Genomic DNA, 55,243 nt, shown 5'->3' with positions numbered 1-55,243 from the left:
CGGTGACCTTCACGACCACGAGCGGCACCTCCGGCGGCTGCGCCGCGACCGGGACCGTGCAGAGTCAGTGGGGCAACGGCTACGTCGTCCAGCCGGTGACCGTGACCAACGGGACCACCGCCCGGACCTCGTGGACGGTGACGTTCACGCTGCCCTCCGGCCACACCCTGTCGGGTTCGTGGAACGCCGACGTCAGCGTCTCGGGGCAGACGGTGACCGCGTCGAGCATGGGCTACAACGGCGCCCTCGGCTCCGGCGCGAGCACGTCGTTCGGGTTCCAGGTCACCCGGCCCAACGGGAACACCGCGACGGTGACGTCGTACACCTGCGCGTAGGTCCTTGAGAAAAAGGCACCAATCCGATCGTGGCGATGGGGCGAATAGGCGGGCGAGGACTCCGGCCGGACCCTCCCGTTCCGTCCCATCGTCCCGAGAGGACCCCATCGTCATGGAGCTCCGGATCACCCCGCGATCGCTGGTCGCCGTGGGTGTGGCGGGCGCCCTCGCCGCCGCGTCCTTCGTCATCCTCCGGCCGGAGGCGCCGAGCGCCTCCTCCCACCGGGAGGCCCCGCTGATCGCGGGCGACCCCCGCAACGACAACACCGACGTGTACGCCTTCACCAGCCCCGACAAGCAGGACACCGTCACCCTGCTGGCCAACTGGATCCCGTTCGAGGAGCCCAACGGCGGCCCGAACTTCTACTTCTTCGACACCAACTCGCGCTACAACATCAAGATCGACAACAACGGCGACGCCAAGCCCGACGTCGTCTACCAGTGGACGTTCAAGGACGTCGACAATCGCGGCAATTCCACGTTCCTCTACAACAACGGCCCGGTCACGTCGCTGGACGACCCCAACCTGCTGTTCAAGCAGACGTACACGCTCAAGAGGATCACCCACCGGGGCGCCACGGTCATCGGCCGGGGCACGGTCGCGCCCAGCAACACCGGCCGGGCCTCGATGCCCGACTACAACGCGCTGCGCTCCCAGGCCGTCGACTCCGTCAAGGGCGGCGGCAAGCAGTTCGCGGGCCAGTCGGACGAGGCGTTCTTCCTCGACCTGCGCGTCTTCGACCTGCTCTACGGCGGCGACCTGTCGGAGGTCGGCCAGGACACCACGCGCGGCTACAACGTCCACACGCTGGCGCTGCAGGTGCCCAAGAAGGAGATCGCGCTGCGCGGGAACGTCGGCCGCAACCCGGTCGTCGGCGTCTGGGCCACCACCGACAAGTGGTCGCCGAGGGGCTACGTGCAGGTGTCGCGCCTGGGCCAGCCGCTGGTCAACGAGGTCGTCGTGCCCGCCGGGCTGAAGGACGCCTTCAACTCGATCAGCCCCGACAAGGACGCCTCGATCCCCGAGGTGGTCAAGCGGGTCACCGACCCCGAGCTGCCCAAGCTGCTGGAGGGCATCTACGGCCTGAAGGCCCCCAAGACCCCGCGCACCGACCTGGTCGAGATCTTCCTGACCGGCATCGCGAAGGGCAACGGCCCGATCAACGCCGACCTCAACTCCCAGACGCTCAACAAGGACGCCGGGAAGCTCCGCCCCGCCGAGATGCTGCGGCTGAACATGGCCGTGCCGGTGACGGCCAACCCCAACCGCCTGGGCGTGCTCGGCGGTGACCTGCAGGGCTTCCCGAACGGCCGCCGCCTCGGCGACGACGTGGTCGACATCGCGATCCAGGCCATGGCGGGCGCGGCGCAGACGGGTCAGCTCGTCCCGGCCCTGGCGGCCGGCGACAAGGTCGACGCCAACGACCAGCCCGCCCTGGCGAAGTTCCCGTACATCCCCGGCCCGAGCAACGTGGCCGTGAACCGGGCGCTCTCCGGCTCCTGATCCCGTGTGAACGCCGCCGCGCCCTCCCCGCGGCGGCACCCCCTTCTTCCTTCTCTGGAGTTCCTTGCCATGCGCTATCTCAAGCGCGGCGGCGTGGCGCTGGCCGGGATCGTCGCCATCACCGCCGCCGCCACCCTCTTCCCGCGCACCGCCCCGGAAGTGGCCGCAGCGCCCACATCCGACCTGCAGGAACGCCTGCGCCGGCTGCCCGGCGACTACGAGGGGTGGGCCGCCCTCGGGTCGTCGTACGTCGACAGGGCCCGCCTCACCGGCGATCCGTCGTGGTACGGCAAGGCCGAACAGGCGGTGGCGAAGTCGCTGACCGTGCGCCCCGGCAACGCCGCCGGACTGACCGGCCGGGCCTCCCTGGAGGCGGGCCGCCACGAGTTCACCCAGGCGGTCACGACCGCGCGCCAGGCCATCGCGGTCAACCCGTACGGCGCGCCGGCCTACGGGGTGCTCGCCGACAGCCTCCACCAGCTGGGCCGCTACCCCGAGGCGACCGAGGCGGTCGACGCGATGATGTCGCTGGCGCCCGGGGTGTCGTCCTTCACCCGGGCCTCCTACGACGCGGAGCTGCGCGGCGACCTGAAGACCGCCCGCGACATGCTCGAATACGCCCGCCGCGACGCCTACCAACCGGCCGACGTCGCCTTCTGCGAGCACTACCTGGGCGAACTCGCCCTCCGCCAGGGCCGCTACGACGAGGCCCGGTCGCACTACGCCAAGGCCCTGACCGCCGACCCGGGTTTCGACCCCGCGCGGGCCGGTCTGGCGCGCGTCACCGCCCTGTCCGGCGACCTGGAGAAGGCCGCTTCCCTGTACGCCGCCTCGACCGCCCGCCTGCCCCTGACCCAGACCCTGGTGGAGCAGGGGGAGGTCCTGAAGGCGCTGGGGCGCGACCCGGGGTGGGCGACGTTGAAGGCGCAGCGCGAACTCATGCGACTCAACGGCGTCCGCGACGACATCACCTGGGCCGAGTTCGAAGCCGACCACGGCTCACCGACGGAGGCCGTCGCCTTCGCGCGGGCCGAGTACGCCAGGAACCCCAACGTCGCCGCGGCCGACGCCCTGGCCTGGGCCCTGCACCGGTCGGGCCGCTCCGCCGAGGCGCTGCGCCACGCGAAGGAGGCCACCGCGACCGGCTGGCGCAACGCCCTGGTCATGCACCACCGCGCCGAGATCGAGCAGGCCCTGGGCCTGAAGACGGACTCCGCGCGGCTGGTCCGCGAGTACAACCCCCGTTTCTCCGCCGCCCTCCCCGCCCTCCAGAGGTCCTCATGAGATTCGCACGCGCCTTCCTCGTCGGCCTGGCGACCTTCCTGGCCCTGGGCACGGCGGCCCAGGCGCACCCTCTCGGCAACTTCACCGTGAACCACTACAACGGCCTGCGCCTGTACGCGGACCGCCTGGAGAACACCGCGGTCGTGGACGTGGCCGAACTCCCCACCCTGCAGGGCGACCGCCCGGAATGCGCAGCCGTGGCCGCCGCCCAGACGCTGGAGGTGAACGGCCGGCGCGTGCCCTGGCGCGTCGCCGGCGGCGACCTGACCCACCCCGAAGGCCAGGGCGGCCTGAAAACCACCCGCCTGGCGTGCGAGTTCGTCGCCGACGTAGTCCCTGCCGGGCGCATCACCCTCACTGACGCCCACGCCCCGGACCGCATCGGCTGGCGCGAGATCACCGTCACCTCCTCGGAGGTCCGGCTCACCCCTCCCGAGGTCCCCGCCACGAGCGTCAGCGACGAACTCCGCTCCTACCCCGACGACCTGCTGGCCTCGCCCTTGGACCAGCGCGCGGTCACCCTGACCGTGAACCCGGACGGCGTCCTCCCGACCGCCTCCCCGGCCATCACCGCCCCCGGCCCGCTCGGCGACTGGCTCACCGCTCTCGACCGCACCTTCACCGACCTGGTCGGCGCCGAATCCCTGACCGTGGGCATCGGCCTGCTCGGCGTGGCCCTGGCCCTCGTCCTCGGCGCGGGCCACGCACTGATCCCCGGCCACGGCAAGACCATCATGGCCGCCTACCTGGCCGGAAGGCGCGGCCGCCCCCGAGACGCCCTGGCCGTCGGCTTCACCGTGACAGCGACCCACACGGCAGGCGTCCTGGTCGTCGGCCTGGCTTTGACGGCGGTGTCGTCCCTGTCAGGCGACCGAGTGCTGACGTGGCTGGGCGCAGCCAGCGGCGCATTGGTCACCGCAATAGGCCTCCACCTCCTCCAGACCGCTCTGAAAGGCACCTCCCCCAACCACGGCCACGGCCACGGCCACGGGCACGGGCACGGGCACGGCCACGGGCATGGCCACGGACATGGCCACGGACATGGCCACGGGCACGGCCACGACGAAACGGGTCACGAAATTTCGGGACATGCGGTGGCGGTTCTGACCCGCGCGGAGACCACCACGACACCCGACAAGCAGTCACGAACAGGCCTGATCGGCATGGGCATCGCCGGCGGCCTTGTCCCCAGCCCCTCGGCCCTGATCGTCCTGCTGGGTGCGATCGCCCTGGGCCGCACCTGGTTCGGCGTGGCCCTGGTCCTCGCCTACGGCGCCGGCATGGCCGCCACCCTCACGGCCACCGGCCTCCTGCTGGTCAAACTCGCCGACCGAGCCGAAGCCCTCCTCAAACTGGGCCGCCTCTCCGCCACCGCCACCCACCTCTCCCGCCTGGCCCCGATCGGCACCGCCGTGATCGTCATCGTCCTGGGCCTGGGCCTGGCCCTCCGATCTCTGGGCTGATCCACGGGCGGCCGATAGGGGGCAGTCGTAAACTTCGTGACATGACGGCAGCAGCGCCCGAAGAATACGAAGACCTCCACCGGCTGGTCGACCAGCTCAACGGCGACCAGCTCCGGGAGATTCGCGAGCACACCCTTCGCCTGGTCCACCCGGAAGAGTCGGCCGAAGGCGGCGCGTGGCCCCCGTCGTTCTTCGGCTCCATGCGATCTGGGCGCTCCGACCTGGCCACCCGCACGGATGAGTACCTCGCCGAGGGCTTCGGGCGCGACGAGTGATCATAGTTGACACCGGCCCGCTGGTCGCCGCCGCCGACTCTGATGAGACCCACCACGAGCAGTGCGTTCGTGAGTTCACCCGCCTGAACGCGACGCGCCGAAAGCTGATCACCACCAGCTTCGTGGCGGCCGGGGCACCGCCACCGAGGCTGAGTTCATCCCTGCTCTCGAATCTGGAACGATCCAGATGATCGAACTGACTCGCCCCGATTTGGCCAGAATCGCCGTTCTGATCGAGCGGTACGCCGACTTGCCGCTGGGTTCGACCGACGCCTCGATCATCACGGTCGCCGAACGACTGAAGATCGACGAGATCTTCACGTTGGACGTGCATCACTTCTCCGTGGTCAGGCCCGCGCACGTCCCCGCCTTCCGTCTGCTGCCGAACTAGGAGGGGACATGCGTGGAGAGTTCACGGTCACAGAAACCGCCGCGGATCTCGGGGATCTGGCGCTGGTGCTGGCCCGGCAACTGGCCGACAGCGGCCATCGCACCTCGCTGGACGAGGTGATCACGCTCTTCGGGCACACCCGCGAATCCCTGAACACACCGACCTGATCAGCGTTCCGGGGCCACCGGATGGTTGGCGTGGATCAGGTCGTGCGGGTCGTAGGCCCTCTTCACCGCGCGGAGTCGCTCCGTCACCTCCGCCGGGTCGAACCGCCCCCGTGACCGTTCGGCGAAGTTCCGATAGCCCGTCGCCGCCTCCCACGGCCCCATCGCCTCCCGCAGCTCGTCCAGAACCTCATGGACCGCCGCCACGCTCGTCGCGTCAGGCGTGATCCCCACGCCGAACATGGCGAACTCCGCGTCCAGCCCGTCGACGGCGCCGCCCGGCACCGCCCCCGGTCGCAGCGCCCCGCCCAGGTGGCGCAGTTCCACCGACAGCAGGGGCAGGTCCCGCCCCGCGCCGGTCATCCCGAGGAAGGCGGCCAGCGCGCCGGAGGGCAGCCCCGACAGCAGCAGGCCGTCACCGGCGGCGGGCACCGGATAGGGCGGGTCCATGTGCAGGAGGTGCAGGTCGCTGACGGCGGTGGGGGCGAAGGTGTCGAGGAAGGGGCCGAGGTCGCGGAGGGGGGCCAGCAGGGCGTCGGCCTGGGGGGCGGGCAGGTCGCAGACGGCCTCGATCGCCACCAGTGACCGGCCGCGCAGCGGTTCGGGCAGGTCGGGGAGGGGCGGCAGGCGCAGCATCCGCCCGAGCGAGGTCACCGCGTCGGGCACGTCGTCGACCCAGCGCCGCCACGCCGTCAGGACGGTGGCCGCCTGCTCCAGGGGCCACGCCAGCATCCCGGCCTGCACCTCGGTCTTGGGGAAGAGCCGGAACTCCAGCGCCGTCACGATCCCCGCGACGCCCCCGCCGCCGCGCAGCGCCCAGAACAGCTCGGGGTGGTTGTCCGCGTCGACGCGGACCAGGGTCCCGTCGGCCAGGACGACGTCGGCGGCGACGACCTGGTTGGAGGCCAGGCCGTGGGAGCGGGCGAACCAGGACACCCCGCCGCCGAGGGTGTAGCCGACCACGCCGACGTCGGCCGCGCTGCCGGCCAGGGCCATCAGGCCGTATTTGGAGGCCTCGTCGGTCACCTGGGCCCAGCGCACCCCGGCGCCCACCCGGGCGATCCTGGTCAGCGGGTCGATGGAGACCTCGCCGAGCCGGTCGGTGCGCAGCAGGATCGTGCGGTGCAGCGAGCCCAGGGGCGCGGCGTTGTGGCCGGTGCCCTGGGGGGCGACGCGGAGGCCGAGCTGCTGCGCGGCCAGCACGGTCGCGCAGACGTCCTGGGCCGTCGCGGCGTGGACGACGGCGGCGGGCCGCTGGTCGACGGCGAGTTGCCAGGCCATCCGGGCGGTGTGCCAGTCGGGGTCGTGCGGGAGGACGAGACGGCCGTGCAGGTCGCCGGTGAAATCCATGATGAGCCAACTCCTCGTAGAAGGTCGGCTCAGACCATAGAAATCCCGCTATGTCGCTTTCTGCGGCTAATTACGCAGAGTGCACCTTGGCACTCACCAGTCGGTGTCGCCCTCCTCGGGGCGGCGCAGGCGGATGTCCTCCGCCCAGGCCAGCGCCCACGAGCGGATCTCGCGGGGCAGCGGCATCATCTCGGCGGCGTCGAGGCGGTCGGCCAGCTCCTCGGCCGCGAAGTCGTCGAGGTGGTCGCGGCCCATGCCTTCGAGCTCTCGGTACGAGTAGAGCCCCCGCACCGACGCCACGTTCACCACGTCGGCGGCCGTCCCGCGTTCGTGCAGGTCGCGCATGGCCAGCCCGGTGGCGTCGATCAGCGACACCACCGGCGTCCCGTCGATCTCCTCGACCGGCTCGGCCAGGTCCTCGCGCAGCAGGTCGACCGGGCAGGTCTGCTCGGTGACCGGGTCGTGGACGGTCAGCCGGGTCACCCGGGGTGAGGCGTCCTCGGCCGAGACGTCGAAACCGGCCCGCTGCAGCGACTCGGTCGCCTGCCAGGCCGGTTCGACGAGCTTGCCGGTGGTGGCGAGGCGCAGCTCGCCCGTGGTGTCCGCGCGCATGCCGTGGAGACGCAGGGCCGGGCCGCCCACCAGGGCGAGGCCCAGCGGCCCGGGACGGACGGCGGCCAGGATGCGGTCGGGGAAGACCCCGAGGAACGGCGTTTGACTCACCGACCAAGTATCAACGCTTGTACTTCCTGCGGATCTCGTTGGCCACGCTCCGGAGGCGGTCCTGGGTGCGGAGCAGCTTGGCCTCCGCCTGTTCGGTGCGGCCCTCGGCGGCGAGGGGGCGGTTGCCCGTCCGGGCGCCGATCTCGGTCTTGGCCCTGGCCTTCATCTCACGAAGTCTGGTGAAGAGTTCCATGGCATACCGGACTGCCCCGGGAACCCGCAGGCTAACCTGCGTGGCGGCCGGACACGAACTCCTGGACGGCGATCTTGGCCTTGATGACCGGCCGCCGCCAGCGATTCTCCCGCCGCAGCGCCTTGGCCATCTTCACCGGCTTGTCGTCGTAGAACCAGCGGGCCCACGGCGACCCCGGGCGGGCGAGGCGGATCGCGCCGACGTACCCGAAGATCGGCACGAACACCCCGAGCAGGCCCGACCAGATCTTCCCCTTGAGCAGCGTGACGACGGCGAAGAAGAGGTTGACGGCGAGGAGGAACACCGCGACCCAGAAGTCGCCGGTGACGTCGTCCCAGCCCAGCGGCCGGGCGCCGAGCAGGAGCAGGCCGGTCACCGCGACGGCGACGAAGACCGCGTCGACGGAGGTGCGGCCCTCCTCGGCCCAGTAGACGTCGCGCAGGTGCAGCAGCAGCGCGAACTCGTCGAGCACCAGCCCCGAGCCGACGCCGAACAGCGCGGCGGTGATGGCGTGCCATCCCTCGGCCGCCGGGCCCACCAGCAGAGCGGCCACGCCGCTGGCCATCATCAGGATCACGCCGAACACGACGTGGTGGACGTGCGTCTCGCCCACGCTGACGTTCTTGAGCCACCACCGGACCTCGGCCCGGATGAGCCGCACGTTGATGCGCGTGAACACGAACGTGACGATCAGCGCCACGAAGAAGCAGAACAGCGGCAGCCGGTGGGTGTCGACCACCGCCCGCTGGAAAATGTCACCCATGGTCACCGCCCCCGGGGCGACTCTACCCAGGCGAGGCGTTCAGGCCAGGAACCCACGCAAAAGCGCGGCGGTTCCTTCGAGGTGCTCGGCCACCGCCCGGGACGCCCCGTCGGGGTCGCCGGCCAGGATCGCCGACACGATCGCCTGGTGCTGCGCCCCGGCGTGGGCGATGTTCGGGCCGAGCACCGGGATCGCGTTGAGCAGGTCGGTGACGCGCAGCCGGGCGTCGGCGCACGCGGCGGCGAGCAGCGGCGAACCGGTCAGCTCCGCGATGGACAGGTGGAAGGCCGTGTCGAGACGCCGGTAGTCGGCGGGGTCGGCCTCGTTCACGTCGGACAGGCGGCGCAGCAGCATCGCCCGCTGCGCCGAGTCGAGCGTGGTGGTGGCCAGGATCTGGGCCGCGCCGCACTCGATGGCCATCCGGTAGGTCAGCGCGTCGGCCAGGTCGCCCGCGCCCATCTGGTTGACCGCCTCGGCCAGGTCGCCGCCGCCGGGGTCGGGCGGCCGGTAGACGACGAACGCGCCGCCGTAGCGCCCCCGGCGGACGTCGAGGTAGCCCGCCTCCTGAAGCGAGCGGATCGCCTCGCGCAGGGTGACCCTGCTGATGCCCAGGTGGACGGCCAGGTCACGCTCGGACGGCAGCCGCTCCCCGAACGGGACGACGCCCAGCTTGACGGCCTGGAGCAGCCGCTCGACGGTCTCCTCGAACGCGTTCCCGGCCCGGACCGGACGCAGCAGCGATCCGAGTTGTGTTTCCTTCACCCCACCCTCCCCATTTAGCCCCTTCATTGGTATTTTTTCATACCGTAGAAGGTGAGGCGAGTGTGCTGACAGTCGACGAACTTCGAGAAGACGTGCAGGCGGGCCGCATCGACACCGTCCTGCTCGCCGTGACGGACATGCAGGGACGGCTCCAGGGCAAGCGGCTGTCGGCTCGGCACTTCCTCGACGAGGTCCTCCACCACGCCGCCGAGGGCTGCAACTACCTGCTCGCCGTGGACGTCGAGATGAACACGGTCGGCGGATACGCGATGTCGTCGTGGGAGCACGGCTACGGTGACTTCGTCATGAAGCCCGACCTGGCCACCCTGAGAAGGGTCCCCTGGCAGGAGGGCACCGCCCTGCTGCTGGCCGACCTGGTCTGGGAGGACGGCTCCGACGTCGTCCCGAGCCCCCGCCAGATCCTCAGGAGGCAGACCGCCAGGCTGGCCGAGCGCGGCTGGACCGCCTTCGTGGGCACCGAACTGGAGTTCTGCGTCTACCGCACCAGCTACGAGGACGCCTGGAGGAACGGCTACCGGAACCTGGAGCCCGGCAACCTCTACAACGTCGACTACTCCCTGCTCGGCACGGCCCGGGTGGAACCGTTGCTGCGCCGCATCCGTCTCAGCATGGAGGGCGCCGGCCTGTACGTGGAGTCGGCCAAGGGCGAATGCAACCTTGGTCAACACGAGATCGCTTTCAAGTACGCCGACGCCCTCACCACCTGCGACAACCACTCGATCTACAAGAACGGCGCCAAGGAGATCGCGGCCGAGGAGGGCATGTCCCTCACGTTCATGGCCAAGCCGAACCAGCGCGAGGGCAACTCCTGCCACGTCCACATCTCCCTCAGGGACGACGACGGCGGCCCGGTCATGGCGGGCGAGGGCCCCCACGGCCTGTCGAAGACGGGCGAGCACTTCATCGCCGGTCAGCTCAGGGCGATGCGCGAGTTCACGCTCCTGTACGCCCCCAACATCAACTCCTACAAGCGCTATGTGGCCGGTTCGTTCGCCCCCACGGCGGTCAAGTGGGGCGTGGACAACCGCACCTGCTCCCTGCGCCTGGTCGGCCACGGCGGCTCGCTGCGCATCGAGAACCGCGTCCCCGGCGGCGACGTGAACCCCTACCTGGCCGTCTCGGCCCTCATCGCCGCAGGGCTGAAGGGCATCGACGACGAACTCCCGCTGGAGGACGCGTTCACCGGCAACGCCTACGCCTCGGGGGCCGACACGGTCCCCTCGACGCTGCGTGACGCGCTCGCGCTGTTCGAGGGCTCTACGCTCGCCAGGGAGGCGCTCGGCGACCAGGTCGTCGACCACTACGCCAACAACGCCCGGGTCGAACTGGCCGCCTACGACGCGGCGGTCACCGACTGGGAGCTCTATCGGGGGTTCGAACGGCTGTGAAGATCATCAACCCGGCCACGGAGCAGATCCTGGCCGACGTCGAACTCGCCGACCCCGCCGAGGTCGACCGGGCCGTCGAGCAGGCCCGCAGGGCGTACACGACCTGGAGGGACGTCGCGCCCGGCGAGCGCGCGCGGCTGCTGCGGCGCTTCGCGGCGCTGGTCGAGGAGCACGCCGAGGAGCTCGCGCAGCTGGAGATCGCGAACGCCGGGCACACCGTGGGCAACGCCCGCTGGGAGGCCGGCAACGTCCGTGACGTGCTGAACTTCTACGCGGGAGCGCCCGAGCGCAACCACGGCAGGCAGATCCCGGTGGCCGGCGGCGTCGACCTCACGTTCCAGGAGCCGCTGGGCGTGGTCGGGATCATCGTGCCGTGGAACTTCCCGATGGTGATCATGATGTGGGGCGCCGCCCCGGCGCTCGCGGCCGGCAACACCGTCATCGTGAAGCCCGCCGAGTGGACGCCGATGTCCGCACTGAAGCTGGCCGAGCTGGCCCTCGCGGCCGGTCTCCCCGAGGGCGTGCTCCAGGTCGTTCCCGGCGAAGGGGAGGTCGCGGGCGCCCGGCTGGTCGAGCACCCCGGCGTCGCGAAGATCGTCTTCACCGGCTCGACCGAGGTCGGCAAGCTGATCGCGGCGCAGGCCGCGCGGCAGGTCAAGAGGGTGACCCTGGAACTGGGCGGCAAGTCCGCGAACATCGTGTTCGCCGACTCCGATCTCGACAAGGCGGCATCGAGTGCCCCCATGGCCGTGTTCGACAACAGCGGCCAGGACTGCTGCGCGCGGTCCCGGATCCTGGTGGAGCGTTCCGTCCACGACGAGTTCCTCGCGAAGCTGACCGAAGCCGTGAAGGCGATCCGCACCGGCGACCCGAACAGCGCGGACACCCAGATGGGCCCGCTGGTCAGCGCCGAACACCTGGCCAGGGTCCGGTCCTACGTGTCGGACCCCTACTTCCAGGGCAGTTGCCCGGAGGGCCCCGGCTACTGGTTCCCGCCGACCGTCCTCACCGGCGCCGACGACCCCGCCTACCGCGAAGAGGTCTTCGGCCCGGTCGTCTCGGTCGTCGCGTTCGACGACGAGCGGGACGCGGTCCTCAAGGCCAACGACACCCCCTACGGCCTGTCCGGCTCGATCTGGACCCGTGACGTCGGCCGGGCGCTGCGGGTGGCGCGGGGTGTCGAGGCCGGGAACCTCAGCGTCAACTCCCATTCGTCGGTCCGCTACTGGACGCCCTTCGGCGGTTTCAAGCAGTCGGGCCTGGGCCGGGAACTGGGCCCCGACGCCCTGACCGCCTTCACCGAGACCAAGAACGTCTTCATCGCAACGGAGTAGGGACACATGCAACGCTTGCAGGACCGGGTCGCCGTCATCACCGGCGCCGCCGGGGGCATCGGGATGGCGACCGCGCGCCGGTTCGCCGAGGAGGGCGCCAGGCTCGTCCTCGCCGACCTCGACGAGGAGGCCGGGCAGCGCGCCGCCCAGGAGGTCGGCGGCATCTTCGTCAGGGCGGACGTGGCCGACGAGGACGACGTCGTCCGGATGTTCGCCACGGCGTACGACGAGTTCGGCAGCGTCGACATCGCGTTCAACAACGCCGGGATCTCCCCCGCCGACGACGACTCGATCCTGACCACCGGCATGGACGCCTGGCGGCGCGTCCAGGAGGTCAACCTGACGAGCGTGTACCTGTGCTGCAAGCACGTCATCCCCTACATGCAGCGGCAGGGCAAGGGCTCGATCATCAACACCGCGTCGTTCGTGGCGGTCATGGGGTCGGCGACCTCGCAGATCTCCTACACCGCGTCCAAGGGCGGCGTGCTGGCGATGACCCGTGAGCTGGGCGTGCAGTTCGCCCGCGAGGGCATCCGGGTCAACGCGCTGTGCCCCGGCCCGGTCGACACCCCGCTGCTGCGCGAGCTGTTCGCCAAGGACCCCGAGCGGGCGCAGCGCCGTCTGGTGCACGTGCCGCTCGGCCGGTTCGCGCGGGCCGAGGAGATCGCCGCCGCTGTGGCGTTCCTCGCCTCCGACGACGCGTCGTTCGTCACCGCCGCCGAGTTCCTCGTCGACGGCGGCATCTCCGGGGCGTACGTGACCCCGCTGTGAGACCTCTGATCGGCATCACGTGCTACGTGGAAGAGGCCCGTTTCGCGGTCTGGGACACCACGACGGCACTGCTGCCGTGGGACTACGTGCGGCAGGTCGACAGAGCGGGCGGGCAGCCGGTGATCCTGCCGCCCGCTAGTGACCCGGGCGAGCTCGTCGGCCGTCTCGACGGCCTGATCCTGGCCGGAGGCGGCGACGTCGACCCTGACCGTTACGGTGCGAGCAAGCACCCCAAGACCGCCTATATCCGCGACTTCCGCGACGACGCCGAGTTCTCGCTCGTGGAGGCGGCCCTGGCGACCCGGCTGCCGGTCCTCGGCATCTGCCGCGGCCTCCAAGTGATCAACGTCGCGTTCGGCGGAACGCTGGTCCAGCACCTGCCCGATGTGACCGGAACCCACCGCCACTCCCCCGCCCCGGGGGTCTATGGGCGGGTGCCGGTACGACTTGAGCCACCCCTCGCGCGCATTTACGGAACCCCGGAGATCAACCCGGCCCACTACCATCACCAGGCCATCGACAAGCTGGCACCGGGCCTGACCGTCACGGCCACCGCCGACGACGGCGTCATCGAGGCGGTCATGTATGACGACACGGTCTGGGCGGTTCAATGGCATCCCGAAGTGCACGGAGGGGCCGAACTCTTTGGGGCCTTCGTCACTCGCGCCGGGTTTCGCCCGGCCGGGAGGGGCAGATAGGCTGACGGCACACCAGTGATCCCGCGCGGGAGAGCGCCCTGGCAGCCGGCCAGGGTCCCTGAAGGAGCAAGCCCTCCCCGCGAACCTCTCAAGGCAAAGGACCGTGCGGGCGAGGTGTCCTCTGGAAAGCAGGCCGTGCGGGCCTCGCCGAAGGTGAAAGTCCGGCAAAACTCGGGCGAAGCTCTCAGGCACCCATGACAGAGGGGGAGGATGCTGACATCCGACCTTATTCGAGGTGCGCTTCATGTCCCGACCGACCCCGCTGCACGAGGTGCACCAGAGCCTCGGCGCGACCCTGACCGACTTCGCCGGCTGGCTGATGCCGCTGCGCTACGGCAGCGAGTCGGCCGAGCACACCGCCGTCCGCACCGCCGCGGGGCTGTTCGACCTCTCCCACATGGGGGAGATCCACGTGACCGGCGAGGGCGCGGCCGACGCGCTCGACCACGCGCTGGTCGGCAACCTCGGCGGCCTTTCGCCGGGCCGGGCCCGCTACACGATGATGTGCGACGCCGACGGCGGGATCGTCGACGACCTGATCGTCTACCGCCTATCGGCGGAGGAGTTCATGGTCTGCGCGAACGCGTCCAACTACCTCCGCGTCGCCCAGGAGCTCACCGACCGGTCCAAGAACCACGACGCCGTGGTCGACGACCGCTCCGACTCCTACGCGCTGCTGGCCGTGCAGGGCCCGCGCTCCCCGCAGATCCTGGCCAAGCTCACCGACGCCGACCTCGACGGCCTGAAGTACTACACGGGCCTGCCCGGCACCGTCGCGGGCGTCGAGGCGCTGATCGCCCGCACCGGCTACACCGGCGAAGACGGCTTCGAGCTGTTCGTCGCCGCCGACGACGCGGTGAAGCTCTGGCACGCGCTCATGGAGGCCGGGAGCGACGAGGGCCTGGTCCCGGCCGGGCTGAGCGCCCGCGACACCCTGCGGCTCGAAGCCGGGATGCCGCTGTACGGCAACGAGCTCACCTCGGCCACCACGCCCATGGACGCCGGTCTCGGCCGGGTCGTCCGCTTCGACAAGGCCGGCGACTTCGTCGGCCGCGCGGCGCTGTCGGCCGCCGAGACGGGCAGGCGCCTGGTCGGCCTGGTGATGAAGGGCCGCCGGGTGCCCCGCCACGGCTTCGCCGTCGTCGACGCCGGCGGCGCTGTCGTCGGCGAGGTCACCAGCGGGGCCCCCTCGCCGTCGATCGGCCGCCCGATCGCGATGGCCTACGTCGACGTGAACGCCACCCCCGCAGCCGTGGACATCCGCGGCTCCCACGAACCGGTCGACGTCGTTGACCTGCCTTTCTACAGGAGGAAGAAGTGAGCAGCATTCCCGACGAGCTCAGCTACACCAAGGAGCACGAGTGGGTGGCCGGGCTCGACGACGGGCTGACGGTCACCGTGGGAATCACCGCCTACGCCGCCGAGTCCCTGGGTGACGTGGTGTACGTCCAGCTCCCCGAGGCCGGGGCGACGGTCGAGGCGGGCGACGCGGTCGGCGAGGTCGAGTCGACCAAGTCGGTCAGCGACATCTACGCCCCCGTCGGCGGTGAGATCGTGGAGATCAACCAGACCGTGGTCGACGACCCGTCCCTGGTGAACAGCGACCCCTACGGCGACGGCTGGCTGTTCCGCGTGCGCATCGAGGGCGCCCCCGACGACCTGCTCACCAACGAGGAGTACGCCACCCTCACCGCCGCCGAGTCCTGATCTCCAGCCGATGGCGATCAGCGTCTTCGACCTGTTCAAGGTCGGCATCGGGCCGTCCAGCTCCCACACGGGCGGCCCGATGGCCGCCGCGCACAAGTTCGCGCGCGGCCTGCTCCACGACGGCCTGCTGGAGAAGACCGCGAAGGTCCAGGTCATCCTCTACGGCTCTCTCGGCCTGACCGGCAAGGGCCACGGCAGCGACAAGGCCGTGCTGCTGGGCCTGTCCGGCGAGAAGCCCGAGCTCGTCGACGTCGACGCGGTCGAGGGCATGCTGGCCGCGATGCGCGAGGCGGGCACGGTGTCGCTGATGGGGCAGCAGTCCGTCCCGTTCGTGGTGGGCGACGACCTGGTCTTCGAACGCAAGGTCTCGCTCCCGGGCCACCCCAACGGCATGCGCTTCACGGCGTGGGGCGAGGCGGGCGACGTCCTGAGGGAGAAGATCTACTACTCGGTCGGCGGCGGCTTCGTCGTCGACGAGAACGCCACCGGCGCCGACCGCATCAAGCCCGACGACACCGTGCTCCCCCACCCGTTCCTCACGGCGGGCGAGCTGCTGGCGCGGTGCGACGAGACGGGCCTGTCGATCTCCGGCCTGATGATGGCCAACGAGCAGGCCTTCGGCCGCACCGAGGCCGAGATCAAGTCGGGCCTGCTGAACCTGTGGCGGGTCATGGACGAGTGCGTCCGGCGCGGTTCGTCCCGCGAGGGCGTCCTGCCGGGCGGGCTGAAGGTGAAGCGCCGCGCCCACCAGCTCCAGCGGCAGCTCCAGAGCGAGGCGGCCGAACGCGACCCGCTCCAGGCGATGGACTGGGTGACGCTGTTCGCCCTGGCCGTGAACGAGGAGAACGCGGCCGGCGGCCGCATCGTGACCGCCCCGACCAACGGCGCGGCGGGCATCATCCCGGCGGTGATCTCCTACTACACGCGCTTCATCCCCGGCGCCGACGACGACGCGGTGGTGCGCTTCCTGCTCACCGCGGGCGCGGTCGGCGTGCTGTTCAAGGAGAACGCGTCGATCTCCGGCGCCGAGGTCGGCTGCCAGGGCGAGGTCGGTTCGGCCTGCTCGATGGCGGCGGCCGGGCTGACCGAGGTGCTGGGCGGCACCCCGGAACAGGTGGAGAACGCCGCCGAGATCGGCATCGAGCACAACCTCGGCCTGACCTGCGACCCGATCGGCGGCCTGGTGCAGATCCCGTGCATCGAACGCAACGCCGTCGCCTCGGTGAAGGCCATCGCGGCGGCCCGCATCGCGCTGCGCGGCGACGGACGGCACTTCGTGTCGCTCGACAAGGCGATCAAGACGATGCGCGACACGGGCCGCGACATGCACGCCAAGTACAAGGAGACCAGCCGCGGCGGCCTCGCGGTCAACGTCATCGAGTGCTGATCAGCCGGTGAACGCGCCTTCGTAGGCGCCAATATCGCTTGCCGAGCGTGTACTCCACCCAGCCGGTCGAACGGCCATGTGGAGTCCCCATCGATGGCGAATCCCCCTCGGGTCACTCTCTGTAGTCGAGACCCTCAGGTCTCCGCTTTCACTGGCGTTCACTCCCGTCCAGTGCTGAAATGTCCCCCTGAAAGGCGGTGGACATCATTCCCGCAGGCAGCTTCCTCCGGACCCACGCGGTCTTCGTCGGCCTCCTCGTGGCAGGGATCGCCGTCCGGGTCGTCGCGAGCCTCGGATACCGTCCCGCGCTCTGGTTCTGGGCCGACTCGTTCTCCTACCTGAGCTCGGCGCTGGACATGCGACCCCTGGAGTCGCGGCCCTCCGGATACTCGGTGTTCCTCGCGCCGTTCCACTCGGTCCTGGCCCTCGTCACCGTGCAGCACCTGCTCGGGCTGGGCATCGCGGTCTGCGTGTACGCGGTCCTGCGCAGACGCACCTTCCTGCCCGCCTGGGCGGCCGGGCTGGCGACCGCGCCGATCCTGCTGGACGCGTACCAGATCCAGCTCGAACACCTCGTGATGGCCGACCTGCTGTTCACGTTCCTCGTGGTGGCCGCGGTGACCCTCCTGCTGCTGAAGCCGCAGAGCTGGTTCGTGGTCACCCTGGCGTTCCTGCTGCTGGCCTTCTCGGCGATGACCCGCACGCTCGGGCTGCCGCTGATCGCGGTGGCGGCCGTGTGGCTGCTGATCGCGCGGGCGGGCTGGCGGCGGGTGGTGGCCGGGCTCGGCGTCGCCGGGGTGGCGGTGGCCGGATACGCCGTCTGGTACGGCGCGGCCTACGGCTCCTACGGCCTGGGCAGCAGCAGCGTGTGGCTCTGGTCGCGGACGATGACCTTCGCCGACTGCGGCCGGATGGACCCGCCCGACCACCTGAAGGTCCTGTGTCCCGACATCGGCCCCCGCCTGGCCGCGCCCGCCTACATCTGGGATCCGGCCTCGCCCATCATGAAGACCGGCAAGCAGCGCGACGAACTGGCGTCGGAGTTCTCGATGCTGGCGCTGCGCAGCCAGCCGCTCGACTTCCTGACGGCCGGTCTGGGCGACGCGATGTGGGCGTTCCACTGGGACCGGGTGGTCTACCCGTCGCCGGGCACCCAGAGCGCCTACCAGTTCCCCGACTACGTGAAACCGCTGACCAATAAGATCGCCTCGGCCGGGCGGTCGGCGCCCGAGCTGATGCTCGAATACCAGGGCAGCCGCGCCGACACGCAGATCGTCGAGCCGTTCGCGTCGTGGACGCGCGCCTACCAGCGGTACGTCTACCTGCGCGGCCCGATCCTGGCGGCGATCTTCGTCTTCACGTTCCTGGTGATGATCATCCGGTTCCGGGCGGCGACCCTGCTCCCGCTGGGCTTCGCGGTCACCCTGCTGCTGCTGCCTCCGCTGGTCGCCGCCTTCGACCATCGTTACGTCGTCCCGGTGGTCCCCCTCGCATGCCTGGCGGCCGCCTGCGCGGTGGGCTGGCGGTCACCCGCGGCGAACGTGCAGCGTGACCAGGACCGGGAAGAGCGGGTCCCGGCCCGCCGCGCCGCGCACGCGTGACACCGCCTCGGTGTCGACCCGGGCGACGATCTCGTCGAGGGGGGCGCCGGGGAGGCAGCGTACCGAGAGATGGAGCTTCTCCTCCCCCACGGCCCGCACGCTGATCTTGTCGACCCCGGGCAGGTCCTTGAGCGCGATGGCCAGCGTCGCGGTGCCGAAGCCGTGGCGCACGCCGTCCTGCCCGACCCCCATCGAGCAGATCAGCCACCGCGCCGTGACGAACACGAGCAGCACCACCAGCGCCGCCGCGACCGACCGCGCCCAGGGGTGGGCCGTGAACGCCGCCAACTCCCCGATCTTGTACGCGGCCCGCGCGTCGGACGCGAACAGGACATAGTTCCCGCCGGTCACGAGCACGAAGCCGACGACGGCCAGCCCGACGCGGTCACCGATCGGGGTACGCAGCACGGGCTGCATGCAGACTCCTTCAGATGTTCTTGCGCCGCAGGCGCACGACGACCTCGTTGCGGCCGTACACGCCCAGGCCCGCCAGCCGGTCGCCGACCACGGCGCCGACCTCCTTGAGCAGCTCGCCGGTCCGGCTGCCCTTGGTCAGCACGGTCACCTCGATCTGCCCCCGGCGCAGCCGGACGAAGGCCAGGTCGACCCCCGGCACCGTCATCACCACCGCGACCAGGGTCCGCTTCAGCCCGGTCCGCGACAGCCCCATGACCAGGGCGTCGTCGGACACCTCCAGCGGCACCAGCCGGGGCCGCCCCGGGACCATCGCCAGCAGGACCAGCACGGTCCCGCTCACCACCATCAGTGACCCCGTCAGCGCGACCAGCGGCTCGCCCCAGGCCAGGCCGAGCAGGCCGGGCAGCCCCGACCAGCCCGTGGGCCAGCCGGCGAAGGCGCTCACCATCTCGCCCACCAGGGCCGTGCCCAGCACCAGCAGGGCGCCCGCGACACCCGCGCCCGCCGGGGTCCGTCCCGGCCGCAGGGCTCGCATGGCCGTGCGGCGGCGGGCGCGGCGGCGGTCCTTGGTCGTCCGGATCTCGTCTACCGCGCTCATGGTCACCCAGGGATACACGGCCGCGCGGCCGTGATCAGCGCGCCGGGCCCGGATGACTCGATCTTGTGACAGGTTTTGCCGGGCAAATATGAAACATGCTCACAAAAGGTTAGAGTGCTGCCCATGAGCGACCGGCAGCGATACGACCGGGCCACGGCCCGTCTCGCCCCCCCGCTCGCCGTCGTCGACCTCGACGCGCTGGCGGACAACGCGCGGTCGATGACCCGGCGGGCCGGCGGCAAGCCGATCAGGGTGGCGTCCAAGTCGATCCGCTCCCGGGAGGTGCTCCGGAGGGTCCTCGAGCTGCCCGGATACCAGGGGATCATGGCGTTCACCCTGCCCGAGGCGCTGTGGCTGGTCTCCTGCGGGTTCCGGGACGTCCTGGTGGCCTACCCCACCGCCGACCGCGCCGCCATCGCCGCGCTGGCCGACGACGAACGCGCCAGCCGGGAGATCACCCTCATGATCGACTCCCCCGAGCACTTCCCCCTGCTGACCGGCCGCCATCCCATCCGCGTCTGCCTCGACGTCTGCGCCGCCTACGTCCTGGGGGCCTTCCGCGCCGGCGCCCTGCGCTCCCCCGTCCGCACCCCCGCTCAGGCCGCCGAACTCGCGGAGCAGATCGGCAAGAACCCGTCGCTGCGCCTGGTCGGCCTGATGGCCTACGAGAGCCAGATCGCCGGCCTGGGCGACCTCATCCCCGGCCCCTACGGCGTGGCGGTCCGCGCCATGCAGCGCCGCTCACGCCGTGAGCTGGCCGTCCGCCGGGCCGCGATCGTCAAGGCGGTGCGGGAGGTCGCGGACCTGGAGTTCGTCAACGGCGGCGGCACCGGCAGCATCGAGACGACCGCACGCGAAGAGGCCGTCACCGAGGTCGCCGCCGGATCGGGCTTCTTCCACCCTGCCCTGTTCGACCGCTACAGCAACTTCACCGGCCGCCCCGCGGCCCTGTTCGCCCTCCCCGTCGTCCGCCGCCCCGCCCCCGGCGTGGTGACGGTCCTCGGCGGCGGCTACCCCGCCTCCGGCGCCGGTCCGGGCCGGCTCCCCGTCCCCTACCTGCCCGAAGGGCTGCGCTACAACGGCGACGAAGGCGGCGGCGAGGTCCAGACCCCCCTGCACGGCCGCGCCGCCGACGAACTGAAGGTCGGCGACCGCGTGTGGTTCCGTCACGCGAAGGCCGGCGAACTCTGCGAACGCTTCAGCACCCTGCACCTGGTCGAAGGCGACCACGTGACGGGAACGGCCCTGACCTACCGGGGCGAGGGCCAGACCTTCCTGTAGAACGATCACCCGGCATCCGCCGCCTGCACGGCGGGACCGCCAACAGGTCAAGCTCTAGGGCTGGACGTGGCTCGTGGCACGAAAGTCGGGGGACTGCGCCTGGCGGGAGGGGACTTTCTCGGGAGGACGACCATCTGTTCGTCTGACGGGGCACCCCGGCTCGCCCCCGGCTGGGACTCGGGGGCCGTGCCGGGATGGGTCAGCGCCTGCGGCGGCGCATGATCACGATGAGGGCGCCGATCACGACCACCGCGCCGACGGCGATCAGCACCGGGGCGGCCGGGGTCGCCGGGTAGTCGTCGTCCCACGGCTCCTCGGCCGGGCGGTGGCCGTTGGGGCTCTGGGCGGCCGGGTTGCCCACCATGTCCCCTATGGTCGACACGACGTGCTCCGTCTGCGCCTTGACCTGCGACTTCATCTTGGCCACACTGCGACCGGCGACCTTCTTCGGGCTGACCCGGTCGGCGATCGCGTCGACCGTCTTGGCCAGTTCGGCACGCGTGCGCTCAATGCGCCCTTCCAGCGTGTCCGGATCGGTGTCGGTCATGGTCGCCTCCTGTCACAGGGTGTGTTCGATCAAGTCTGCCAGGTGCGGGCCGCACAACCCGCAGCGGCCGAACCGGTAGTTTGTTCGCGTCGAGACGTACCGCAACGGAGGCGACATGACCCAGCGACTCGAACCCGGCGACGCCGCCCCCGGCTTCACCCTGACCAGCGCCGACGGCGACGAAGTGTCGCTCGACTCGCTCCACGGCAAGCGAGTCGTCCTGTACTTCTACCCAGCGGCGATGACTCCAGGCTGCACCAAGCAGGCCTGCGACTTCCGCGACAACATCGGCGCCCTCGCCGACCACGGCTTCACCGTCCTCGGCGTCTCGAAGGACAAGCCGGCCAAACTCCGCCAGTTCGCCGAACGCGACGCGCTGACCTTCCCCCTGCTGTCCGACGAGAGCCTCGAAGTCCACAAGGCCTACGGGGTGTACGGCGAGAAGCAGAACTACGGGAAGACGATCATGGGCGTGATCAGGTCGACCTTCGTCATCAACGCCGACGGCAAGATCGAGAAGGCGCTCTACAACGTCAAAGCGACCGGACACGTGGCCCGGCTCCTGAAGGAACTCGGGGTTTCCTGATGCCCTGGGGCGGGAGGTAGGATCGCTTCCGCCCAGCGGGGTTGTAGCCCAATTGGCAGAGGCACATGACTTAGGATCATGCCAGTGCGGGTTCGAGTCCCGCCAACCCCATACTCGGAACGGCTCGTGGGCGGCGCCTTCGGCGCCTTTCGCGAGCCGTTCCTGCTCTCCACGGGGGGACGACCCCCCCGAACCCCCCGATGCGAAGGGGCTCGCGCCCCCTCGCGCTCCCCCTGGTCCGCCTTCGCGGCCCGGCATCGCTTCGCTCTGGGTCGCTTCGCTCCACGCGAAGGGCTCCGCCCCTCCCGCTCCCGGCCAGGCCTCGCTCCGCTCGGACCGCACTCGCTTCGCTCGCCGATTTCTACCGGCCTCGGCGATGCGACGCACCGCACAGGGAGGCCTCAGATCTTGGGGAACAGGCCCTCCGCGCCGAGGGTCGACGTGGTCACCGTTCGGGTGATCTTGCCGGAGAAGTGCTGCTGGGCGACGTTTCCGGTGACGGTCCAGTGGATGGTCAGCTCGGTGCCCACTGGGCGACTGACGGCCAGCGGGATCACGGGAAGCGCCACCGTCTCTCCGGCGCCCAGGTCGATGCCGCCGACCTCCACGGCGTTCCCGGCGGTCACGGTGTAGTCGTCCGGGGTGTCCTCTTCGGAGAAGGACTTCGTGAAGTCGTGGATCAGGCCGAAGTTCTGCCCGATGGTGTCGTGCACGGAGAAGCCTCGGACGGAGGTCATACCGGCGGCGGTGGGCGGCATCGGCAGCGCGGGGGGCGGTGTGCGGGCCACGGAGGGCGGAATCGGCCGGACGCCCTCGGGAAAGGTGAGACGGATGGTCAGTCCCAGGAAGGGCACCTCGCCAGGGTTGACGAGCGTCGTCGCCAAGCCGCAGGCGGGCCATTTCGACATCAGGGAGTGCGCGCGGGCGATGAGCGTCCTACGGGCCTTCTCGATGTACACGGTCACGTCGTGCTGGAGGGCCTCCTGGTCCGGAGGAGCCGACGCCCCGTTGATCGCCTCGGGCATCTTCTGCAAGTGGGCGGCGGCCATGCCCACCGCGTCGGCGACCCATCGCCCGAAGGCGACCGGGTCGGTGGTGCCGGACGGCTTGTCCGGCAGCGAGTTGACGAGGCGCGACACCTCCGTGAAGAGGCTGAGGCTGCTTTCCGCCACCCGCACGAGGTCGTTCAGGCGGGCTTGGGTGGTGACCGACGGATCTCGCAGCTCCCGCTCATGGCGGGTGAGCCAGGCCTCTATCTCCGCGAGGTGGTCGGGTGCGGCTTCGACGCCGCCGGTCTCCGGGGTCACGCGGACGGATCCCAGCTCACCGCGTGAGCGCTGCCACGCGGTCACCCACCGATCCCGTTCCTCCCCGATGACGCCGCAGAGGGTCAGGAACGTGTCGAGGGTCTGCTCGCTCGTCTTCCCCTTGGTGCAGAGATCGCTCAGGGTGCTCTTCGGCATTTCCCGGCCCAGGTCTCGGGCCTGTTTTCCCAGAACCGCGTAGGAACGGCCGCGGCTCAGCGCTTTCATCGCCTCCGCGAATTCGAGCGGCGTGCCGACATACTCGGGTCGAGGGAATTGTTGATCATTTGTCATGGGATTCCTTCGGAGCGGCTGAAACAAACGCTACAACGACATATCCGGAAACGCGGCGAACGCGATCCCGGACGCACCTCCTCCGACATCGTCCGGATTCGTTGCCGGACCGTCGATCACCGCTCTGAACTGGGGCGCAGCGCCCCGGAACGGCTGGGGCCCGACTCTCCAGGGAGAGCCCATGCTGTGGAGGAAGCGCCCCACCCGCGACCGGCGCCGGGTTTTCGTCGTCCACGGGCGGGACGAGGTCGCCCGCGATCGCCTGTTCGAGTTCCTGCGGGCTCTCGACCTCAAGCCGCTGGAGTGGGAGTCGTGCGTGCTGACGACGGACAGCGCCACGCCGTTCCTCGGTGACGTGCCACCGTCCGCGCTGGCCGAGGCGCAGGCGGTGGTGGTGCTGCTCACGCCGGACGACGTCGTCCGCCTGCACCCCCGGTTGCACGCCAGGCGGGAGACCTCTCACGAGGCGGAGGCGACCTGCCAGCCCCGGCCGAACGTGCTGATCGAGCTCGGGATGGCGCTCGCCGTCAGCCCGGCGCGGACGATCATGGTGGAGATGGGCGAGCTGCGGCCGATCAGTGACATCGGGGGGCGTAATGTCATCCGCTTCGACGGCTCGCCGGCGTCCATGGGAAAGCTCGTCGAACGGCTCAAGTCGGCCGGGTGCGCGGTGGACGACCGGGGCGGCGACTGGCGTGATACGCGGCGTTTCTCCCGCCTTGACGCTTATGACCGGCGTCCCGCCGAACGGCCCTAGTATTCGACCCACACAAAACGGCATTTATCGCTCTATTTCGTATTCAGCGAAGGGGCCGGGGAAAGGGGGTCATTCGCGAGAAGATTGGCCAATGAGACCTTTGGCCCGATTCGCGGTGGCAGCTCTCGCGCTCTCCGCCGTCATGGTTCCCTCGCCCGCGCTGGCCGCCGACCCGGTTCTGCTGAACCATCCCCTCCCCGGGTTACGGGCTGAGGCCGATCTGCTGGACCTGGCGGCGCCCGAGCGGAACCAGGTCTGGATCGCCGGCTACCAGGCGCTCAAGCCGGGCTATCCCGGCAACCCCGTCGTCCACCGCTGGAACGGACAGCGGTGGGCGGGGTTCACGATCCCGAACTTCTCCAGCCGGGGCGTGCTCGCCAGCGTGAGCGCCACGGCGGCGGGCGAGGTGTGGATCGGCGGGACCCGCAACGGGTCGGCCTACATCGCGCGGCTGGTCAACGGCGGCTTCGTCGAGGTCCCGGCCCCCGCGGGGCTGGCCTCGGCCGCGCCCGAGGTCACCTCTTCCGGCGTCTGGCTGCCCGGGAACCGCACGATCTGGCGCAGGGAGGCGGCCACCTGGGCGCCCTACCCGATGCCGATGCGGAAGGTGCTGGCCGTCAAGGGGAGCTGGGCGGTCGGGAACGCTCCGGACGAGGACGACTTCGCCCCCGGCGCCGCCCGTTTCACCGGAACCGCCTGGGAGAACGTCCCCTACCCCGTGCCGGACAGCGAGGGGGCGACGCTGGAGGACGTGCTGCCCCTGGCCTCCGACGACGTCTGGGTCGTCGGGACGAACTACACGCGTGGCGAGCCCCGGCCCACCGAACCCCTGCTCAGCCGCTACGACGGCGTCACGTGGAACACGGTCCCGCTGCCGCCCGAGATCATCGGCCTGCAGTCCATCGCGCAGGACCAGGCGGGCAAGATCTGGATCTCGGGGCTGGCCCTCTCACCGGAGGAGGGCGCTCAGCAGCGGCCGGTGGTCATCGGGACGTCACCCGGTTCCATCGCCTGGACGATCCTGGAAGTGCCCGGCGTCGGGGAGTTCGGCGTCCACCACGAAGGACGCGACACCCTCGGCGTCGAGCTGTCCACCGCACGCCTGTGGCTGCTGTCCGACACCTATCCCGCCGGCCCGGTCCTGTCCACGGCGTCCTAGCGGCTCCTACCGGGGGAACTCGCAGCGGAAGCCCATTTCGGTGCGCACGCAGTTCCTGGGCATCCCCGGACCCTGCTGGTTCATCTCCACACGGAAACTGTCGCGGTCGTCGCGCCACGGATGGACGAGGGTGCCGACCAGCAGACCGCCCAGGATCGCGCCCACCAGCCCGGCCGCCAGCAGTGGCAGATAACGGGCGAACCTCTTGGGCTTCGCGGGCTCGGGATCGGTCACGCGCCAGCCGGGAGCGTCCCAGCCGGGACCCCCGGCGGCGAAGGCGTAGGCGCTGGAGGAGTTCCGGTAGTGGGAAGAGCCGGCCGGGCCGCGTGGCGTCGTGTTCGTCTCCTCAGTGCCACGCGGCCCGGTACCGTGATCCGTCATCGCGAATCTGTCTCCCTTTACACCCCAAGGATGCGCTCCCGGGATTCATACTGCCCGTCGGCGCGTAAGAGGCGTGTAAGCACCGTCCGGTCTGCGACCTGGGTCGTAGGACCGAATCGGCCGCTAGGGGGACCGTGCCGGGAACTGCGCATACGTACTCTTGAGGCGTGCTCGGCAAGCTTCGCGCGTTCCGGCGGCGGCACACGGCGTGGATCGACGCGCTCGTGGTGTCGCCCCTCGTGCTGTACTCCCTGCTGAGCTCCTCCTACATCGCCACCGGGCTCGTCGACATGGGCAGCCCGGACATCGGGGGCGCGGGGGTGTTCGGGCTCTCCGCGCTGCTGGTCGTGCCGCTGTTCTGGCGGCGGCGGTTCCCGCTGCAGGTCATGGCGGTCGTCTCGGCGGTCAGTTTCCTCCAGTGGCTCGGGCACGTGGCGCCGATCCCGGCCAACATGGCCGTGCTGGTCGCCATGTTCGGCGTGGTCGCGTCGTGCCGGCTGCCGTGGGCCATCGGCGCGGGGGTCATCGCCGAGGTCGGGATCGCCATGTCGCTCGACGACGTGAAGGGGTTCGACGCCGAGGTGTTCCTGGCCGGTTCGGCGTTCGTGGGGGCCGTCTGGATCAGCGGCGTCTACGTCAACATGCGGCGGCGGTTCGTGGCGAACCTGGTCGAGCGGGCCGAGCGGGCCGAGCGGGAGCGCGACCAGCAGGCGCTCATCGCCACCGCCGCCGAGCGGGCCCGCATCGCGCGGGAACTGCACGACGTCGTCGCCCACAACGTCAGCGTCATCGTCGTCCAGGCCGACGGGGCCGGGTTCGCCATCGACAGCGACCCCGACCAGGCCAAACGGGCGGTCGAGGCCATCTCCGCGACCGGGCGGCAGGCGCTCGCCGAGATGCGGCGGCTGGTCGGGGTGCTGCGCGACGACGGGGCCGAGTCGGAGGACTACGCGCCCCAGCCGGGCCTCGGGCAGCTTGATGATCTCGTACGTCAGGTGCGCGCATCCGGCCTGCGGGTCGACATCCGGGTGGACGGCACCCCCGATCATCTCTCGGAAGGACTGCAGCTGGTGATCTACCGGATCGTCCAGGAGGCCCTGACCAACACGCTCAAACACGGCGGCCCCGCGGCGGCGGCCAGCGTCCAGGTCGTCTACGGAAGCCATGACGTGCTGCTGCGGATCGCCGACGACGGCCGGGGCGCGGCCTCCGCGACCGGTGAGGGCGGCCACGGCCTGATCGGCATGCGCGAACGGGTGTCCATGTACGGCGGCGACGTCCACGCGGCGCCCAAATCCGGTGGCGGCTTCCTCGTGGTGGCGCGCATCCCGGCGGGAGGTGTGCGGTGATCCGTGTTCTGCTGGTCGACGACCAGGAGCTCGTCCGGGCCGGGTTCCGGATGGTGCTCGGCGCGCAGCCCGACATCGAGGTCGCCGGTGAGGCCGGTGACGGCGCGGCGGCCGTCGAGCTCGTCAAGGGCGGGCTGGTCGCCGACGTCGTGCTGATGGACGTCCGGATGCCGCGCATGGACGGCGTCGAGGCGACCCGCCTGATCACCTCGCTGCCGAGCCCGCCCAAGGTGCTCATCCTCACCACGTTCGACCTCGACGAATACGCCTTCGCGGCGATCCGGTCGGGCGCGTCGGGGTTCCTGCTGAAGGACGTGCCGCCGGCCGATCTGCTCAGCGCCATCCGGTCGGTCCACGACGGCGACGCCGTGGTCGCGCCGTCGACCACGCGGCGGCTGCTCGACCTCGTCTCGGCCTACCTGCCCGAGGCGACCGCGCCGTCGGAGCCCGACAGTCTCACCGCGCGGGAGCGGGAGGTCCTCGTCCACGTCGCGCGGGGGTTGTCCAACGCCGAGATCGCCACCCGGCTCACCCTCGCCGAGGCCACCGTGAAGACGCACCTGGGGCGGATCCTGGCCAAGCTGGAGCTGCGCGACCGGGCGCAGGTGGTGGTCTACGCGTACGAGACCGGGGTCGTCGGCCGAAAGTCTGACCCCCGGCTACCCCGCCGGTAGCAGCGCGGGCCGCGCGGGCGACCCGGGACGCACACCGAGGCCGTCCGGGCGGTCGAGGAAAAGCCATGGTCGCGTCAATAGCGTTGCTGACCATGACGATGACTACCGATGTCCGCGCCGCCGTGGTGGCCCGTGGACTCACCAAGGTCTACGGCCAGGGCGACGCCGCCGTGCGGGCGCTGCGCGGCATCGACGTGAGCTTCGCCACGGAGGCGTTCACGGCGATCATGGGACCGTCGGGGTCGGGCAAGTCCACCCTGATGCACTGCCTGGCCGGGCTCGACACGGTCAGCGCGGGCAACGTGCACATCGGCGACGCCGACATCACGACCCTGTCCGACAAGCAGCTCACGCTGCTGCGCCGCGAGCGCATCGGGTTCGTGTTCCAGGCGTTCAACCTGCTGCCGACCCTGACCGCCGAGCAGAACATCCGGCTCCCCCTGGAGATCGCCGGGCGGCAGGCCGACCAGGTGCTGATGGACCGCGTGGTGGAGACCGTGGGGCTGCGCGACCGGCTCTCCCACAAGCCGAGCCAGCTGTCCGGCGGTCAGCAGCAGCGCGTGGCGGTGGCCCGCGCCCTCATCAGCAAGCCCCAGGTGATCTTCGCGGACGAGCCGACCGGCAACCTCGACTCGCGCAGCGGCGCGGAGGTCCTCGCCTTCCTCCGCAGGTCGGTGCGCGAGCTCGGCCAGACCATCGTGATGGTCACCCACGACCCGCAGGCCGCCTCCTACGCCGACCGCGTGGTCTTCCTCCGCGACGGGCTGCTGGTCAGCGAAGTGACCGGGCCGACCCCGCAGAGCGTGCACGACATGCTGCTGAAGCTGGAGGCCTGAGCCGTGCTCCGCACCACACTGGCCGGGCTGCTGGCGCACAAGACGCGCCTGCTGCTCACCTCGCTGGCCATCACCCTCGGCGTCGGCTTCATCGCGGGCACGTTCGTGCTGACCGACACCATCGAGCAGGGCTTCCGCCAGCTCTTCACCGCCGACGCCGACAAGGTCGCCGTCGCGGTCACCCCCAAGGAGAAGGAGATCACCGAGGCCGTACTGAAGAAGATCAGGGCGCTTCCCGGGGTCGCCGACGCGCAGGGGCTCGTGCAGGGCTCCGCGCCGCTGCTCGACCGGTCGGGACGGGCCGCCGGAAGCGTCGCGACCAGCGGCATCGCCATCGTGAAGGGGCCGCTCGACCGGACGAACTACGTCAGCGGCAGGGCCCCGGCCGGCGGGAGCGAGGCGGTGCTCGACGAGAACACCGCCAAGACCCGCCAGTTCGCGGTCGGCGACACGATCACCGTCCTCGACCTCGCCGAGAAGCGCCGCCAGTTCACCCTGGTCGGCATCGTCGACGTGGGCGTCGACCAGAGCCTCGCCTACACCGGCGCGGTCGGGTTCGACACCGCGACGGCGCTGGAGATGACCGGGGTGAAGTCCTACCGGGAGATCGACGTGGCCGCCGCGCCCGGCGTGACCCCCGAGACGCTCAAGAAGACCGCTTCGGAGGCCCTCGGGAAGGCGTACACGATCAGGACCGGGGACGAACTGGCCCAGAAGCTGGCCCTCGACAGCAACGTGGAACTCGACTACCTGGTGCTGGTGCTGCTGCTGTTCGGGTTCGTCGCCATGTTCGTGGCGGCGCTGGTCATCTACAACACGTTCAACATCCTGGTCGCGCAGCGGACCCGGGAGATGGCGCTGCTGCGCTGCATCGGGGCGACCCGGGGGCAGGTGTTCCGGTCGATCCTGCTGGAGTCGGCGGTGGTCGGGCTGGTCTCCTCGGCGCTGGGGCTGCTGGCCGGGCTCGGGCTCGGGGCGGTGGCGCTCAACGCGCTGGCCTCCTTCGACGCGCCGGTCCCGGTGGGGGCGGACGTGACGCTGACGCCCCGGACGATCGTGCTCGGGCTGGTCGTCGGGCTGCTGGTGACCGTGGGCTCGGCGGTGCTGCCGGCCCGTGGGGCGACCCGGGTGGCGCCGATCGCGGCGCTGCGCAGCCAGGTCGAGGAGCAGTCGTTCCGTGCCGGGCTGACCCGGTCGATCATCGCCGGGCTGCTGCTGGCCGGTGGGCTCGGGCTGACCGCCGTGGCGATCTGGGTGCTCGACGGCGACGTCGGGCTGCTGACCGCGATGGCCGGGGGCGCGGTGTTCTTCCTCGGCGTGATCGCGATCGGGCCGATGCTGATGGGCCCGCTGGCCGCGTTCGCCGGGTGGGCGCCGCGCCGCCTCTTCGGGGTGCCGGGACGGCTGGCCGTCGACAACTCGCGCCGCAACCCCAAGCGGGCCGCGACCACGACCGTCGCGCTGACCATCGGCGTCACCCTGATGACCCTCATCTCGGTGATCACCGCCAGCACCCGAGAGACCGTGACCGGCAGCCTCGACGAGCAGTTCCCCGTCGACTTCATGATCACCGCCCAGCACGGCCGCGCCGACGGCATGCCCACCCTCTCCCCCGACGTGCCCGGGAAGCTGCGCGCGCTGCCCGAGGTCGGGCTGGTCGCCGAGATGCGGCAGGACCCCAGCGGCGAGATCGCCAGCCTGCCCGACGGCGCGGCGTTCCGGCCGAAGGTCGTGTCCGGCTCGCTGGCCGACCTGACGACCGGCACCGTCGCACTGTCGGAGTCGCAGGCCGGGAACCTGGGGAGCGCGCGCGTGGGCGGCACCGTCCCCCTCACCACCACCGAGGCCGGGAAGGTCGAGGTGAAGGTGGTCGCGATCCTCAGCGACGACAGCGTGACCGGGACGATGCCCTACACGGTCGGCGTGGCCGACTTCGAGAAGTACTTCGGCCCGGTCGGCCCGGTCCGCGTCTACGTCAAGGCCGCGGACGGCATCGCCGCCGACGTCTCCCGCCGGGCCGTGGAGGCGGCGCTGACGGCCTACCCGACCGCGCAGCTGGTCAGCGCGGCCGACGTGCGCGGCGAGTTCGACGACGCCTTCGACATGATGTTCACCATCTTCGCCGGGCTGCTCGGGCTGGCCATCCTCATCTCGCTGCTCGGCATCGCCAACACCCTGTCGCTGTCGGTGCACGAACGCACCCGCGAATCGGCGCTGCTGCGCGCCCTCGGCCTGACCCGGCCGCAACTGCGCGGCATGCTGTCGATCGAGGCGCTCGTGCTCGGCCTGATCGGGGCGCTGATCGGCATCGTCATCGGCGTCGCCTTCGGCTGGGCGGCGCTGCAGACCATCCCCAACGAGACCGTCTTCGTCGTGCCGGTGCTCCAGGTGCTGCTCTACCTGGTGCTGTCGGCGCTGGCCGGCGTGCTCGCGGCGGTGCTCCCCGCGCGCCGCGCCGCCAACGCCTCGATCGTGGGGTCACTCGCGAGCAGTTAGCGGGGCACGGTCATCGGGGAACGTGGTCGGGCCACTGCTCGGCCACGAACTCCGGCCCCAGCAGGGGGCGGACGGCCAGTTCGCCGGTGCGCCGGTCGATGACGATGCAGCCGCCCCCCACGGTCGACGGGAGGACGGTCGGGTCGGCCGGCTCGTCGTCCCTGACCCAGGCCACGAAACCGTCGTCGAAGGCGTAGATGGCGACCTCGAAGGCGTGTCCCCGCCCCCCGTTGAACCACTCTTCGGCCAGCGCGCGGGCGGTCTCCGGGCTCACACCCGTTGCCCCCCGCGGTCCAGGACCACGCAGAAGACCCCCGTCACGTTCTCGTACGGCGGCTCGATCGCCATATGCCCCCGCTGCGCGTCGATCCACAGCACCTCCCCCATAGAGTTCACCGCGTTCCACGCATGGCTGCCCCCGTGGGGCCAGCGCGTGATGAGCACGGTCGCGGCGCCGTGCCCGGCCGCCCGCAACCGCCCGGCCACCACCCCGTAGGCGCGGCGGCCCTGCCCGACGTACTCGAAACGATGGCCGAGCCACTGCTCGGCCCTGGCCACCCCGCCCGCCTCCCCCGAGAGGACGGGTTTGCCGACCCGGTCGTATTCCGGCTGCCGGGCCGCCGCGACGACGGGTTCGCCGTGCCACGACGACATGACCGACAGCGCGCAGTCGATGGCGTTGGTCGACCGGAACGGGTCGTCGGTCGGCCCTTCGGCGTTGATCAGCCGGATCCAGGTCCCGCGCGGATCGGGGAACCGGCCGCTCAACGCCTCGGCGAGATCGCGCTGCGCCGCGGGATCGGGCCGCGCCAGCCCGCCGGGGACGCCGTAGGGCCGCGACTCCTCCAGCGCGCGAGGCCGCGTCGCCCGGTCGAACCAGTCGTCGCCGGACGGCGGCAGCCTCGCCTGCCACGGGTCGAGGGACGGCGCCGGGGCCTCGGCGGCCTTCTCGTAGTCGCGCCACCGGCGCCCGTCGCCGGTGACGACGGGATTGTAGACGCCGGTCGGCAACCGCCACCGGGACTGACGATCGGCCATCGTCCCCTTCCCTTCGATGTGACCGATGGTAAGGGGACGACTCCGATGAGCAACCGGCTTTCCCGAATCCTGCCGTTCAGGTGGTCTCTACGAGAACCTGGTGATAACCGGTCGCGCCGTTCGGCTCCGGCGGGGCGCCGTCGGCGGTCTGGGTGTAGCCGGTCTCGTCGGTGGCCCGGCACGACAGGGTGTGGAGCCCGTCGGCGAGCTCGACCTCGATCATCCACTGCCGCCAGGTGTCCAGGCCCGGCACCTCTGCCAGCTTCGCCACCTGCCAGGGGCCCTCGTCGACCTTGACCTCGACCTTCGCGATGCCCTTGGTCTGCGCCCAGGCGACGCCGGCGATGACGTTGCGGCCGGGCTTGGTCTTGTTGCGCGGGGTGTCGATCCGTGACTGGGTCTTGATGGGGCCCTTGGCGTCCCAGCCCCGGTCGGTCCAGTAGGCCCGCGCCTGGTCGAAGCGGGTGACCTCGACGTCGACGACCCACTTGGTGGCCGAGACGTAGCCGTAGAGGCCCGGCACGACCTGGCGGACCGGGAAACCGTGGGAGACCGGGAGGGGCTCGCCGTTCATGGCGAAGGCGAACAGGGCGTCGCGGCCGTCCATGACGACCTCGACCGGGGTGCCGGCGGTCCAGCCGTCGGCGCTGGTCGACAGCAGCATGTCGGCCCCCGCTCTGATCCCGGCCTCGCGCAGGACGCCGGCCATGGCGACGCCGAGCCAGCGGGCGTTGCCGACGTAGGGGCCGCCGACCGGGTTGGAGACGCAGGCGAGCGTGACGTCGGCCTCGACGATGGGACGCTTCAGCAGGTCGGCGAAGCTGATCTCGATGGGCCGGTCGACCATGCCGTGGATCTTGAGTGACCACGTCTTGGGGTCGACGTTGGGCAGGGCCAGAGCGGTGTCGACCCGGTAGAAGTCGTGGTTGGGGGTGACGAACGGGGACAGGTTCGGCACCTTGAAGTCGGCCCCGGCGGGTAGCGGCGGCAGCGGCTTGGCCGGTTTCGGCAACTCGGCCGCGACCTGCGCCCGCTCGGCGGTGACGTTGTTCCGGTCCCCGATCCAGACCCCCGCCGCCCCCGCGACGACCGCGATCCCCGCACCGGTCGCCACCCCCGTGAAGAGGCGGCGGCGATCGATGGCATACAGCCGGTCGCCCGCCAGCATGACGGGCGGCTTCTCCAGCGGCCGGCTCTCAACGACCGTTTCATCTCCAGCGGCCGGTGCCTCTTCAGCGGCCGCTGTCTCTCCGACGGCCGGTGCCTTTCCAGCGGCTGGCGCTTCCCCGACGGCGGGTGCCTCTTTTGCGGCCGATGCTTCCCCGACGGCCGGTGCTTCTCCGAGGGCCGGTGCTTCTCCGAGGGCCGGGTCATCGCTGACTGGAGGTGCATCCTCGGCGGCCGGTTCAGGTCTGACACGCAGCGGCTCTTCCACCGGTTGCGGTTCCAGTCGGCGGAACAGCCTCGTCAGCGCCGACGTTCCGGCCCAGGCGCCCAGCAGGGCGGGGAGAACGTCGATCATGCCCGCGTCGGGCCTGGTCGCCGCCGCCCAGGCGCCGAGGGCGCCGAAGACGACCAGCGCCAGCCGGCCGTAACCGACCTTGATCCGGGAGAGCAGCCCGAACCCGGCGGCCAGCAGCGCGATCACCACGAAAATGCCGCCGAGCAGGACGTTCTTGTCGTTCTCGCCGAACGTCGCGATGGCCCAGTCCTTGAGCCAGGCGGGCGTCAGGTCGACGGCGGCGTTGCCGACCGCCACCACGGGCGAGGAGCCGCCGCCGATCACCCCCGCCACCAGTTGCCCGATCCCGAGCGCGACGGCGGCGGCGGTCAGCCCGGCGAGTGCCGCTGCCCATGCGGGCGCGGTGGTGCGAGAGGTCACATATGGATCCTACGAACGCCCTGGTCGGGTGGCAGCCCCAACTTCTTACGAAGCGGAGAACACCTCGGCGAGGACGGGCACCATCCCGCGCATCGAGATCCCCCGGTGGGAGATGGCGTCCTTCTCCGCCGGGGACATCTCGGCGGTGGTCCGGGTCTCGCCGTCGGCGACGAAGATCGGGTCGTAGCCGAAGCCCATCGTGCCCCGGGGCGCCCGGATCACGTGGCCGTGCATGACGCCCTCGACCACGCGCTCCTCGCCCGACGGCAGGGCCAGCGCCGCCACGCAGGCGAAGTGGGCCTGGCGGCGGTCGTCGGGCACGTCGCTGATCTGGGCCAGCAGCAGGTCGAGGTTGGCCTGGTCGTTTCCGTGGCCGCCCGACCAGCGGGCCGAGAAGATGCCCGGCATCCCGTTGAGGGCGTCGACGCACAGGCCCGAGTCGTCGGCGATGCAGGGCAGGCCGCTCTGCCGGGCCACGGTGTGGGCCTTGAGCAGCGCGTTCTCGGCGAAGGTGAGGCCGGTCTCGGCGACGTCGCCGATCTCGGGGAAGGACTCCAGCCCGACCAGCTCGATCGGCAGCGCGGCCTCTTCGAGGATCCGGCGCAGTTCGACGATCTTGCCCTGGTTGCGGGTGGCGAGGAGGAGCTTGGTCATGACGCGAGGGCGGCTTTCTGGAGGTCGGTCAGCTCGATGCACCCGAGCGTGGCCAGGTCGAGCAGTTCGTTGAGGACGGCGCGGTCGAACGGCGCGCCCTCGGCGGTGCCCTGGACCTCGACGAAGGAGCCCTTGCCGGTCATCACGACGTTCATGTCGGTCTCGGCCTTGACGTCCTCGACGTAGCAGAGGTCGAGCAGCGGGGTGGTGCCGACGATGCCGACCGAGACCGCCGCGACCGAGTCGACCAGCGGGTCGCCGGGGCACATGCGCTTCTTGCGCATCCACGCCACGGCGTCGGCCAGCGCGACGTAGGCGCCGGTGATCGCGGCGGTGCGGGTGCCGCCGTCGGCCTGGAGGACGTCGCAGTCGAGCACGATCGAGTTCTCGCCCAGCGCCTTGTAGTCGACGCAGGCCCGCAGGGACCGGCCGATCAGGCGGGAGATCTCGTGGGTCCGGCCGCCGATCTTGCCGCGCACCGACTCGCGCTCACCGCGCGTGTTGGTGGCACGGGGCAGCATGGCGTATTCGGCGGTGACCCAGCCGAGGCCGCTGCCCTTGCGCCAGCGCGGCACCCCCGACTCGACGGAGGCGGCGCAGAGCACCTTCGTGCCGCCGAATTCGACCAGGACCGACCCCTCGGCGTGGGCCAGCCAGTTCCGCGTGATCGTCACCGGCCGGAGCTGGTCGGGCGTACGTCCATCAGTGCGAGCCATGGGCCTCACCCTAGGTCATAGACCGCACCGGATCGGGCCAACTCGATCTCGCCCGAGTAGCCGCCCCGGTCGGCGTCGGCGCGTACGCGCTGCTCGTCGTGCCAGGGGACCAGATGGGTGAGGACGAGCTTTCCCGCGCCCGCCTTGGCGGCGTGCTCGGCCGCCTGCCGGCCGGTGAGGTGGAGGCCGGGCGGATTGCCGGGCTCGTCGAGGAAGGAGGCCTCGCAGAGGAGCAGGTCGGCGTCGCCGGCCAGGCCGATGAGCTCGTCGCACTCGGCGGTGTCGGCCGAGTAGGCGACCGACCTGCCGTTGTGGGCGACGCGGAAGCCGTAGGTCTCGACGGGGTGGTTCATCAGGGCCGCGGTGACCTGGAAGGGGCCGATCTCGAAGGTGCCCGGCGACAGCTCGGTGAAGTCGAACGCGGTCTCCATCTTGGGCTCCTGCGGCATGCCGTAGGCGGCGTCCAGTCGCGCGGGCGCCAGGGAGGGGGCGTACACGGGCAGCTTGGGGTAGGGCGCGCCGGGGCCGTAGTTGCGGACGACGTGGTAGGAGCACATGTCGAGGCAGTGGTCGGCGTGCAGGTGGGACAGGCAGATCGCGTCGAGGTCGAACGGGCTGATGTGGCGCTGCAGCGCCCCCAGGGAGCCGTTGCCGAAGTCGACGAGCATCCGGAAGCCCTCGGCCTCGTACAGATAGCAGGACGACGGGCTGGCGGGGCCGGGGAAGCTTCCGGAGCAGCCGACGATGGTCAGTTTCATACCGTTTCTCCGAACACAGGTGCGGCCATCTCGACGGCCTGGAGCTCCGGTCCGAGGAAGCGGCGTCCGAGGGTCTCGAACAGCAGCGTGTCGCCGGTGGTGCCGAACCGGTGGGCGGGCACGCCCGAGGCGCGCACCAGGCCCCGGTCGCGCAGCACCCGGAAGACGTCCTTGGCGGTCTCCTCGGCGCTCGACACGAGCGTGACGCCGTCTCCGGCGACGTAGGAGATCGCGCCGAGCAGCAGCGGATAGTGGGTGCAGCCGAGGATCAGGGTGTCGCAGCCGGCGTCGAGGATCGGTGTCAGGTATTCGCGCACCGCCTCGATGACGGCCTCGCTCTCGGTCTCGCCGCGTTCGACGAACTCGACCAGACGCGGCGCGGCGACGCCGACGAGCTCCACGTGGGGCGCGGCGGCGAAGGCGTCCTGGTAGGCCATCGACGAGATGGTGGCCTGGGTGCCGATCACCCCGACCTTCCCGTTGCGGGTCGCCGAGGCGGCGCGCCGGGTGGCCGGCTGGATGACCTCGACGACCGGCACCCGGTAGCGCTCCCTCGCGTCGCGCAGCACCGCCGCGCTGGCCGTGTTGCACGCGATCACGAGCATCTTGACGTCGTGGGACACCAGATGGTCGAGCAGTTCGAGGGCGTAGGACCGGACCTCGGCGATGCGCTTGGGCCCGTAGGGCTGGCGCGCCGTGTCGGCGACGTAGAAGACCGGCTCGTTGGGCAACTGGTCGATGATCGCCCGGGCTACGGTCAGCCCCCCGAAACCACTGTCGAAGATCCCGATGGACCCCTGACCATAACTCTCCACCACGGGGTCAGCTTATGGCCGATCATCCCGCCCGTCCCCGTGACACCGAGCACACTCGCTATCCGCGTCCGACCCTCGCGAGCTGCCGCGACTGTGCGACGAGCCGTCCGGAGGAGTCCCACACCTCGGCCTCCTCGTCGAACCAGCCGTCGCTGACGAGCCGCCCGCCGGCGATGACGGTGAGCCATCCGGGGGCGGGCAGGGCGCGCAGGTGCCAGGTGAGCTCGACCGTCGGGGCCCAGCCGCGCAGGCCCGCGCTGAACACCACCGGGGGCAGCGCGTCGACCGCGAGGGCCAGCACGAAGGGGTCGGGCTCCTGGCCGTGCCGGAGCCGGAAGTAGGCCCGCGACTCGGGACGGCCGGTCGGCTCGCCGGTGAGCCAGCCGACGGTGGGCGGGTCGAACCGCAGCTCCATCTGGCCGTTGAGGTTCATGTTCGACTCGGGCTTGGGCTCGGGCAGCGGCAGGCACTCCTCGGGCGGCGGCATCTTCACGGCCGGGCCCGCCGAGTAGACCGGCTCGGCCAGCGGGTCGAGGGTCGCGGTGGTGACCAATGTCTCCAGGAGAGGTCCGTCGTCGGAGACGAGCGAGGCCCTGCTGATGGTGGTCGTCTTGCCGGTCTTCACCTGCTCGACCCTGACCCGCGCCGGGCCGGGGCGGCCCGCCCTCAGGAACTGGGCGCCGGTCGAGACCGGATGCTCGTGCGGTGAGTCGTCGACTGCCGCCCGCAGCAGCACGGCCATCAGATATCCGCCGTTGAGCGGGCCGCCGATCGAATATCCGTCGTCGAGGCACACGTCGTAGACGCCCTCGCCGACCCGCACCGCCCGGGTCGCCTCCCCGAAACCGCTCACGCACACCCTCCCGAATGTTGTTCTGGAACACTGTATCTTGACCGGGCCATAGCCGTCCGTACAGGGAGATCCGGGCATTCACCGGCCATGACGGGACGGGAACTGATCGGCCAGTGCGTATGGGACGTGCGCGGGGTGTGGGTCGGCCACGTGGTGGACGTGCGCATGGTCGTCGGCAGCCGCAACCCGTTCAAGAAGAGCACCGAGCCGGAGACCGCCGGACTGGTCGTGTCAGCCACCCGGGCGCAGTTCCTCCTCGGCGTCCACCGCGACGCCGGCGGCCGGGTCAACGGAGCGCTCCAGCAGCTCACCCGCCTCCTGTACGCCCGGAGCTTGATCGTCCCCTGGGATCTGGTCGAAACCAGTGATACAGGTGAGGTTCACCTCAAAGAGCCACGAGAGGTACTTACGCGTCAATAGTCAAGAAGGCTGCAAGTGGTTCGCTACCGGCACGGCATACTTTCAAACTCGTCGGAGATCACCCCACTTTGCGAGTTGACCCCATGCCTGCCGAGAACCCCCCTGGTTTCCCGTTCGACATCAACGGTGACCCGGACCGGACCATCAACTACCGCTCGCCGCAGCCCCAGCCGCAGCCGTACGCGGAGCAGCCGACCCGGATGGACTTCGGCGGCACCCAGCAGATGTTCACTCCCCCGCCGCAGCAGCACCAGCAGCAGGGCCAGTGGCGCCAGCCGGAGGAACTCGGCTACGACCTGCCCCCCGTGGTGCACGCCCCCGTCGAGAAGCGCGGCGGCCCCAAGGGCCTCATCATCGCGCTGATCGCCGCGGTGGTCGTCGGCCTCGTCGGCGGCGGCGGCGTGTGGGCGTTCTCCACCCTGAGCGGTGGCGGCGCGCAGCCCGCCGAGGCCCTCCCGGCCGGCGCCCTCGCCTACGCCCGGATCGACCTCGACCCGGCCGCCAACCAGAAGCTGGCGCTGTTCAACATCGCCCGGAAGTTCACCGTCACCAAGGACGCCTTCTCCGGCGAGGACCCGCGCGAGGCCTTCTTCAAGGCAATCTCGGCGGACAACGAGAACTTCGAGAAGATCGACTACGCCGCCGACATCGAGCCCTGGCTCGGCGACCGCATCGGCTTCGCGGTCATGCCCGGCGCCGACGCCAAGGAGCCCGGCTTCGCCGTGGCCATCCAGGTGAAGGACGCCGACGCGGCCCGCGCCGGCATCGCCAAGCTCGACGCCGGATCCGACACCAAGACCGGCCTCGCCTTCCGCGGCGACTACGCCATCGTCTCGGCCACCCAGGCGGAGGCCGACAAATACTCCACCGGCCCCACTCTCGCCGAGTCGGCCGACTTCACCTCCGACATGGAGGCCCTCGGCGAGCCCGGCGTGCTGTCCTTCTGGGGCGACCTCGGCAAGCTCGTCCAACTGGGCGGCGCGCAGGTGGCCGCCGACCCGACGCTGACCGAGCAGATCAAGAACGGCCGCTTCGCGGGGGCGCTGCGGTTCGACGGCTCGTACGCGGAACTCGCCGCCATCACCCGCGGCGTCACCAGCCCCATCCCGGTCACCGGCACCCCGGTCAAGCTGGGCGAGCTGCCCGACACCACCGCCGGCGCGCTGGCCATCTCGGGCCTCGGCGAGGGCGTCAAGAACGGCTGGGACCAGATCGTCAAGTCGGCCGAGAGCGCCGGCGGCGGCGCCCAGTTCACCCAGTTCATCACCCAGGCCCAGCAGCAGTTCGGCCTGGTCCTGCCCGACGACCTGGCCACCCTGCTCGGCGAGAGCGTCACCGTCGCGGTGGACTCCGAGGGTCTCGACGGCAACATGCCGAACGCCGGTGCGGTCCTGGCCACCGACCCGGCCAAGGCCGGCGAGGTGCTGACCAAGGTCGAGCAGGCGCTCGCGGTCGCCGGTCAGCCGCTCCAGCTCGCCAAGGCCCCCGGTGACGGCAAGCTCGTCGTCGCCACCAACCAGGACTACGCGAACAAGCTCGCCGAGGCGGGCACGCTGAAGGACAGCGAGACCTTCCAGACCGCCGTCCCGAACGCCGACACGGCCAGCTTCGGACTCTTCGTCGACCTCGACAAGATCGAGAACCTCTACCTGCAGGGCATGAAGGACGAGGACAAGGCGAACCTCCAGGTGCTCCGCGCGGTCGGCATGAGCGGCGGCTACTCGGGGAGCGAGGCGAACTTCTCCCTGCGCGTGCTGTTCAATTAGTAACGCAGAAGGGCCCCGCCTCAACTCTCAGGGAGGCGGGGCCCTTCTCTTTTGCTTCCTAAGCCCAGAGCTGGCCCTCAAGGCGGTCTTCCGCCTCGTCGAGCGTTCCCTCGTAGGCGCCGGTCGACAGGTACTTCCAGCCGCCGTCGGCGACCACGAACACGATGTCGGCCCGCTCGCCGTCCTGGACGGCCTTGCGGGCCATGCCGATGGCGGCGTGGAGAGCGCAGCCGGTGGAGATGCCGGCGAAGATGCCCTCGGTGGCGAGCAGGTCGCGCGTCCGCTTGAGGGCGTCGGCAGAGGTCACCGAGTAGCGGGTGGTGAGCACGCCCTCGTCGTAGATCTCCGGAATGAAGCCCTCGTCGACGTTGCGCAGGCCGTAGACGAGCTCGCCGTAGCGGGGCTCGGCGGCCACGATCTTCACGTCGGGCTTCTGCTCCCGCAGGTACCGGCCGACGCCCATGAGGGTGCCGGTGGTGCCCAGGCCCGCCACGAAGTGGGTGACCGTCGGGAGATCGTCGAGGATCTCGGGGCCGGTCGACTCGTAGTGGGAGCGCCAGTTGGCCGGGTTGCCGTACTGGTAGAGCATGATCCAGTCGGGGTGTTCGGCCGCCAGGCCCTTGGCCACCCGGACCGCCTCGTTGGAGCCGCCCGCCGCGGGCGACGAGATGATCTCGGCGCCGTACATGCGCAGGAGCTGGCGGCGCTCCTCGGAGGTGTTCTCGGGCATGACGCAGATCAGCTTGTAGCCCTTGAGCCGGGCCGACATCGCCAGCGAGATGCCGGTGTTGCCGGAGGTCGGTTCGAGGATCGTGCAGCCAGGGGTGAGGAGCCCGTCCTTCTCGGCCTGTTCGATCATCCACAGGGCGGGCCGGTCCTTGATCGAGCCGGTCGGGTTGCGGTCTTCGAGCTTGGCCCAGATCCGCACGTCGGCCGACGGCGACAGCCGGGGCAGCCCGACGAGCGGGGTGCGGCCGACCGACTCGATCAGCGAGTCGAAGCGCATCTCTGATCAGCCACCGGCGACGGCGGGCAGCACGGTGACCGTGTCGCCGTCGGAAATCGGGGTGCCGAGGCCGCCGAGGAAGCGGACGTCCTCGTCGTTGAGGTAGATGTTGACGAACCGGCGCAGCTTGCCGTCGTCGACGATCCGGGCCTTGATCCCCGGGTGACGCGCCTCCAGGTCGCCGATCAGCTCTTCGAGCGTGGCGCCGGAGGCGTCGACGGCCTTGGCGCCGTCGGTGTAGGTGCGCAGGATGGTCGGGATGCGGACCTCGATGGCCATTGGTGTTCTCTCTCTTCGGGAAAGGTCTGTGGTTTACGGGGAGGCGAGATCAGCGACAGTCGTAGACCACGACGGAAGGAGAGTGCGCGAAGAGGCACGGTTGCACGCCCAGGGACATGTCACCCATTTTATGCGTCTGGTTCCAGGATCTTCACGTCCTCCTCCTCGACCACCCCGTCGACGATCCGGAACGACCGGAACTGGGCGAGGGCGGTGGAGTAGAGCACGTAGTGGGCGTGGGGCTCGCTCGCGTAGGAGACGTCGGTGCGCGAGGGGTAGGCCTCGGTGGCGGTGTGGGAGTGGTAGATCACGACGGGCTCTTCGTCGTTGTCGTCCATGTCACGCCAGACGCGGAACTGCTCCATCGAGTCGAAGCGGTAGAACGTCGGCGACCGCTCGGCGTTCTCCATCGGGACGAACCGCTCGGGCACCCCGTCGCGGCCGGCGATCACGCCGCACGCCTCGTCGGGATGGTCTGCCGTGGCGTGGGCGATGATCTGGTCGACCAGCTCGCGGGAGATCGTCAGCATGCCGCGAACCTACCAAAGGGCCTGAACGAGGGTGTCCTGCAGGTAGGTCAGCCAGTCGTAGGTGACGAAGGCGGGGTAGCGGGGGTCGTCGTCGCCCATCTCGGCGATCTCCTCGTGGATCTCCTCGGTGACCTCCAGACGTACACCCAGGACGAGCCGGAGGTCGTTGAGGGCGCGCAGCCAGGCCTGGGCCTGCTCGGGGTTCAGCACGATCCGGCCGCCGACGGCGGTCTCGATCAGGGTGAGCGCGTCGGTCCGTTTGGCGTCGCGGAGGTCGCCCTCGGTGTAGCGGCGGAACTCGGTCGAGGCGGCGTCGTCGTCGGCGTAGGCCGAGGGGAACAGCCGGGCCAGGACCGGATCGGTCGGCTCGGCGGCCGGGCCGATGCGCAGCGCCCGCTCCAGCGGGTCGTCGCCCGTCTCCCCCGGCTCGACCACGTCGAGGACCATCGAGGAGACCAGCGACCGGAGCACGCTGGCCTCGGCCGCGTCGAGGTGGACCGAGACGCCGTCGCGCGTCGCCTTGAAACCGTGACCCATCAGCCGTCTTTCTGCAGGGTGGCCCACAGGCCGTAGGAGTGGAGGGTCTGGACGTCGCGCTCCATCTCCTCCCGCGTGCCGCTGGACACGACCGCCCTCCCCTTCTGGTGGACGTCGAGCATGAGCTTCTCGGCCTTCTCCCGGGCGTAGCCGAAGACGCTCTGGAAGACATAGGTGACGTATGACATCAGGTTGACCGGGTCATTCCAGACGATGGTCACCCATGGCACATCTGGGCGAACGTCAGCTATCGGACGCTCGACCTCACTCGGAGCGGTGCTACCCACATCCCCAATCCTGCCTCACCACGGTCGTACTCTCGACTCGTGCAAACGTCCATGAGCTCGGCCTTGCTAACAGACATGTATGAGTTGACCATGTTGCGGGCGGCGCTGGCCGGCGGCACCGCCCATCGTCGCGCGGTGTTCGAGGTCTTCGCCCGCCGCCTCCCGGCGGGCCGCCGCTACGGCGTCGTCGCAGGTACCGGCCGTGTCCTTGAGGCGATCGACAACTTCCGGTTCGGCGAGGCGGAGCTGGAGTTCCTCGAACGCGTCGTCGACCCGCCGACCCTGTCCTTCCTCGCCGGCTTCCGTTTCTCCGGCGATGTGTACGGCTACCGCGAAGGTGAGACCTACTTCCCCGGCTCCCCGATCATGGTCGTCGAGGGCACCTTCGCCGAGGCGGTGGTCCTGGAGACGGTCGTCCTGTCGATCCTCAACCACGACTGCGCGATCGCCTCGGCCGCCTCCCGGATGGCCCACGCGGCCGGTGACCGCCCCCTGATCGAGATGGGCTCGCGCCGCACCCACGAGCGCGCCGCCGTCGCCGCCGCCCGCGCCGCCTACCTGTGCGGGTTCGCGACCACCTCGAACCTCCAGGCCGGTCTCGAGTACGGCGTCCCCACGGCCGGCACCAGCGCCCACGCCTTCACCCTGCTCCACGACTCGGAGGAGGCCGCCTTCCAGGCCCAGATCGACGCCCTCGGCGCGTCGACGACCCTGCTGGTGGACACCTACTCCGTCCCGGAGGCGGTCCGGACGGCCGTGAAGCTGGCCGGGAGCGACCTCGGCGCGGTCCGCATCGACTCGGGCGACCTGGGGGTGGTCGCCTTCGAGGTGCGCGAGCAGCTCGACTCCCTCGGGGCCGACCGCACCCGCATCGTGGTCACCGGCGACCTCGACGAACACGCCATCGCCGCGCTGGCCGTCGCCCCCGTCGACGGATACGGCGTGGGCACCAAGCTCGTGACGGGCTCGGGCGCGCCGACGGCCAACCTGGTCTACAAGCTGGTCGACCGGGAGGACGCGTCGGGCGGGATGAGGCCGGTGGCCAAGACCTCGGTGGGCAAGCCGAGCAAGGGCGGCCGGAAGTGGGCCTACCGCGCGGTCGCCGACGGCGTCGCGGTCGGCGAGGTCGTCTCCACCCGCGCCGACGATTCCCTGGGCCGCCCCCTGCTGGCCGCTCTGGTCAGCGGCGGCGAGATCGTCGGCCGCGAGACCCTAGACGAGGCGCGGGCCCGGCACCGCGAGTCGATGCGGGAATTGCCGCAAATCGCCCATAGTCTCTCGCCTGGAGACCCGGCTGTGCCTAGTATTTTCTCCTGATCGCGGGGGAGCGGCGCATGAGGACGACGCCGGTCTCCCGCGATCTTCTAGATTGGACGCCATGACCACCGCGCTTGTGATCGTCGACGTGCAGAACGACTTCTGCGAGGGCGGCAGCCTGGCCGTGACCGGCGGCGCGGGCGTCGCCGCCGCGATCAGCGTGCACGCCGCCCGCGGCGACTACGACCACATCGTGGCCACCCGCGACTACCACGTCGACCCGGGCGCCCACTTCTCGATCGACCCCGACTTCATGACGACCTGGCCCGCCCACTGCGTCGTGGGGACCTCCGGCTCCGACTTCCACGAGAACCTCGACACCGAGCCGATCGACGAGATCTTCAGCAAGGGCGCCCATTCCGGCGCCTACAGCGGGTTCGAGGGCCACTCGCCCGACGGGGTGGGCCTGGCGGCGTGGCTGCGGGAACGCGGTGTCCAGCGGGTCGACGTGGTGGGGATCGCCACCGACCACTGCGTCCGGGCCACGGCGATCGACGCGCGGACCCAGGGGTTCGACGTGCGGGTGCTCCTCGACCTGACGGCGGGCGTCCTGCCGGTCACGACCGAGGTGGCGCTGACGGAGATGGCGGCGGCCGGGGTCCAGCTGACCGGCCGCCCGATCGTGGCCGACGACGGCGAGGACTGACGCGGGCATCGGCCACCGAGGCGGATACCGGCGAGCGACGCGGGCGACGGCGGCTGAGGCGGATCGGCGGGCGACGGCAGGCGACGCGGGTGACGGCAGGCGACGCAGGTGACGGCGGCCGAAGCGGATACCGGCGGCCAACGCGGGTGACGGCGGCCAACTCGGATACCGGCGGGCGACTCGGCTGTCGGCGGCTGAGGCCGCCCGAAATTTCGGCATTTCGATATGCCTGGTCCTGCGGCCGGCGCGGTTTCCGGCTCCGGGTTGCCATTGCCGAGCGTAGGGATACGCTTACCTAGCGTCATATCCTCTAGGTCGGCGGCTGGTCATGTTTGCTCTTGCTCTTGGTGTGTCGTGGTTGGTGCTGGCGCCTGTCTGCGTCTGGCTGCTGTTCGGGCTCGGTCAGCCGGTCCGCAACCGCCTCGGGGCCGTCGCGACCCTGCTGGCCCTCGAAGGGGCGACGATCTTCCTCGCCACGGGCGGCCACCGGCCCGAACCGCCGCCCGTGGCCGCGGTGCTGCCGCCGAGTCCCGTGCCGTCGCCGACCGCCGTGTCCTGCCCGGTGCGGCTCCCCCATCCAGACGAGGTGCGCCTGTCCCGCACCCACGTGACCATCCTCTGGCCCGCCGTGGTCGGCGAGTGCGACACCGCCGCCGTGGTGCTGGGCGAGAGAGGCAACCGCCTGAAGGTGTGGGTCCACGAGGGCGCGCTGGTGGGCAACCACCGGGCGTCGGTCGTGCCGGTCAACATCGACGGTCACACGGCGTTCGTCGACGTGGCCCGCAAACTGCCCCGCCACCGCTGGGTCGCGGTCGACGGCCGGAGCGGCAAGCGCATCCCCACGATCACCCACGGCTGAACCCTCCCTCCGGGGGAAGCCTGCCGGGGCATGAGGGTGACTTTGGCGAGCGTCCCGGCGCGGGCCGGGCGGGCGAACGAGGACTTCACCGGCGCCACCCCGACGGCCGCGGTGCTCGTCGACGGCGCCGGCATCCCCGGCGCCGAAGCGGTCTGCCGTCACGGGGTGGCCTGGTACGCCCACCGTCTGGGCGGCGCCCTGCTCGGCCTCTCGTCGTCACCGGACAGCCTTCCGGCGCTCCTCGCCGAGGCCATCACACGGGTGACGGATGCCCACCGCGACACGTGCGACGTGGCCGACCCCATCAGCCCGTCGGCGGCCGTGGCCGTCGTGCGCCTGTCCGGCGACCTGCTCGAACATCTGGTCCTCGGTGACGCCGTCGTCGTCCTCGGCCGGACCGACGGCCCGCCGGTCATCAGCACCGACCGCCGTGAGGTGGTCGTCAGCCAGGCCTACCAGCGCCTGCTGGAGAGAGGCGACGACCCTCAGCGGGTCCTGCGCGACCTGCGCGCCCACCGGAACCGGCCGGGCGGCTTCTGGGTGGCCAAGGACGATCCGCGCGCAGCCGACGAAGCGGTCACCGGCCGCCTGCCGGTCACGGAGGTCTCCACCGCCACCCTCCTGAGCAACGGCGCGAGCCGAATCGTGGACCGCTTCGCCCTCACCGACTGGCCCGCCCTCCTGACCGTTCTGGCGTCGACCGGCCCGGCCGCCATCATCGACCAAGTCCGCCAGGCCGAGGAGTCCCACGCGGTGCCACCGGACGACGCCACCATCACCCACTGCACCGACCTCAGCAGCATTTGAGGACCCACCGCCCGGCCAGCACGGCATGCCACCTTCCAGTGCCGATGCGCAATCGCCATCTCCAAACAGCCGATCCCACGAGTCACCCGACCGGCCGGTCGCTTCAAGAATCGCGATGCGCTCACGATCCCGTCGATGGTCGCCTGCACAGTGGCAGGTCAAGCCGATCCCCCGCTCACTTCCGAGAGACCGCCTACTCCCGAATCACCGCGATGCACTCACGATCCCGTCGATGGTCGCCTGGCGATGGCAGGTCAAGCCGATCCCCCACTCACCTCCGCACGGCCACCTACTTCCGGATGAGCGCGACGCGCTCACGAAAGTGGTCGGTCACGGCGAGGCGGTCCGTGGCAGGCCCCGCCGACCTCCCGGTCACTTCCCGGGCAGCGTGATGCCTTCACGAAGTGGCCGGTGCCGGCTGGGCCGACGACTCACTTTCGTCCGGCTGCCCATTTGCGGATCATCGCGATGCGCTCGCGGATCTGGTCGGCCGTCGCCTGGGCGATGGCCGGGCCGCCGCACGAACGGCGCAGTTCGGCGTGGATGACCCCGTGGGGCTGGCCCGTGCGGTGGTTCCACGCTCCGACTAGGCCGTTGAGTTCCTTGCGGAGTTCGGCGATCTGCTCGTGAGGAGCCAGGCCCACCGGTTCGGCCTTCGGCTGCTTCTTCTTGGCCGCCTGCTGGTCGGCCTGCCGTTTGCGCAGCAGGGACGCCACCTGTTCGGGCTCCAGGAGACCGGGAAGCCCCAGGAAGTCCTCCTCCTCGGGTGACCCGGCGGCGGCGGCCGTGCCGAACTCGCCTCCGTCGTAGAGGACGCGGTCGAAGGTCGCCGACGCCTCCAGGGTCTGGAAGGGGAGCTCGTCACCCAGGGTGTCGGGCTGTTTCTGCTCGCGCTGGGCCTGCTCCAGCAGCAGGTCGTCGAGGCCGTCTTCGTCGCGCTTGCGGTTCAGGACGTGGTCGCGCTCGGCCTCCATCTCGGCGGCGAAGTTGAGCAGCAGCGGCACCGACGGCACGAACACCGACGCCGTCTCGCCCCGTTTGCGCATGCGGACGAAACGCCCGATGGCCTGCGCGAAGAACAGCGGCGTCGAGATGCTGGTGGCGTAGATGCCGACGGCCAGGCGCGGGATGTCGACGCCCTCGGACACCATGCGGACCGCCACGAGCCACCGCTGCTGCGAGGCGCCGAACTCCTTGATCTTCGCCGACGCCCCGGGATCGTCGGACAGCACGACTGTCGCGCCCTCGCCGGTCACCGCGCGCAGGTGCTTGGCGTAGGCGCGGGCGGCTTCGTGGTCGGTGGCGATGATGAGGCCGCCCGCGTCGGGCATGCCCCGGCGGACCTCCGTCAGGCGGCGGTCGGCGGCCTGGATGACCTGGCGGATCCAGTCGCCCTTCGGGTCGAGGGCGGCCCGCCAGGCCTGGCCGAGCTGGTCTTTGGTCAGCGGGGTGCCGAGGGTGGCGGTGATCTCGTCGCCGGCGCGGGTGCGCCACTTCATCTCGCCGCTGTAGGCCAGGAAGATGACCGGGCGGACGACCCCGTCGGCCAGCGCCGGGCCGTAGCCGTAGCTGTAGTCGGAGACGCTGCGCAGCGCGCCCTCGGCGTCTTCGGTGTAGCCGACGAACGGGATCGGGTTGTCGTCGGAGCGGAACGGGGTGCCGGTCAGCTGCAGCCGCCGGGTCGCCGGTTCGAACGCCTCGCGCACGCCGTCGCCCCACGACTTGGCGTCGCCGGCGTGGTGGATCTCGTCGAAGATGACGAGCGTGCGGCGCGACTCGGTGCGGGCGCGGTGGAGCGCGGGATGCATCGCCACCTGGGCGTAGGTCACCGCGACACCCGTGTAGTCGCGCGAGGTGGCGCCCTGGCTGTTCTTGAACTCGGGGTCGATGCCGATGCCGACCCGGCCCGCGGCGTCGGCCCACTGACGCTTCAGGTGTTCGGTGGGCGTCACGATCGTGATGGCCTTGATGACGCCTCTGCTCAGCAGTTCGCTGGCGATGCGCAGCGCGTAGGTCGTCTTGCCGGCGCCCGGCGTCGCGACGGTCAGGAAGTCGCGCGGCTCGCGGGTGAAGTAGAGGTCGAACGCCTCCTGCTGCCACGCGCGCAACTTCGGGGCGGTGCCCCAGGCCGCGCGGTCGGGATATGACGGCGACAGGTGGGACGCGGCCGACGTGCTCACGCGCGCCTCCCGCCGGTCACTCGGACATTGCCGTATCTATCGGTTCCCCTCACGTGGCCTCAGAGTAGTCGGACCGACCGACAAGACGTGCCGAGGCCGCGAGATCCTCGCCATCGTGCCTGGTAAGTGCTATCGCGCGCCCGCCATGATCGTGTCTATCTCACGCCGGGAGGCCGGGTCGTCGGGGTGCGCGAGGCCCAGCAGCACGACGCTGCGCCCTTCCGGCGCGGTCAGCACGGTCACCCGCAGGAAGGCCGGCTGGTTCACCACGTCGCGGTAGGAGGCCCTGACCGCGTAGGTGTGGCCGGTGCGCCCGCCGGTCGCGACCTTCTCGTCGTCGACGACGTCGACGGTGTCGCCGTGCAGCAGCAGCTGCGAGTAGGTCTTGGCGAGCTTGAGCAGCGCGGGACGCGGATCGGCCGCGTCGAGCTTCTCCCCCGGCCGGGCCATCACGGCGGCCCGGTCGCCGCTGCCCGCGACCGAGGTGAACCCGGTGACCGGCGCCAGCGTGCCCTCGTGCCAGCCGGGCGGCAGCGGGTAGCTCAGGTCGGCCAGGTCGTCGGTGACCAGAACCGTCTCGACCGGCGCGGCCGGGCGGTTCACCACCAGGAAGACGACCCCGCCGACGACGAGACCCGCGCCCAGCGACGTGAGCGCGATGGCGAGGAGGCGGCGGTACCGGCGCGGGATGCGGCGCGGAGGCGGGGCGGGGGTGCCGTACCAGCGGGCGGACGGCGGCAGGTCGTCCTGTCCCGCGTCGGCGGTGGGCGGCCAGACCCTCCGCTCATCCATGCCGCCAAGTCAGCCACGCCGGAGCCCCAGCCGTCAACAAAGATCAGCCATTCGGTATCAGGGCGAAGAACTCTTCTCCGTTACGGCTCCGCCCACCCCGGCGCCGACCGCCGTCTGCGGTCCTCGCCGTATCCGGCGCCAACCGGTCGCGCGGGGCTGACGCACCCGGACGCCCTCAGCCGCGCCCGCGCGGCAGGAACAGCGAACCCGTCAGGTCCCCCGGGCGGGGCGGCGCGAACGGGGTCTGGCCCGACTGGGTGCCGAGGAGACCGGCGGTCCCGCCCGAGCGGGTCTGGGTGGCCGCCAGGCCGCCCCGGTAGGTCACCCAGGCCTGCCGCATCCGCAGGCCCTGTCCGGCGGTGAACTGGTTCATGCAGCGGTCGTGGGCGTAGTCCATGAAGTTGTGGATCGGGTCCTCACCGGGCGCCGTGCAGGAGTCGCGCCGCTCGGGGCAGCCCTCGGTCGGCGTGGCCTGGTAGGGGGTGTCGTCGACGGAGTCGCCCGGTTCGGTGCAGCCGTTCTCGAAGGTGTGGACGAGGCCCAGCCAGTGGCCGATCTCGTGGACGCCGGTGAAGCCGAAGTTGAAGTTGCGCAGCGCGCCGCCGGGCAGGGTCCGCCAGTCGATCACCACGCCGTCGTGGCGGGGGTTGCCGGTGTACCAGTTCGGATAGGTCGCGTAGCCCAGAACCAGTTCGCCGAGCTGGGAGACGTACAGGTTGAGAGTCTCCGAGCCGCCCCGGCGCAGCTGCGACTTCATGGGGTCTTCCAGGCCGAGCGGGTTGCGGAACCAGTCGCGGTTGTCGGTGCGGGTGATGCCGCGCAGCGCGAACCGCACGCCCGTGTCGGCGCCGCCGTAGCCGCCCGCGTAGGCGCGGTTGAGCACGTTCACCTGCTCGCGGACCGCCGCGTCGGGCGCTCCGACGAGGCCGTCGGTGAGCACGTGGATCCACAGCGGCACGGTCACCGTCGCGGGGATCGGCCCGGGGTGGTTGCGCAGGGCCGCGTTCATCTGGGCGAGCTCGGTGGCGCTCAGCGGGCGGGGCTCGGCCCGGCCTGACGTGCGCTCCGGCGCCGGGCAGTCGTGGTCGTGCCCGTGCCCATGGCCGTGCCCGCGTGAGGCGCCTTCGGCGGGTGTGGCCGCCCAGGAGAGCAGGCATGCCAAAGAGACGGCGAGAACACGCCGGGCCATTCGTTTCCCCCGATGCGACCGGTCCGGACCAGAGTTCGAACGCTAGCCGCATCGGAGTCGATCAAGAGGTAGTGACACCCGTCACTTGTCGTCGCCCGACTCGCCCTTGGGGAGACCCTCGTAGATCTCCTTGCACTCGGGGCAGACGGGATACTTCTTCGGGTCGCGGCTGGGCACCCACACCTTGCCGCAGATCGCCCGCACCGGCGCACCCGTGATGTAGCTCTCGGTGACCTTGTTGCGGTCGGCGTAGTGGCTGAACCGCTCATGGTCGCCGTCGCCGCCGTGTGACGTGCGCGGGACGACCTCGGTCTTCTGGTCGGGAAGAATTTTCGTACTGCTCACCCACGCGAGTCTACAAACACCGGCGGCCCCCGCCACCAAGGGACGGGAGCCGCCGGGGCGCGTTTCGGGGTCAGCCGATGTGGACCGCCGCGCCCTCGGTCTTGCGGCCCGCCCGCACCAGCAGGGCGATGACCGCCGCGAAGACCGCCACGCCGGCGCTCACCTCGAAGCCGAGGTGGAGGCCGTCCATGAACGAGGAGTGGGAGGCGTTGGTCACCGCGCCGGCGATCTGCTCGGGCAGGCCCTGGGGGGCGGCGCCGTAGGAGGCGCCCTCCTTGAGCAGTTCGAGGTCACCCGGCGGAATCGCCTGGGCCACGGGGCCGAGGTAGCTCTCGTACACGGAGGCGACCTTCGCCGAGACGATCGCGCCGAGGATCGCGGTGCCCAGCGCGCCGCCGACCTGCATGGCCGACTGCTGGAGGCCGCCCGCGACACCCGACAGCTCCTCGGGGGCGTTGCCCACGATGATCTCGGTGGCGCCGACGAAGACCGGCGACAGGCCGAAGGCCAGCAGCACGAAGGGGATGGCGCTGTCGAGGAACGTCGCGTCGATCGACAGGCGCGACATCAGGAACATCGCGACGGCGGTGATGAGCATGCCGCCCGAGATCATGACGCGCGGCCCGAGCTTGCCGATCAGCACTCCGGCCAGCGGCGAGGCGACGATCATGCCCGCGCTCATCGGCAGCATGCGCAGGCCCGACTCCAGCGGCGAGAGCCCGTGGACGCCCTGGAAGAAGAAGGTCAGGAAGAACATCGCGCCGAACATCGAGAACGCGGTGAGGATCATCAGCGTCGTGCCGACGGAGAAAGAGACGTTGCGGAACAGGCCCAGCGGGACCAGGGGCTCGCGGACCCGGGTCTGCCACCAGAGGAACGCGGCGAGGAACACGATCGCGATGCCGAGGGAGATCAGCGTGCCGGTGTCGCCCCAGCCCCACTCGGGGGCCTTGATGATCGCCCACACCAGCGAGAACATCATGATCGACAAGAACACGACGCCCAGCCAGTCGACCTTGGAGAGGAACACCGCCTTGCTCTCGCGCAGCGCCCACCAGCCCACGGCGAGGGCGATGACGCCGACCGGCACGTTGACGAAGAACACCGACTGCCAGCTGACGTGTTCGACCAGCAGGCCGCCCACGATCGGGCCGGCCGCCGACGACAGGCCGATGATGCCACCCCATGCGCCCATGGCCATGTTCAGGCGGTCACCGGGGAAGGCCATGCGCAGCAGCGCCAGCGCGGCGGGCTGGAGCAGCGCGCCGAAGAGACCCTGGAGCACGCGGAAGGCGATCAGGGGACCGATCGAGGAGGTGAGACCGATGGCGAGCGAGGTCAGCGCGAAGCCGACGACGCCGATCAGGAAGATGCGCTTGTGGCCGAAGATGTCACCGAGCTTGCCGGCGGTGATGAGGAAGACCGCCAAGGCCAGCAGATATCCGCTGGTCACCCACTGGATGTCGGCGAGGGATGCGTTGAGCTCCGCCTGGATGACGGGGTTGGCGATGGCGACGACGGTGCCGTCGAGCATCACCATGATCACGCCGAGGGAGACGGCCAGCAGGGTCAGCCATGGCCGGGCCGGGGCGGCGTCCTCCTGAACCTCCTTCGGCATGGAAGTGGTCTGGGACATGACAGGTTCTCCCCCAATAGAAAGTCAACGCGACGTAGATTATGTCAGCCCATGACAGATGACAAACTGTTTTATCCGACATACCCTGACAAACGGCAGCTGGTGAACGACATGTTTCGAGGAGGTGACAGCGATGGGTCTGCGTGAGCGCAAGAAGGCCAAGACGCGCGTCGCGCTCATCGACGCCGCCCTCGACCTGTTCCTGGCGCAGGGTTACGAGGCGACGACGATCGACCAGATCGCAGCGGCGGTCGACGTGTCGCCCCGCACGTTCTTCCGCTACTTCGGTTCAAAGGAGGAAGTGGCGCTGGCACCCGCCGCCGACGCCCAGGACGTATTTCTATCGGAGCTCCACGTCCGTCCCGCATCCGAGTCCCCGTTTGCGGCCCTCGCCCAGGCCATGCGGGGCGCGGTGGCCCTGCTGCGGGAGGGCGAGCCGGAGGACCGGCAGCGTTTCATCAAGGCCCGTCAGGTGGTCGAGGCCAGCCCGATGATCTTCGCGGGCCAGATGCGCCTGATGATGGCCAACGAACAGCGGATCTTAGAAGAGGTGGCCCGCCGGCGCGGCGTCGACGACCTGCGCAGCCAGTTCGTGACGGCGACCTTCACGAGCACGATCAGGGTCGGCTTCGAGAACTGCACCCTGGAGGAACTGAGCGACCTCGACGGCATGACCCAACGCCTGGAGGAGACCTTCGCCCTGGTCGACGAGGTGATGGCGCCAGGCTGGGACGGGTGACCCGGGCCGCGAAGGGGCTCGCGCCCCTCGCGGCACATCGCCGTGTCCGGAAGCTGACGCGGCCATGGAAAACAGGCGGGGACCGGCTGATAATCCACGCGTACGGCTCTTCCTATGCACCTGAAGACGTCATGCCGGTCACGTCGAAAGGCAGAAGATGCGTCCGTCGAAACGCGCCCTGGCTGTGCTTGCCGCCGCCGCCCTGCTGCTGATCCCCGCCCTGCCCGCCCGGGCCGCCACGTCGTTCACCTTCGGCAACCTGCACAGCGCCAAGTGCCTTGAAGTGGCCTATTCGAGCCTGGCCGACCTCGCCGCCGTCGGCCAGTACACATGCCATGCGGGGAACAACCAGAAGTGGAACATCGTGGCGGCCGGTGGAGGGTGGCAGACGCTGGTCAACGTCCACAGCGGGAAGTGCCTGGACGTCCTGGGCTGGAGCACCGCCGACTTCGCGACCGTCACGCAGTTCACCTGCCACGGCGGAGCCAACCAGAAATGGGAGCTCGTCCAGGTCACGGTCGGCCCCGGCCAGCCGAACAACAGGATGATGCTGCGCAACCAGCACAGCCTCAAGTGCCTGGAGATCCTCAACTACAGCACCGCGGACTTCGGCGAGGCGGTGCAGTACAGCTGCTACGAGGGCGCCAATCAGGTGTGGGCGTCACCGCAGTGGTTCTGGCCCACCTGATCGCCGCCGGGGCGGCGCGTCAGTTCTGGGACGGGTCGTCGGGATAGCTGGCCACGAAGGCCAGTTCGCCCGGTTGGCGGCGGAGCACCGTGCGCCACAGGGAGCCCGGGTTCGGGTGGAAGGTGTCTCCCGGTTCCGAGTCCACGATGTACCAGGCTCCCTGGGCGATCTCGCCCGACAGCTGTCCCTGGGTCCAGCCCGCGTACCCGGCGAAGATCCGCATCTGGGATATCTCCCCCGCCAGGATCTCCGGGGGCGCGTCGAGGTCGACGGTGCCGAGGCGGCTGACGCCCCGCCGTCCCGTGTGGAGGCGGCGCCAGCCGAGGGGTTCGGCGCCGCTCATGACGACGGCCAGAGCCAGGGCGCTGTCGGTCTGGACGGGGCCGCCCTCGAACAGCACCGACGGACCGGTCACCAGGGGATCCCAGGTGGGGAGGACAGAGGTGACGCTGATGTCGCTCGGTCTGTTGATCACCACGCCGAGCGTGCCGCCGTCTTCGTCGTGCTCCAGGACGAGCACGACACTACGCCGGAAGTTCGGGTCGTCGAGCAGTGGCGTCGCCACAAGTAGCCCACCGACGTAGATCGACTCCGCCATACCCTCCATGATGCGACAGGAAGGCCGATTCGCGCACGTCACCCCACCCCGTTACTCTGTGTTACGAAATCGAGGGACATGGGAACTCTCCGTACCAGAAGGATCTTGGTGGAGGGGGACCCGTGGGACACAGGACGACGGCACGCAGGGCGTTCGCCCTGCTGGCCACACCGATGGCGGCGGCGCTGCTGCTGCCCGCGGAGGCGCTCGCGGCCCCGCCTCCGCTCCAGGTGAGATACGGGAAGATCGACTGTGCCTCCGGCGACGTGACGGTCACCATCGTCAACCAGGGGGCCGCCCCCCACGAGTACACCCTCTACCGCGACGGCGACGTCATGGCCCGGGGCCGCGCCGAGGCGAGCATGACCACGCAGGAGTCGGTCCGGATCACCCGCAGCGCCCGTCTCAAGGTCTTCGGCGGCGCGGAGCAGGTCTCCGAACGCTGGATCGACGCCTGCGAGGCGTCCACCCGGACGGCGAGCCTCCAGAAGAAGAACGACGAGGGCGCCGAAGACGTCCACCACGGCATCTTCGACTTCGGCAGGTGGAGCCAGAACCAGCCTGACCGCCAGGAGGAGCAGGGCGAGCGCGGCGGCCTGTTCGACTCCGGCAAGGGGGATCAGAACCAGTCCGGCCGGCAAGAGGAACAGGGCGAACGCGGGGGCCTGTTCGATCCCAGCAGGTGGAGCCAGAACCAGCCTGACCGCCAGGAGGAGCAGGGCGAGCGCGGGGGCCTGTTCGACTTCGGCAAATGGGGCCAGAACCAGCCCGGCCACCAAGAGGAACAGGGCGAGCGCGGGGGCCTGTTCGACTTCGGCAAATGGGGCCAGAACCACTCCGACCACCAGGAGAAGGGCGAGCACCGCGGCATCTTCGACTTCGGCAGGTGGGGCGAGGTCCTCAGCGGTCGCCACGAGCACAGGGAAGGCCACCACGGCGACGGCTGGCACCACCACGACCATCACGGCGACCACCATGGGGACCACGGCGGAGGTTGGTGGGACCGCGAGGAGCGCGGCTGGTGGGACAACGACCACCACCGCCACGGCGACCACTACCGCGACCACCACGGAGACCACGGCGGCGGCTGGTGGGGCGACGGCAACGGCCGCA

General features: G+C 70.6%; 61 protein-coding genes, 1 tRNA gene and 2 riboswitches (2 of these 64 running past the window's edge). Of the genes, 33 read left to right on the top strand and 29 right to left on the bottom strand.

The features are described 5' to 3' along the window. The 7 genes from AW270_RS21570 to AW270_RS38935 form a co-directional block, all read left to right on the top strand. On the top strand, positions 1-335 hold the end of the coding sequence (locus AW270_RS21570; protein WP_061296932.1) for a cellulase family glycosylhydrolase. The gene continues 1,321 nt to the left of window position 1, outside the view; the window shows 335 of its 1,656 coding nt (coding positions 1,322-1,656); its start codon lies off the left edge, out of view; the stop codon is at positions 333-335. Positions 336-447: 112 nt separating this feature from the next. Beyond that, positions 448-1,839, top strand: coding sequence for a DUF4331 domain-containing protein (locus AW270_RS21565; protein ID WP_082801727.1), 1,392 nt, complete (start codon positions 448-450; stop codon positions 1,837-1,839). 69 nt (positions 1,840-1,908) lie between these two features. Next, entirely contained in the window at positions 1,909-3,123 is a 1,215-nt protein-coding gene (locus tag AW270_RS21560; protein WP_061296931.1) for a tetratricopeptide repeat protein, read from the top strand. After that, a complete protein-coding gene (locus tag AW270_RS21555; RefSeq protein ID WP_061296930.1) occupies positions 3,120-4,586 on the top strand; it encodes a nickel/cobalt transporter in 1,467 nt (488 codons plus the stop codon). The genes AW270_RS21560 and AW270_RS21555 overlap by 4 nt, the downstream gene beginning before the upstream one ends. Positions 4,587-4,627: 41 nt before the next feature. Beyond that, on the top strand, positions 4,628-4,861 hold the full coding sequence (locus AW270_RS21550) for a hypothetical protein (RefSeq protein WP_061296929.1): 234 nt from the start codon (positions 4,628-4,630) through the stop codon (positions 4,859-4,861). A gap of 187 nt (positions 4,862-5,048) precedes the next feature. Further along, on the top strand, positions 5,049-5,252 hold the full coding sequence (locus AW270_RS41340) for a PIN domain-containing protein (RefSeq protein WP_245674795.1): 204 nt from the start codon (positions 5,049-5,051) through the stop codon (positions 5,250-5,252). 8 nt (positions 5,253-5,260) lie between these two features. Next, positions 5,261-5,419, top strand: a complete 159-nt coding sequence (locus AW270_RS38935; RefSeq protein WP_174549880.1) for a hypothetical protein — start codon at positions 5,261-5,263, stop codon at positions 5,417-5,419. On the opposite strand, the gene AW270_RS21540 is transcribed toward AW270_RS38935, so the two are convergent. The 5 genes from AW270_RS21540 to AW270_RS21520 form a co-directional block, all read right to left on the bottom strand. Continuing rightward, positions 5,420-6,766, bottom strand: coding sequence for an FAD-binding oxidoreductase (locus tag AW270_RS21540; protein ID WP_061296928.1), 1,347 nt, complete (start codon positions 6,764-6,766; stop codon positions 5,420-5,422). It lies immediately after the preceding gene. A gap of 93 nt (positions 6,767-6,859) precedes the next feature. After that, entirely contained in the window at positions 6,860-7,489 is a 630-nt protein-coding gene (locus AW270_RS21535; protein WP_061296927.1) for a hypothetical protein, read from the bottom strand. A 10-nt stretch (positions 7,490-7,499) separates the two neighbouring features. Continuing rightward, complete coding sequence (locus AW270_RS21530; protein WP_157522369.1) at positions 7,500-7,655, bottom strand: hypothetical protein; 156 nt, start codon at positions 7,653-7,655, stop codon at positions 7,500-7,502. 58 nt (positions 7,656-7,713) lie between these two features. Then, entirely contained in the window at positions 7,714-8,445 is a 732-nt protein-coding gene (locus AW270_RS21525) for a hypothetical protein (protein ID WP_061297021.1), read from the bottom strand. A gap of 39 nt (positions 8,446-8,484) precedes the next feature. Continuing rightward, on the bottom strand, positions 8,485-9,234 hold the full coding sequence (locus AW270_RS21520; RefSeq protein WP_061296925.1) for a FadR/GntR family transcriptional regulator: 750 nt from the start codon (positions 9,232-9,234) through the stop codon (positions 8,485-8,487). Positions 9,235-9,272: 38 nt separating this feature from the next. Here AW270_RS21520 and AW270_RS21515 point away from each other — a divergent pair, with 38 nt between their 5' ends. From AW270_RS21515 to AW270_RS21480, 8 genes are all read left to right on the top strand, one after another. Then, a complete protein-coding gene (locus AW270_RS21515) occupies positions 9,273-10,616 on the top strand; it encodes a glutamine synthetase family protein (RefSeq protein WP_061297020.1) in 1,344 nt (447 codons plus the stop codon). After that, positions 10,613-11,950 carry an aldehyde dehydrogenase family protein gene (locus tag AW270_RS21510; protein ID WP_082801726.1) on the top strand — a complete coding sequence of 446 codons (1,338 nt, stop codon included), beginning with the start codon at positions 10,613-10,615 and terminating at the stop codon, positions 11,948-11,950. Before AW270_RS21515 ends, AW270_RS21510 begins: the two co-directional genes overlap by 4 nt. Positions 11,951-11,956: 6 nt before the next feature. Beyond that, entirely contained in the window at positions 11,957-12,721 is a 765-nt protein-coding gene (locus AW270_RS21505) for a 3-oxoacyl-ACP reductase (RefSeq protein ID WP_061296923.1), read from the top strand. Then, the gene (locus tag AW270_RS21500) at positions 12,718-13,419 is read left to right on the top strand and encodes a gamma-glutamyl-gamma-aminobutyrate hydrolase family protein (RefSeq protein WP_061296922.1); all 702 of its coding nucleotides are present in this window, start codon (positions 12,718-12,720) and stop codon (positions 13,417-13,419) included. Before AW270_RS21505 ends, AW270_RS21500 begins: the two co-directional genes overlap by 4 nt. Positions 13,420-13,435: 16 nt before the next feature. Next, positions 13,436-13,533: riboswitch (glycine riboswitch) on the top strand. Beyond that, positions 13,534-13,630: riboswitch (glycine riboswitch) on the top strand. Positions 13,631-13,663: 33 nt separating this feature from the next. Then, on the top strand, positions 13,664-14,740 hold the full coding sequence (gene gcvT / locus AW270_RS21495) for a glycine cleavage system aminomethyltransferase GcvT (RefSeq protein ID WP_061297019.1): 1,077 nt from the start codon (positions 13,664-13,666) through the stop codon (positions 14,738-14,740). Beyond that, on the top strand, positions 14,737-15,126 hold the full coding sequence (gene gcvH / locus AW270_RS21490) for a glycine cleavage system protein GcvH (RefSeq protein WP_061296921.1): 390 nt from the start codon (positions 14,737-14,739) through the stop codon (positions 15,124-15,126). Before gcvT ends, gcvH begins: the two co-directional genes overlap by 4 nt. Before the next feature lie 10 nt (positions 15,127-15,136). After that, positions 15,137-16,513 (top strand): L-serine ammonia-lyase, encoded by a 1,377-nt coding sequence (locus tag AW270_RS21485; protein WP_061296920.1) that lies wholly within the window; start codon positions 15,137-15,139, stop codon positions 16,511-16,513. Between the two features lie 197 nt (positions 16,514-16,710). Then, complete coding sequence (locus tag AW270_RS21480) at positions 16,711-18,114, top strand: glycosyltransferase family protein (protein ID WP_061296919.1); 1,404 nt, start codon at positions 16,711-16,713, stop codon at positions 18,112-18,114. Here the strand turns inward: AW270_RS21480 and AW270_RS21475 are convergent. Both AW270_RS21475 and AW270_RS21470 read right to left on the bottom strand, forming a co-directional pair. Next, positions 18,040-18,531, bottom strand: a complete 492-nt coding sequence (locus AW270_RS21475; RefSeq protein ID WP_061296918.1) for a hypothetical protein — start codon at positions 18,529-18,531, stop codon at positions 18,040-18,042. The genes AW270_RS21480 and AW270_RS21475 overlap by 75 nt on opposite strands. A gap of 10 nt (positions 18,532-18,541) precedes the next feature. Continuing rightward, a complete protein-coding gene (locus AW270_RS21470) occupies positions 18,542-19,129 on the bottom strand; it encodes a DUF6286 domain-containing protein (protein ID WP_157522366.1) in 588 nt (195 codons plus the stop codon). Positions 19,130-19,252: 123 nt separating this feature from the next. Between AW270_RS21470 and AW270_RS21465 the strand changes: the two genes are divergently transcribed. After that, a complete protein-coding gene (locus AW270_RS21465) occupies positions 19,253-20,410 on the top strand; it encodes an amino acid deaminase/aldolase (RefSeq protein WP_157522363.1) in 1,158 nt (385 codons plus the stop codon). 199 nt (positions 20,411-20,609) lie between these two features. Here the strand turns inward: AW270_RS21465 and AW270_RS21460 are convergent, their stop codons facing one another. After that, positions 20,610-20,957: a DUF3618 domain-containing protein gene (locus AW270_RS21460; RefSeq protein WP_061296915.1), complete on the bottom strand. Its 348-nt coding sequence runs from the start codon at positions 20,955-20,957 to the stop codon at positions 20,610-20,612. A gap of 115 nt (positions 20,958-21,072) precedes the next feature. Here AW270_RS21460 and bcp point away from each other — a divergent pair, with 115 nt between their 5' ends. Both bcp and AW270_RS21450 read left to right on the top strand, forming a co-directional pair. After that, entirely contained in the window at positions 21,073-21,543 is a 471-nt protein-coding gene (gene bcp / locus AW270_RS21455; protein WP_061296914.1) for a thioredoxin-dependent thiol peroxidase, read from the top strand. Positions 21,544-21,580: 37 nt separating this feature from the next. After that, positions 21,581-21,654 (top strand) — tRNA-Leu (locus tag AW270_RS21450). A gap of 290 nt (positions 21,655-21,944) precedes the next feature. Here the strand turns inward: AW270_RS21450 and AW270_RS21445 are convergent. Continuing rightward, the gene (locus AW270_RS21445) at positions 21,945-23,006 is read right to left on the bottom strand and encodes a hypothetical protein (RefSeq protein ID WP_061296913.1); all 1,062 of its coding nucleotides are present in this window, start codon (positions 23,004-23,006) and stop codon (positions 21,945-21,947) included. A 316-nt stretch (positions 23,007-23,322) separates the two neighbouring features. Here AW270_RS21445 and AW270_RS21440 point away from each other — a divergent pair, with 316 nt between their 5' ends. Both AW270_RS21440 and AW270_RS21435 read left to right on the top strand, forming a co-directional pair. After that, complete coding sequence (locus tag AW270_RS21440; RefSeq protein WP_061296912.1) at positions 23,323-23,898, top strand: TIR domain-containing protein; 576 nt, start codon at positions 23,323-23,325, stop codon at positions 23,896-23,898. A gap of 91 nt (positions 23,899-23,989) precedes the next feature. Further along, a complete protein-coding gene (locus AW270_RS21435; protein WP_157522360.1) occupies positions 23,990-25,057 on the top strand; it encodes a hypothetical protein in 1,068 nt (355 codons plus the stop codon). 6 nt (positions 25,058-25,063) lie between these two features. On the opposite strand, the gene AW270_RS21430 is transcribed toward AW270_RS21435, so the two are convergent. Continuing rightward, a complete protein-coding gene (locus AW270_RS21430) occupies positions 25,064-25,438 on the bottom strand; it encodes a hypothetical protein (protein WP_061296910.1) in 375 nt (124 codons plus the stop codon). A gap of 167 nt (positions 25,439-25,605) precedes the next feature. On the opposite strand from AW270_RS21430, the gene AW270_RS21425 reads away from it, so the two are divergent. From AW270_RS21425 to AW270_RS21410, 4 genes are all read left to right on the top strand, one after another. Beyond that, positions 25,606-26,787: a sensor histidine kinase gene (locus AW270_RS21425; protein WP_061296909.1), complete on the top strand. Its 1,182-nt coding sequence runs from the start codon at positions 25,606-25,608 to the stop codon at positions 26,785-26,787. After that, entirely contained in the window at positions 26,784-27,461 is a 678-nt protein-coding gene (locus AW270_RS21420; protein ID WP_082801725.1) for a response regulator, read from the top strand. Before AW270_RS21425 ends, AW270_RS21420 begins: the two co-directional genes overlap by 4 nt. A 92-nt stretch (positions 27,462-27,553) precedes the next feature. Beyond that, positions 27,554-28,297: an ABC transporter ATP-binding protein gene (locus AW270_RS21415; RefSeq protein WP_157522357.1), complete on the top strand. Its 744-nt coding sequence runs from the start codon at positions 27,554-27,556 to the stop codon at positions 28,295-28,297. Between the two features lie 3 nt (positions 28,298-28,300). Continuing rightward, positions 28,301-30,793 carry an ABC transporter permease gene (locus AW270_RS21410; protein ID WP_061296907.1) on the top strand — a complete coding sequence of 831 codons (2,493 nt, stop codon included), beginning with the start codon at positions 28,301-28,303 and terminating at the stop codon, positions 30,791-30,793. Between the two features lie 10 nt (positions 30,794-30,803). Here AW270_RS21410 and AW270_RS21405 read toward each other — a convergent pair whose 3' ends face one another. From AW270_RS21405 to AW270_RS21370, 8 genes are all read right to left on the bottom strand, one after another. After that, positions 30,804-31,067, bottom strand: a complete 264-nt coding sequence (locus AW270_RS21405; RefSeq protein WP_061296906.1) for an SUKH-4 family immunity protein — start codon at positions 31,065-31,067, stop codon at positions 30,804-30,806. Then, positions 31,064-31,831, bottom strand: a complete 768-nt coding sequence (locus AW270_RS21400; protein WP_061296905.1) for a toxin glutamine deamidase domain-containing protein — start codon at positions 31,829-31,831, stop codon at positions 31,064-31,066. The genes AW270_RS21405 and AW270_RS21400 overlap by 4 nt, the downstream gene beginning before the upstream one ends. Before the next feature lie 76 nt (positions 31,832-31,907). After that, positions 31,908-33,713: a molybdopterin-dependent oxidoreductase gene (locus tag AW270_RS21395; RefSeq protein WP_061296904.1), complete on the bottom strand. Its 1,806-nt coding sequence runs from the start codon at positions 33,711-33,713 to the stop codon at positions 31,908-31,910. Positions 33,714-33,758: 45 nt separating this feature from the next. Next, positions 33,759-34,367 (bottom strand): RdgB/HAM1 family non-canonical purine NTP pyrophosphatase, encoded by a 609-nt coding sequence (rdgB, locus tag AW270_RS21390; protein ID WP_061296903.1) that lies wholly within the window; start codon positions 34,365-34,367, stop codon positions 33,759-33,761. Beyond that, on the bottom strand, positions 34,364-35,083 hold the full coding sequence (rph, locus tag AW270_RS21385) for a ribonuclease PH (protein ID WP_061296902.1): 720 nt from the start codon (positions 35,081-35,083) through the stop codon (positions 34,364-34,366). Before rph ends, rdgB begins: the two co-directional genes overlap by 4 nt. Positions 35,084-35,088: 5 nt before the next feature. Continuing rightward, positions 35,089-35,841: an MBL fold metallo-hydrolase gene (locus AW270_RS21380; protein WP_061296901.1), complete on the bottom strand. Its 753-nt coding sequence runs from the start codon at positions 35,839-35,841 to the stop codon at positions 35,089-35,091. After that, positions 35,838-36,659 carry a glutamate racemase gene (gene murI, locus AW270_RS21375; protein ID WP_245674794.1) on the bottom strand — a complete coding sequence of 274 codons (822 nt, stop codon included), beginning with the start codon at positions 36,657-36,659 and terminating at the stop codon, positions 35,838-35,840. Before murI ends, AW270_RS21380 begins: the two co-directional genes overlap by 4 nt. A 55-nt stretch (positions 36,660-36,714) precedes the next feature. Continuing rightward, positions 36,715-37,509, bottom strand: a complete 795-nt coding sequence (locus AW270_RS21370) for a thioesterase family protein (protein WP_061296900.1) — start codon at positions 37,507-37,509, stop codon at positions 36,715-36,717. Positions 37,510-37,596: 87 nt separating this feature from the next. Between AW270_RS21370 and AW270_RS21365 the strand changes: the two genes are divergently transcribed. Beyond that, positions 37,597-37,929, top strand: coding sequence for a hypothetical protein (locus AW270_RS21365; RefSeq protein ID WP_061296899.1), 333 nt, complete (start codon positions 37,597-37,599; stop codon positions 37,927-37,929). An 83-nt stretch (positions 37,930-38,012) separates the two neighbouring features. Next, the gene (locus AW270_RS21360) at positions 38,013-39,695 is read left to right on the top strand and encodes a DUF3352 domain-containing protein (protein WP_061296898.1); all 1,683 of its coding nucleotides are present in this window, start codon (positions 38,013-38,015) and stop codon (positions 39,693-39,695) included. Between the two features lie 58 nt (positions 39,696-39,753). Here the strand turns inward: AW270_RS21360 and AW270_RS21355 are convergent, their stop codons facing one another. The 5 genes from AW270_RS21355 to clpS all read right to left on the bottom strand — a co-directional run bounded on the left by AW270_RS21355 (position 39,754) and on the right by clpS (position 42,334). Further along, entirely contained in the window at positions 39,754-40,701 is a 948-nt protein-coding gene (locus AW270_RS21355) for a PLP-dependent cysteine synthase family protein (RefSeq protein WP_061296897.1), read from the bottom strand. A 6-nt stretch (positions 40,702-40,707) separates the two neighbouring features. Next, positions 40,708-40,980: a MoaD/ThiS family protein gene (locus AW270_RS21350; RefSeq protein ID WP_061296896.1), complete on the bottom strand. Its 273-nt coding sequence runs from the start codon at positions 40,978-40,980 to the stop codon at positions 40,708-40,710. A gap of 128 nt (positions 40,981-41,108) precedes the next feature. Further along, the gene (locus tag AW270_RS21345) at positions 41,109-41,510 is read right to left on the bottom strand and encodes a M67 family metallopeptidase (protein WP_061296895.1); all 402 of its coding nucleotides are present in this window, start codon (positions 41,508-41,510) and stop codon (positions 41,109-41,111) included. A gap of 9 nt (positions 41,511-41,519) precedes the next feature. After that, a complete protein-coding gene (locus tag AW270_RS21340; protein ID WP_061296894.1) occupies positions 41,520-42,047 on the bottom strand; it encodes a DUF2017 domain-containing protein in 528 nt (175 codons plus the stop codon). Then, positions 42,047-42,334 carry an ATP-dependent Clp protease adapter ClpS gene (gene clpS / locus AW270_RS21335; protein WP_061296893.1) on the bottom strand — a complete coding sequence of 96 codons (288 nt, stop codon included), beginning with the start codon at positions 42,332-42,334 and terminating at the stop codon, positions 42,047-42,049. Before clpS ends, AW270_RS21340 begins: the two co-directional genes overlap by 1 nt. A gap of 39 nt (positions 42,335-42,373) precedes the next feature. On the opposite strand from clpS, the gene AW270_RS21330 reads away from it, so the two are divergent. The 4 genes from AW270_RS21330 to AW270_RS21315 all read left to right on the top strand — a co-directional run bounded on the left by AW270_RS21330 (position 42,374) and on the right by AW270_RS21315 (position 45,963). Further along, the gene (locus tag AW270_RS21330) at positions 42,374-43,651 is read left to right on the top strand and encodes a nicotinate phosphoribosyltransferase (RefSeq protein ID WP_439649069.1); all 1,278 of its coding nucleotides are present in this window, start codon (positions 42,374-42,376) and stop codon (positions 43,649-43,651) included. A gap of 61 nt (positions 43,652-43,712) precedes the next feature. Further along, a complete protein-coding gene (locus AW270_RS21325; RefSeq protein WP_061297016.1) occupies positions 43,713-44,297 on the top strand; it encodes a nicotinamidase in 585 nt (194 codons plus the stop codon). Positions 44,298-44,655: 358 nt separating this feature from the next. Continuing rightward, a complete protein-coding gene (locus AW270_RS21320) occupies positions 44,656-45,156 on the top strand; it encodes a hypothetical protein (protein WP_157522354.1) in 501 nt (166 codons plus the stop codon). Positions 45,157-45,186: 30 nt separating this feature from the next. Continuing rightward, the gene (locus AW270_RS21315; RefSeq protein ID WP_061296890.1) at positions 45,187-45,963 is read left to right on the top strand and encodes a hypothetical protein; all 777 of its coding nucleotides are present in this window, start codon (positions 45,187-45,189) and stop codon (positions 45,961-45,963) included. A 431-nt stretch (positions 45,964-46,394) separates the two neighbouring features. On the opposite strand, the gene AW270_RS21310 is transcribed toward AW270_RS21315, so the two are convergent. From AW270_RS21310 to AW270_RS21290, 5 genes are all read right to left on the bottom strand, one after another. Continuing rightward, the gene (locus tag AW270_RS21310; RefSeq protein ID WP_082801724.1) at positions 46,395-48,143 is read right to left on the bottom strand and encodes a DEAD/DEAH box helicase; all 1,749 of its coding nucleotides are present in this window, start codon (positions 48,141-48,143) and stop codon (positions 46,395-46,397) included. A 129-nt stretch (positions 48,144-48,272) separates the two neighbouring features. Then, positions 48,273-48,935, bottom strand: coding sequence for a hypothetical protein (locus tag AW270_RS21305; RefSeq protein WP_061296889.1), 663 nt, complete (start codon positions 48,933-48,935; stop codon positions 48,273-48,275). Between the two features lie 175 nt (positions 48,936-49,110). Further along, positions 49,111-50,124: a zinc metalloprotease gene (locus AW270_RS21300; protein ID WP_082801723.1), complete on the bottom strand. Its 1,014-nt coding sequence runs from the start codon at positions 50,122-50,124 to the stop codon at positions 49,111-49,113. Between the two features lie 81 nt (positions 50,125-50,205). Further along, the gene (locus AW270_RS21295) at positions 50,206-50,469 is read right to left on the bottom strand and encodes a DUF3039 domain-containing protein (RefSeq protein WP_030455569.1); all 264 of its coding nucleotides are present in this window, start codon (positions 50,467-50,469) and stop codon (positions 50,206-50,208) included. Positions 50,470-50,539: 70 nt separating this feature from the next. After that, positions 50,540-52,105 carry a DHA2 family efflux MFS transporter permease subunit gene (locus AW270_RS21290; RefSeq protein WP_061296888.1) on the bottom strand — a complete coding sequence of 522 codons (1,566 nt, stop codon included), beginning with the start codon at positions 52,103-52,105 and terminating at the stop codon, positions 50,540-50,542. Positions 52,106-52,238: 133 nt separating this feature from the next. Between AW270_RS21290 and AW270_RS21285 the strand changes: the two genes are divergently transcribed. Continuing rightward, a complete protein-coding gene (locus AW270_RS21285; protein WP_061296887.1) occupies positions 52,239-52,844 on the top strand; it encodes a TetR/AcrR family transcriptional regulator in 606 nt (201 codons plus the stop codon). 157 nt (positions 52,845-53,001) lie between these two features. Next, complete coding sequence (locus AW270_RS21280) at positions 53,002-53,532, top strand: RICIN domain-containing protein (protein ID WP_061296886.1); 531 nt, start codon at positions 53,002-53,004, stop codon at positions 53,530-53,532. Between the two features lie 19 nt (positions 53,533-53,551). Here AW270_RS21280 and AW270_RS21275 read toward each other — a convergent pair whose 3' ends face one another. Then, on the bottom strand, positions 53,552-54,130 hold the full coding sequence (locus tag AW270_RS21275) for a YqgE/AlgH family protein (RefSeq protein ID WP_061296885.1): 579 nt from the start codon (positions 54,128-54,130) through the stop codon (positions 53,552-53,554). Between the two features lie 122 nt (positions 54,131-54,252). Here AW270_RS21275 and AW270_RS21270 point away from each other — a divergent pair, with 122 nt between their 5' ends. Next, positions 54,253-55,243, top strand: partial view of a hypothetical protein gene (locus AW270_RS21270; protein WP_157522351.1) — the 5' portion only. 248 nt of this gene lie beyond the right edge of the window; the window shows 991 of its 1,239 coding nt (coding positions 1-991); it begins with the start codon at positions 54,253-54,255; its stop codon lies beyond the right edge, outside the window.

This window comes from Herbidospora cretacea (assembly GCF_001570605.1).
Lineage (GTDB): Bacteria > Actinomycetota > Actinomycetes > Streptosporangiales > Streptosporangiaceae > Herbidospora > Herbidospora cretacea.
The sequence above is the reverse complement of the archived record's forward strand: the minus strand, read 5'-3'. Positions and strand labels throughout refer to the sequence as shown.

What these genes read in the sequence shown, in the direction of transcription:
- AW270_RS21540 (WP_061296928.1), bottom strand. Translation starts at nt 6,766, where the DNA reads ATGGATTTCACCGGCGACCTGCACGGCCGTCTCGTCCTCCCGCACGAC.
- rph (WP_061296902.1), bottom strand. Translation starts at nt 35,083, where the DNA reads ATGGCTCGCACTGATGGACGTACGCCCGACCAGCTCCGGCCGGTGACG.
- AW270_RS21275 (WP_061296885.1), bottom strand. Translation starts at nt 54,130, where the DNA reads ATGGCGGAGTCGATCTACGTCGGTGGGCTACTTGTGGCGACGCCACTG.
- AW270_RS21550 (WP_061296929.1), top strand. Translation starts at nt 4,628, where the DNA reads ATGACGGCAGCAGCGCCCGAAGAATACGAAGACCTCCACCGGCTGGTC.
- AW270_RS21525 (WP_061297021.1), bottom strand. Translation starts at nt 8,445, where the DNA reads ATGGGTGACATTTTCCAGCGGGCGGTGGTCGACACCCACCGGCTGCCG.
- AW270_RS21565 (WP_082801727.1), top strand. Translation starts at nt 448, where the DNA reads ATGGAGCTCCGGATCACCCCGCGATCGCTGGTCGCCGTGGGTGTGGCG.
- AW270_RS21430 (WP_061296910.1), bottom strand. Translation starts at nt 25,438, where the DNA reads ATGACGGATCACGGTACCGGGCCGCGTGGCACTGAGGAGACGAACACG.
- AW270_RS21460 (WP_061296915.1), bottom strand. Translation starts at nt 20,957, where the DNA reads ATGACCGACACCGATCCGGACACGCTGGAAGGGCGCATTGAGCGCACG.
- AW270_RS21380 (WP_061296901.1), bottom strand. Translation starts at nt 35,841, where the DNA reads ATGAAACTGACCATCGTCGGCTGCTCCGGAAGCTTCCCCGGCCCCGCC.
- AW270_RS21560 (WP_061296931.1), top strand. Translation starts at nt 1,909, where the DNA reads ATGCGCTATCTCAAGCGCGGCGGCGTGGCGCTGGCCGGGATCGTCGCC.
- AW270_RS21315 (WP_061296890.1), top strand. Translation starts at nt 45,187, where the DNA reads ATGAGGGTGACTTTGGCGAGCGTCCCGGCGCGGGCCGGGCGGGCGAAC.
- AW270_RS21280 (WP_061296886.1), top strand. Translation starts at nt 53,002, where the DNA reads ATGCGTCCGTCGAAACGCGCCCTGGCTGTGCTTGCCGCCGCCGCCCTG.
- AW270_RS38935 (WP_174549880.1), top strand. Translation starts at nt 5,261, where the DNA reads ATGCGTGGAGAGTTCACGGTCACAGAAACCGCCGCGGATCTCGGGGAT.
- AW270_RS21485 (WP_061296920.1), top strand. Translation starts at nt 15,137, where the DNA reads ATGGCGATCAGCGTCTTCGACCTGTTCAAGGTCGGCATCGGGCCGTCC.
- AW270_RS21285 (WP_061296887.1), top strand. Translation starts at nt 52,239, where the DNA reads ATGGGTCTGCGTGAGCGCAAGAAGGCCAAGACGCGCGTCGCGCTCATC.
- AW270_RS21365 (WP_061296899.1), top strand. Translation starts at nt 37,597, where the DNA reads ATGACGGGACGGGAACTGATCGGCCAGTGCGTATGGGACGTGCGCGGG.
- AW270_RS21445 (WP_061296913.1), bottom strand. Translation starts at nt 23,006, where the DNA reads ATGCCGAAGAGCACCCTGAGCGATCTCTGCACCAAGGGGAAGACGAGC.
- AW270_RS21530 (WP_157522369.1), bottom strand. Translation starts at nt 7,655, where the DNA reads ATGAAGGCCAGGGCCAAGACCGAGATCGGCGCCCGGACGGGCAACCGC.
- AW270_RS21440 (WP_061296912.1), top strand. Translation starts at nt 23,323, where the DNA reads ATGCTGTGGAGGAAGCGCCCCACCCGCGACCGGCGCCGGGTTTTCGTC.
- AW270_RS21555 (WP_061296930.1), top strand. Translation starts at nt 3,120, where the DNA reads ATGAGATTCGCACGCGCCTTCCTCGTCGGCCTGGCGACCTTCCTGGCC.
- AW270_RS21435 (WP_157522360.1), top strand. Translation starts at nt 23,990, where the DNA reads ATGAGACCTTTGGCCCGATTCGCGGTGGCAGCTCTCGCGCTCTCCGCC.
- AW270_RS21505 (WP_061296923.1), top strand. Translation starts at nt 11,957, where the DNA reads ATGCAACGCTTGCAGGACCGGGTCGCCGTCATCACCGGCGCCGCCGGG.
- AW270_RS21475 (WP_061296918.1), bottom strand. Translation starts at nt 18,531, where the DNA reads ATGCAGCCCGTGCTGCGTACCCCGATCGGTGACCGCGTCGGGCTGGCC.
- AW270_RS21290 (WP_061296888.1), bottom strand. Translation starts at nt 52,105, where the DNA reads ATGTCCCAGACCACTTCCATGCCGAAGGAGGTTCAGGAGGACGCCGCC.
- AW270_RS21350 (WP_061296896.1), bottom strand. Translation starts at nt 40,980, where the DNA reads ATGGCCATCGAGGTCCGCATCCCGACCATCCTGCGCACCTACACCGAC.
- rdgB (WP_061296903.1), bottom strand. Translation starts at nt 34,367, where the DNA reads ATGACCAAGCTCCTCCTCGCCACCCGCAACCAGGGCAAGATCGTCGAA.
- AW270_RS21340 (WP_061296894.1), bottom strand. Translation starts at nt 42,047, where the DNA reads ATGGGTCACGGTTTCAAGGCGACGCGCGACGGCGTCTCGGTCCACCTC.
- AW270_RS21305 (WP_061296889.1), bottom strand. Translation starts at nt 48,935, where the DNA reads ATGGATGAGCGGAGGGTCTGGCCGCCCACCGCCGACGCGGGACAGGAC.
- AW270_RS41340 (WP_245674795.1), top strand. Translation starts at nt 5,049, where the DNA reads ATGATCGAACTGACTCGCCCCGATTTGGCCAGAATCGCCGTTCTGATC.
- AW270_RS21470 (WP_157522366.1), bottom strand. Translation starts at nt 19,129, where the DNA reads ATGAGCGCGGTAGACGAGATCCGGACGACCAAGGACCGCCGCCGCGCC.
- AW270_RS21415 (WP_157522357.1), top strand. Translation starts at nt 27,554, where the DNA reads ATGACGATGACTACCGATGTCCGCGCCGCCGTGGTGGCCCGTGGACTC.
- AW270_RS21355 (WP_061296897.1), bottom strand. Translation starts at nt 40,701, where the DNA reads ATGCGCTTCGACTCGCTGATCGAGTCGGTCGGCCGCACCCCGCTCGTC.
- AW270_RS21400 (WP_061296905.1), bottom strand. Translation starts at nt 31,831, where the DNA reads ATGGCCGATCGTCAGTCCCGGTGGCGGTTGCCGACCGGCGTCTACAAT.
- AW270_RS21300 (WP_082801723.1), bottom strand. Translation starts at nt 50,124, where the DNA reads ATGGCCCGGCGTGTTCTCGCCGTCTCTTTGGCATGCCTGCTCTCCTGG.
- gcvT (WP_061297019.1), top strand. Translation starts at nt 13,664, where the DNA reads ATGTCCCGACCGACCCCGCTGCACGAGGTGCACCAGAGCCTCGGCGCG.
- AW270_RS21360 (WP_061296898.1), top strand. Translation starts at nt 38,013, where the DNA reads ATGCCTGCCGAGAACCCCCCTGGTTTCCCGTTCGACATCAACGGTGAC.
- AW270_RS21325 (WP_061297016.1), top strand. Translation starts at nt 43,713, where the DNA reads ATGACCACCGCGCTTGTGATCGTCGACGTGCAGAACGACTTCTGCGAG.
- AW270_RS21520 (WP_061296925.1), bottom strand. Translation starts at nt 9,234, where the DNA reads ATGAAGGGGCTAAATGGGGAGGGTGGGGTGAAGGAAACACAACTCGGA.
- bcp (WP_061296914.1), top strand. Translation starts at nt 21,073, where the DNA reads ATGACCCAGCGACTCGAACCCGGCGACGCCGCCCCCGGCTTCACCCTG.
- AW270_RS21465 (WP_157522363.1), top strand. Translation starts at nt 19,253, where the DNA reads ATGAGCGACCGGCAGCGATACGACCGGGCCACGGCCCGTCTCGCCCCC.
- AW270_RS21345 (WP_061296895.1), bottom strand. Translation starts at nt 41,510, where the DNA reads ATGCTGACGATCTCCCGCGAGCTGGTCGACCAGATCATCGCCCACGCC.